This window comes from Pseudoalteromonas tetraodonis, from assembly GCF_002310835.1.
Lineage (GTDB): Bacteria > Pseudomonadota > Gammaproteobacteria > Enterobacterales > Alteromonadaceae > Pseudoalteromonas > Pseudoalteromonas tetraodonis.
On the sequence record NZ_CP011041.1, the window covers coordinates 346030 to 403700 of the forward strand.

Consider the following 57671-nt stretch of genomic DNA (forward strand, 5'->3'; position numbering starts at 1 on the left):
ATTACCGCTATTTATTTAATAGCGGTTTTAAGTAGTGCCCAGTATGTGAGCGCTGACATTCAGCTACTTCTTCTGGTGTACCTGCAATCAGTATTTCACCGCCGCCAGCACCACCTTCAGGGCCTAAATCAACGATCCAGTCGGCTGTTTTGATTACATCTAAATTGTGCTCAATCACTACAATGGTATTGCCATGATCGCGCAGACGATGCAGTACTACTAATAACTGCTCTATATCTGCAAAGTGCAGGCCTGTTGTTGGCTCATCTAATATGTATAGCGTTTTACCGGTATCACGCTTAGAAAGCTCACGTGCTAACTTAATTCGCTGTGCTTCACCACCAGAAAGTGTTGTAGCGGCTTGGCCTAAGCGGATATAAGAAAGTCCAACATCCATTAGGGTTTTAAGTTTGCGTGCTATAGCCGGTATTTTATCAAAGTAGTCATGGGCATCTTCAACGGTCATGTCGAGCACTTGGTTGATGTTTTTGCCTTTATATTGTACTTCTAAGGTTTCGCGATTATAACGTTTACCCTTACACACATCACACGGTACATAAACGTCAGGTAAAAAGTGCATTTCTACTTTAATAACGCCATCACCTTGGCATGCCTCACAACGCCCACCTTTAACATTAAAGCTAAAGCGACCCACTTTGTAACCACGTGAACGGGCTTCTTGAGTACCCGCAAACAGCTCACGAATACCGGTGAAAATACCAGTATAAGTTGCAGGGTTTGAACGCGGTGTGCGGCCAATAGGGCTTTGGTCAATATCAATCACTTTGTCAAAGTGTTCAAGGCCTGCAATTGACTTGTAAGGCGCCGCTTCTGCGGTTGTGGCACCATTAAGCTCAGTGTGAGCGAGTTTAAATAAGGTGTCGTTAATGAGTGTGGATTTACCTGAGCCCGATACACCGGTAATACAGGTCATTAAGCCAAAGGGTATTTTTAAATCAACATTTTTTAAGTTATTACCGGTAGCGCCAAACAGCTCTAACCATTTATCGTTAGTAGCATGGCGCTCTTTAGGCACTTCAATTTTACGCACCCCCGATAAAAACTGACCGGTAACCGAGTCTTTGCTCGCTAAAATATCATCGCGTGTACCTTGAGCAATAACATGGCCGCCATGCACACCAGCACCTGGACCAATATCAATAATATGATCTGCCGCGCGGATCGCGTCTTCATCATGCTCTACAACAATAACGGTGTTACCTAAATCACGTAAATGCACTAAGGTTTTTAATAAACGGTCGTTATCACGTTGGTGTAAACCAATAGATGGTTCATCTAATACATACATTACACCTACTAATCCAGCGCCAATTTGACTCGCTAAACGAATACGCTGTGCTTCACCGCCAGAGAGCGTGTCGGCGCTGCGCTCAAGTGATAAGTAATTTAGGCCAACATTTATTAAGAAAGATAAACGATCGCGAATTTCTTTTAAAATCTTCTCCGCAATTTGGCCTTTTTGCCCAGTCAAATGCAAGCCTTCAAAAAAGCTCATTGCCTCACCAATACTCATATGTGTGATGGTTGGTAAGTTAGTTTGACCAATAAATACGTTACGTGCTTCTTGGCGAAGGCGCGAACCTTTACAACTAGGGCACGCTTGACTAGTTTGATACTTAGCTAGCTCTTCACGCACAGAGTTTGATTCAGTTTCGCGGTAGCGGCGGTTCATATTATTTAACACGCCTTCAAATACATGATTACGTGTAATTAAATCACCGCGGTCATTACGGTAATTAAATGCAATTTTAGTATCACCCGAGCCATCTAGAATAATTTTCTTATGTTCTTTTGCAAGCTCTTGATAAGGAACATCTAAATCAAAGTCGTAATGTTGTGCAACTGCTTGCAACATTTGATAGTAGTAAAAGCTGCGTTTATCCCAACCTTTAATTGCACCGCCAGCTAAACTTATCTCAGGGTTATGAACCACGCGATTAGGGTCAAAGTATTGCCTTACACCTAAACCGTCACAGCTTTGACAAGCTCCTGCAGGGTTATTGAACGAAAATAGACGCGGTTCAAGCTCTGTCATCGCATAGCCACAGGTTGGACAGGCAAAATTTGCTGAAAACAGCATTTCTTCAGCATTGCTATCGTCCATAAACGCAATGTTGGCAACGCCGCCTGACATTTCAAGTGCTGTTTCGAATGATTCCGCGAGACGTTGTTGCTGGCCGTCTTTGACTTTAAAGCGATCAACCACGACTTCAATTGTGTGCTTTTTATGTAGATCTAGTGGTGGTGGATCAGATAGGTCGCACACTTCGCCATCAATACGTGCGCGAATGTAGCCTTGGCTTGCAAGCTGCTCTAATAGCTTTACATGTTCGCCTTTACGGTCTTTAACAACAGGCGCCAAGAGCATTAGCTTTGTGCCCTCAGGCAGTGCCAGCGCAGTATCGACCATTTGGCTGATTGTTTGCGCCGCGAGCGGTAAATCATGAGTCGGGCAGCGAGGCTCACCGACTCGTGCAAACATCAAGCGTAAATAATCGTAGATTTCAGTAATAGTTCCCACGGTTGAACGTGGGTTATGCGAGGTTGATTTTTGTTCTATGGAAATAGCAGGAGAAAGGCCTTCAATATGATCTACATCGGGCTTTTCCATTAATGACAAAAACTGCCTTGCATAAGCAGAGAGTGATTCAACATACCGACGTTGCCCTTCTGCATACAGCGTATCAAATGCAAGTGATGACTTTCCTGAACCAGATAAGCCAGTAATAACAATTAGTTTATCACGTGGGATGGTTAGGCTGATGTCTTTTAAATTGTGCGTGCGGGCGCCTCGGACTTCAATGTTTTCCATGCTATCTCGTTTATTGCCAAAATTATTTGTTCAGTATCGCATAATACGCTGCAATATTAATCCTTGATCATCGAAAAAATCCTTAGTTATAGACGATTAATTATTGCCAAGCTTGTGATAGAATCCTCGCCTAATTTTTTAACACAGTAAGATCACGCAAATAATGACCGCATCTTCACTTAATTCACGAGAAAAACGCGCCGCCGTATCGTTAGCGAGTGTGTTTGCATTTAGAATGCTCGGCTTGTTTATGCTGATGCCTGTTTTAGCTATTTATGGTCAAGAGCTTGAAGACTTTTCACCTATCTGGATTGGTTTTGCAATTGGTGCGTATGGTTTAACTCAGGCCGTATTACAAATCCCAATGGGGAGACTTTCCGATAAAATAGGTCGTAAAAAAGTCATAGTCGGTGGTTTGGCGGTGTTTGCTTTAGGTTCGGTAATTGCCGCTTTGGCAGAGTCTATTCAAATGGTGACGGTAGGGCGCGCATTACAAGGCATGGGAGCTATAGCCAGCGCATTATTAGCGTTTGCATCAGATTTAAGCCGTGATGAACAGCGCCCCAAAGTTATGGCGGTGATTGGCATGAGCATCGGTATGAGCTTTGCGTTTGCGATGTTATTAGGGCCTATAGTGGCAGCTTCGTGGGGCATTGCAGGCGTATTTTGGCTAACGGCTATTTTGGCTGTGTGTGGTATTTTTATAGTCACTATGCTCGTTCCCAGTGCAATAAATAAAGCCCCTAAAGGCGATACGCTTGCCAGTTTTAGTGACATCAAAAAATTGATTAAACACCCACAGCTGGCACGTTTAAATGCAGGCGTATTATTGCTGCATCTAACATTAACGACTATTTTTGTAGTATTACCAAGCCAATTAATTAAAGATGGCTTAGTGGCCGAAAACCATTGGCAGCTTTATATTCCGGTTTTATTTTTGGCGTTTTTTTTAATGGTGCCAGTAATGATAGTGGCGATTAAAAAAGAGAAAGAAAAACAAGCCTTTATTGGTTCTGTTATGGTTTTAATAGTCAGCATGTTAAGTATGTCTATGTGGGCAAACAGCGTTGTTGGTATTGCGGTTTGTATGCTGTTATATTTTGTTGCGTTTAACTTTTTAGAAGCCACTATGCCGGCTCTTGTGTCGCGTATTGCTCCAGCAAGCCAAAAAGGCTCAGCCATGGGGGGGTATTCATCGAGCCAGTTTTTAGGCGCTTTTTTAGGCGGCATGCTTGGCGGGTATGTAGCACAAACAACTAGTACGCAAGCTGTGTTTGCGGCGGCGGCACTTGTTGGGGTAATATGGCTTATTATTGCGTGGAAAATGCAAGTCCCACCGAAAAGCAAAGTTATTAGTTTAATGACCCAATTAGATTCTGAAGAGCAGGCACAAACACTGGCTTCTCAGTTAGTTGCTTTACCCGGCGTAATAGAAGCAACCGTAGTTCGCGATGAAAGTCGTAGCTACTTAAAGATTAATGATAAAGAATTTGACCTAGACCAAGCCCGAAGAGTGGCTGGTTTAATCTAACGTTTATAGGAGATGGTTCCATGGCACGCGGTGTGAACAAAGTAATTTTGGTTGGTAATTTAGGGCAAGATCCTGAAGTTCGTTACATGCCTAATGGTAATGGTGTAGCAAATATTACCTTAGCAACTTCAGATAGCTATAAAGATAAAAACACTGGCCAAATGGTTGATAAAACTGAGTGGCACCGTGTGGTATTTTTTGGCAAGTTAGCTGAAATTGTGGGTGAATACTGCCGCAAGGGATCACAAATTTACGTAGAAGGTAAACTTCAAACCCGTAAATGGACTGATCAACAAGGCCAAGAAAAATACACCACAGAAATCGTTGTCGATGGCTTTACGGGTCAAATGCAAATGCTAGGTGCACGCGGTGGCGATCAACAAAGTGGTGGCTATCAAGGCAACCAAGGCGGGCAACAAAGCGGTGGTTATGGTCAAAATAACCAAGGCCAAAATAGCCAGCAAGGCAGTTATGCTCCACAGCAGCAATCTGCACCTGCTCAGCAGCCAGCACCGCAGCAAAACAACCAATACCAGCCACAGCAGCAAGGTGGTTTTGCACCACAACAAAATAGTGCACCACAACAGCAAGGCGGGTTTGCACCTAAGCCACAAAATGCACCGCAAGGTGGCGCATCAAACCCTATGGAACCAACAATCGACTTTGATGACGATATCCCGTTTTGACCTAAGACAAAAAGCAAAATGTTTAAAAGTTTTCTAGAAAGCCGCTATTAAGCGGCTTTTTTATTAAAAAAATGACCGTATTCCATTTCTACAGTTTTTAAATCTGAATAAACACTTCCTAAAGTAAACATATGAATGTGTAAAAAGCACTGTGATACTGGTGTTTTTATTTTTTAAGCCAAGCCCTCCTTTGTTCAAACTAATATATAAATAATGACAGCTGTTTAGTTAACTAATTGAAGGCTAAATATAATGTTTATAAACATTAAGTACTAACTTTTAAACCTTCGCTAAACTTTTATTGTTGGCTTGTACAATTGCAAATAGTAGACAACACTTTAATAACTTATTTGATGTGCCGGTGGGTTATGAAAGTCAGTAAATTTCACTTTACCAATTATTCAAATGCTTTGTTTTATGCTCTGTGTATCGCCTTGCTAGTGATTATTAATAGCGGTTTAAGTTTGGTTTTACAGCATCAAAACGAGCAAGTTGGTTTAAAGCTAGCGAAGCAATTGCAACAGCCATTGGCCAATGAAAAACAACTTATTGCAAATACGCCTTTTACGCTCGCGCCTAATAAAAACTCTATTTATATAGAAAAACAAAAACATTATTTTAGCGCTAACTCAAAAGGAATTTTGCTCTACTCATGGCCAGTTTGGTATAGCTATAGCTATTTGTTTTTAATAATAAACGCGGTTCTTTTGCTCGCTATGCTTTGTATTCGACGTTTTAAAAAGCCTAAAACAATAAAAAACAGCACAATGACCTCTAAACGTCAGCAGCACTTTAATAATAAGAAAGTACGTTATGCACCCAAAGTGAGTTCTTTACAGCTCGCTCCCATAGCGACAACTAATGTGCAGGAAGCAATTAAATATAATGTATTTGCACTTATTCAGTGTGAATGCCATTTTGATGCAAACACTGACTTACAAGCGACTCTTAAAGTCTTATTGGCAAAAGACTTTATTAATACGACTGAAATATCCGTTAAGTTATTAACTGCAGGCAATTTCGCTTTTACTCTCAAAGGGATTGATGCAATTGATAAACTCAATTGCGCTAAATATTTACATCAATGCATTGTAAGTGCCGCTCATGTATTGGCGCCAAGAACTGCACAGAGGCATGTAAAAGTAGGTTTATGTACTTATTATTCCGAGGCTGATCAGGTTATGGTGTATCAGTTGGCAAAGTCGGCACTTACTCTCTCGCAGCAAAATCGAGTTAAGCATTATCACCAATTAGCGTTAAATTATGGTCATGTCCAAAAGCTCGATAGACACTCAATATCACAACGAATTAAAAAGCAAAAATTAGCTATTTTATTTCAACCAGTATACGAGCTCGATAGCGGCGCTATTATTAAGCATTACGTATCAATTAAAAGTAATGACAGGGGAAATAAACAATTACTTAATCAAGAAAGTATCAGTCAATTTTATAGCGAAGGTGAGGCGCTGTTGCACGATCAAGCGGTAGTTATGCAAGTTAAAAAACTATTGCTTATAGATAAATCATCGTCAGTTATTAGTATTAAGTTACATCCTAAAAACTGGTTTAATAACGAGTTTTGGAGCTGGTTAACTGCTTATATCAATGACTTAAAAAACCAACATACACTGCAATTTTCTATAAATGAATCAGAATTCTTAAATAATCAATTACGTTTGCAAGGCGCTTTTGCAGCAATAGCGGCACTAAACTGCAATATTGTAATTAATGATGTGAGAAACAGTAAAAATATTTTTAAGTTTACGCTTAATAAACAAATATCAGGGCTTAACTTAGCTTCTGAACTTGTCCATGGGATAGAGCGCAGTAATTCACAACAAAAATACGTTAGGGGGATTGTGCATATAAGTAGATTATTGAGCTTGTCAGTCTTTGCACTTGATGTAGAGACGCCTCAGGAGCTACAACTTTTAAAAGTAATAGGCATTAGCGGCGCGCAAGGAGGATATTTTTCTAAATTACTCCCCAATTATACTCAAGTCGCATTTCACTAATGCTAAGCAATTAACAAGTTAAATATACTCTACACTAATTTGCGATATTTTAGCCCTTCTAAACCTTGCAACCCACCAGTATGTATTGCAATAATTTTGCTGTTAGGGGCAAAGTAATCATTATTGATGAGCTGCCAAAGTGCGTACATCATTTTACCACTGTAAATAGGCTCCAAGGGTAATTGATGTTGATGCTGCATGTGTTGGCAAAACTGCCATAACTCAGCTGTAAAACGACCATATCCACCACCGTGAAATTGCGTAAGTAGTTGCCAGTTATTTTGTGATTTTGCTTTAGGGCTAAGAGCGCGTATTTCGTCCCGCAGGTAGTCGGCTTGCTTTAAAACAGCAATCCCTAGTAGGTTGATTTTATTTGAGCTGCCCTCTATCAATCCAGCCAAGGTGCCGCCACTGCCAGTTGGACAGACTAAGTAGTCGTGCTCAGGTAAACTCTGAGCAAGCTCTTTACATCCCTCTATAGCAAACTCGTTAGTGCCTCCTTCAGGTAGAATGTATGCGTTTGGAAAGCGTGCCTGTAATGCGGCTAAATAGGCTTCATCATGTCGTTGTTTGTACTCTATACGATTGACTGCATGTAACTGCATACCACATTGCTGTGCAAATTTTAGAGTAGGATTATTTAGATCAAGCTGTGGGCCGCGCACAATTGCGTGGGTTGTTAAGTTAAACTCTTTACCAGCAGCGGCGCACGCATGAATGTGATTTGAAAAAGCACCACCAAATGTAAGTAATTCAGATTTACCCAGTTGTTGCATACGAACTAAATTGTATTTGAGCTTTCGCCATTTATTACCGCTGATAAGTGGATGCAATAAATCATCGCGCTTAATAGTTAAAGTTATTTTCTTGTCTGTTAGTAATTCACTGGTAATTGTTTGTAAATAGCTATGTTCATTAATACTGAATGGTATTGGCATTATCGCTCTTTTTCATTAGTTACATGATGAATGTGCTGTGTAATAGCGTTATTTTGACTCAGTTTTTATTACTTAAGCAAACTAAAAAATATGAATACGCGGCTAAATTGGCATCTTAATAGCGTAAAATGCAGATAAATCTCGGTGTTGTTAAATAAATTAGCTATTTAGTACAAATGAAACGGTTATTTACTGGCATGAAACGGGATAATAGTTGTAAACTGAGATAATAAATGAACAAAGCTTGTGTTTTGTGCTTCAAGTACATAGCATAAGGTTTTATTATAAAAAATAATAATAACCAAATAATTGCCGCTTTTTTGGGACTGGAATATATGCGAATTGCTCCTTTATCTCTGTTAATTTCTGCTAGCTTTTTTGCAAGCACAGTATTTGCACAAGATACAACTACTGTAAACAGAATTGAATCAGAGATTAATACGAAACAAACAGAATACACTCGTTCAACGACGATGCTCGACAAATATTTAAAAGAAGAGAACCAACTTCAAACACAACTTGAATTGCTGAGAACGCGTTCCACACAGCTTGATAAAGAAAAAAACCAAGCGTTGGAGGCGATGAATGATATGTATCGGCGTTTAATTGATAATCCGTCGCTAGACATTACCTCTGCACAATCGCGTTATCAAAAAGCCGTTGTTGATCAAGAACAAAATAAAAATGATATTTCTATGCAATTGGCGGCAATTGCATCCCATCTAAAAGATATTGAGCAAATTCGCGCTGATAAACATGCACTTCAAAACACGATTGAAAGCTTAAAAGTGCAATATACTACGGCGCGTGTAGAGCGATTACGCAATGAATTTACCCGAGAGGGTACGCTTGAAGTTGACCATACCATTAACTGTAAGCGCACTGAAACACTGGCGGCATGTGAGCAGAGCGGTCAGCAAATAGGGCTGAAAAAGGCAACTAAACGTTTTTTAGATCAAATATTTGAAAATCTTACAGAAAAACGTCTTGTTGAACCTAAGCGAGACATGGCTGGGGCACAAGTACAAATTTTAAGTAGTCACGTGATTAAGAGCGCATTTAGCGGGCAAGGTGATTACAACGTCAATTTAAGCGTTACTATGCGCGGAGATGTAAACAGCAGTCGTTTATGTCACTTACTTAGTGTGAATAATAGTTTTTGTTTAGAGTATGGTACCCCGCTGGCAAATACTTATCAGCCAGCTTATAGCACTACTTTCTCTGATAGTCAGTTAACATTCAGCGATAATGGGGATAATAAAGCCGCTGCCGTTGTCGCTAAAACAGTTAATAAAAAGCCTAAAGTGGTCGCTGAGAACAAGAAAGATCAATTAGTTCAGTTAACCTTACGCTCTAATGTACACGGCGATGAAGTATTTATTAATGATATTCGAGTAGGTTCTACTCGTTTGGTGACGAACTTACCACGTGGTTTGCATAAATTAGAAATACGCAAAGAGGGTTACATCCCTTATAAAGCGCGAATTGACTTAAAGAAAACGCGAACGCTTTTTGCTCAGTTGGAAAAAAAGTCAGAGTCGATTGCTGCACCGACTAAAAAGCGAGAGCAAATAATACAAGCAGATTGCCCAAAAGGAATGGAAGTTGATACACGCCCACCTATGGTGGACCCATCAGCAGTGATGATCCCCGTTGGCAAATTTAAAATGGGTGATATAAACGGCAATGGGCTTGAAAATGAACGCCCCGTGGTTGAAAAAACGATTAGTGAATCTTTTGCTATGCAGAGCAAAGAAGTGACTGTTGGCGCATTTGAAGCGTTTGTAAACGAAACGCAATATAAAACCGAAGCTGAAAAAGGCAAAGGTTGCGCATATTACCTCAACGGCGAACCTGTTTGGGAAGCAAGCTTAAATTGGCGTGCTCCAGGATTTGAGCAAACCAATGAGTTTCCTGCTGTGTGTTTGACAAAAAATGATGCTATTGCTTACGCTGAATGGTTTTCTGATAAAACAGCGCAAACGTATCGTTTACCTACTGAGGTTGAGTGGGAATATGCGGCGCGTGCAGGCACTGAGACAGAGTACCCATGGGGTAACGAAATTGGTAAAAACCTAGCTAACTGTGGTTGGTGTGGTAGCGAGTGGTCGAATAAACGCACGGCTCCCGTTGGATCTTTTTCTGCAAATGCATTTGGCTTATACGATACTGTAGGCAATGTATGGGAATGGACTAGTAGCACAGGGAATAAAAAAGATGCCGTTGTTCGCGGAGGTGCATGGAATTTTGCCCCTAGCCTTGCTCGTGCATCAACGCGTTTAATTTTAGCGCCAGATTTTAGAGCTAATTATATTGGCTTTCGCTTAATGAGCGAACGATAATATTTAATGGGGAAGCGGTGCTTCCTCTTTTTAATGATTACAAAGACGGCTGCGCTTTACATTGCTCATTGTGTTGAGAATGTTAAAGTAAGCGCAACTACAATAAGAACGAATTTCAAAGGTCATCCAGCCTCATGTTTAAAAAACTCCGTGGTATTTTTTCAAACGATCTATCGATCGATTTAGGTACAGCCAACACACTAATTTATGTAAAAGAAGAAGGTATTGTATTAAACGAACCTTCAGTTGTTGCTATTCGTCAAGAGCGTGCTGGTGGACCTAAAAGTGTTGCATCTGTAGGTACAGAAGCTAAGCAAATGTTGGGCCGTACGCCTGGTAATATTAAAGCTATACGTCCAATGAAAGACGGTGTGATTGCTGATTTTTATGTTACTGAAAAAATGTTACAGCACTTCATCAAACAAGTGCACAATAATAATTTTATGCGCCCAAGCCCACGCGTGCTTATTTGTGTTCCTTGTGGAGCCACCCAAGTTGAAAAGCGTGCAATTCGTGAATCAGCGATGGGTGCAGGTGCTCGCGAAGTCTACTTAATCGAAGAGCCAATGGCAGCTGCAATTGGTGCCGGTTTACCGGTGTCTGAAGCAACGGGTTCTATGGTGGTTGATATTGGTGGCGGTACAACAGAAGTCGCTATTATTTCACTTAATGGTGTTGTGTATTCATCTTCAGTACGCATTGGTGGTGATAAGTTCGATGAAGCCATTATTAATTATGTGCGTCGTAACTTTGGTAGCTTAATCGGTGAAGCCACCGCTGAGAATATTAAACACCAAATTGGATCGGCATTTAAAACAGACGAACCAGTAGAGATAGAAGTGCGTGGTCGTAACCTTGCAGAAGGCGTTCCTCGTTCGTTTACGCTTAACTCGCATGAAATCTTAGAAGCATTACAAGAGCCACTAATGGGAATTGTAAGCGCTGTCATGGTGGCGCTTGAGCAGTCTCCACCTGAGCTGGCATCTGATATTTCAGCGCATGGTATGGTGTTAACTGGCGGCGGCGCATTACTTAAGGATTTAGATCGCCTGCTAATGGAAGAAACGGGCATTCCAGTGGTTGTTGCTGATGATCCACTTACGTGTGTTGCACGTGGCGGCGGCAAGGCACTTGAGATGATTGATGTGCACGGTGGTGACGTTTTTAGTTACGATTAATGAAATCAATGTTTGAAAAAACGGTTTCTTTGCAACTGCGACTTTTTGTCGCAGTGCTTTTGAGTATCGTATTGATCCTTGGAGACAAGTACACGCAAGGTGGCGAGAACATTCGTACTAGTTTGAATACGTTGGTCAGTCCACTTATTTATGTTGCTAACCTACCTTACGAAGTATTTAGCTTTAGCGCCAAAAGTTTGCATACCCGTGAGCAGTTACTAACCGAAAACGAAGCACTCAAAAAGAAGCAAGTATTGCAAAGTGAGCAAATCCAGCAGTATGAGTTTTTAGCAAAAGAGAATCAAAAACTTCGTGCATTACTTGGCTCTTCCTCTAAACACACCAATCGTAAAATTATTGCTCAAGTACTTTCTGTTCATTCAAATCCTTATAGTCACCAAGTGGTGATAAATCGGGGAACCACCGATGGTTTAAGCGAAAGCCAAGCGGTGATTGATGATATGGGGTTAGTCGGGCAGTTGACTAAAGTTGGTTCAACAACCTCGCGGGTGCTGTTAATTACAGATACCACCCATGCAACACCGGTGCGTATATTACGAAACGATGTGCGCACAGTGGTTGAAGGTATCGGTAAAATTAACGTGCTAAAGCTATCACATGTGCCGCATAGCTTAGATGTTCGTATTGGTGATGTGCTGGTGACCTCTGGCCTAGGTGGTACCTTTCCTGAAGGTTATCCGGTTGCTGTGATCACCGAAATAACTCGTGATGAAGGCCAACCTTTTGCGCAAGTATTTGCTGAGCCGATAGCTCAATTAGATCGAATTCGGTTATTAGTGGTGTTATGGCTAAATCAGCAGGAGTTGATGGGTGATGATTAACCGTCATATGCTCTTAATCGCATTAAGTATTTTCTTTGCATTAGTAATGGCGCTAATGCCGTTACCTTTTTCACTTGAACCATTTCGTCCTGATTGGGTGCTGTTGGTGCTTATGTACTGGTCTTTGGCTTTACCGCATCGACTAAATATAGGGACTGCTTGGGTTGTTGGGTTATTAATTGACTTAGCAACAGGCTCCTCATTGGGTGTTAATTCCTTAACTTATTCAGTGTGTATTTTTGTTACTGCAAGTAACTTCCAAAAAATTCGCAATTTTTCATTGTGGCAACAAAGCCTACTTATAGGCTTGTTCTTAACGCTTTACCACTTAATGCAGTTTTGGTTAAATCACTTTTTACTTGGCGTTTATTTTAGCCCATATTACTTATGGCCTGTATTAACAGGCATGTTGAGCTGGATATGGGTATTTTTATTACTTCGAAAATACCGTAGACATTTTAGGATCAGATAATGACTTGCGCAGTATATTTAGCCTCCGCGTCTCCCCGTCGTAAAGAGCTTCTAACCCAATTGGGTATTGAATTTTCACAGTTTAGTGTTGATGCCGATGAAAGCCAGTTTGTTAATGAGCGCCCGCATGACTATGTAGAGCGTTTAGCGCGTTTAAAGGCGCAAATGGGCGTAGAGCAAGGTTATACTGACCGGCCAGTGCTAGGTAGTGATACTGTGGTGGTGATGGATAACCAATCATTATGTAAGCCTCGAGATAAAGACGATTTTACTCAAACCTTAAAGCGCTTATCAGGGAACACGCACCAAGTGTTAACTGCCATCGCTTTTGCTACATCAGATAAAGTACTCAGTTGTGTGGTCAGTACAGATGTCACCTTTAAAACGCTCAGTGATGAAGAAATACATGCTTATTGGCAAACGGGCGAGCCTCAAGATAAAGCCGGTGGTTACGGTATCCAAGGGGTAGGTGGGCGCTTTGTAACGCATATTTCGGGTAGCTATTTTGCCGTTGTCGGCTTACCTTTATATGAGACAGAACAATTATTAAATACATTCTTAAGAGGGTAGCATGAGTACAGAACTACTGATCAATGTCACGCCAAGTGAAAGTCGCGTTGCCCTAATCGAAAACGGTGTATTACAAGAAATTCAGCTAGAACGTATTGGTAACTTAGGTATCGTGGGTAATATTTACTTAGGTAAAATAAGCCGCGTGTTACCAGGTATGCAAGCCGCTTTTGTTGATATAGGCCTAGAGAAAGCCGCCTTTTTACACGCTTCAGATATCGTTAATAGTGCCTCTATTGTTGAGGGCGTTGACGACGAGCCGATTAAAAAAGTCCAAGATATTCGAGAACTGGTTCGCCAAGGTCAGTACATTATGGTGCAAGTGGTTAAAGACCCTTTGGGTAGCAAAGGGGCACGTTTAACCACTGATATCACGATACCTTCACGGTATTTAGTGTTTATGCCTGATGCGACACATGTTGGGGTGAGTCAGCGTATCGAAACGGAAGAAGAGCGTGCAAGGCTGAAAAAAATTGTAGCCGAATACGGCGATGAAAACGGTAGTTTTATTGTCAGAACAGCTGCTGAAGGCGCAAGTGAAGCGGAGCTGAGACACGATGCAGCTTTTTTAAAAAAGCTCTGGGATAAAATTGTCTCTAGACGCAGAAAAACAAGCAAAGCCAGTATCTTGCATGAAGATCTTACACTTGCCTTTAGAACGTTACGTGATTACGTTGGTGAAGATATGGAGCGCATCCGTGTTGACTCTAAGCTTACCTACCAAGAGCTTAAGCTGTTTACTGAAGAGTTTGTGCCTTTGTTATCACAAGTGCTTGAGTATTACCCAGGTGAGCGCCCCATTTTTGATTTATTTGATGTAGAAAGTGAAATTCAAAAAGCACTGCATCGTAAAGTTACTTTAAAATCGGGTGGTTATTTGATCATAGATCAAACTGAAGCGATGACCACTGTTGATGTAAATACAGGCGCTTTTGTTGGTCACCGTAACCTTGAAGAAACTATTTTTAATACCAACGTAGAAGCAACCTCTGCTATTGCTCGTCAACTAAGGCTGCGCAATTTGGGCGGTATTATTATTATCGACTTTATTGATATGGTAAGCGATGAGCATAAACGCCGTGTAATGCACTCATTAGAATCTGCACTCGATAAAGATCGTGCCAAATCTAATATCAATGGTTTGTCGGCATTAGGCTTAGTTGAAATGACCCGCAAACGTACCCGCGAAAGCCTAGAACATGTATTGTGTGATGTATGCCCAGCATGTTCAGGGCGAGGCTCACAAAAAACAGTTGAGACAGTCTGCTATGAAATTCTTCGTGAAATAGTACGTGTTAATCGCGCTTACGATGCAGATAAGTTTGTAGTGTATGCTTCGCCTGCAGTTTGTGAAGCGCTATTAAATGATGAGTATCATAACCTCGCCGAATTAGAACTATTTATTGGAAAGCAGGTCAATATTCAAACTGAAAGTTTATACAGCCAAGAGCAGTTTGATGTGGTAATGATGTAATGAAATTTAAAGCGGCCTGTTTTTATTGTGTGCGAAAATTATGGCAAATAAGTGCTGTAATTTTAGTACTACTGGCCGTGATTGTTTCTATTTTAAAATACACCTTACCCTACGCGAACGATTATAAAGGAGATATAGAAAGCTACCTTGATGATAAGTTTGATATTAGTTTATCTATAGGTGCTATATCAGCAAGTTGGCAAGGCAGTGGTCCCGCTTTAGTACTCGAAGAATTATCATTTAAAGACAACCAAACAGCCCCTATCTCTTTAACCATAGCTAAAACCAGTTTAGAGCTAAACCTTTGGGAAAGTTTAAAGTCGCTGCAGTTTAAATCAAATTACTTTGTGATCAATGGGTTTCATACCAAGGTTAATGTCGCCAATTTATTTGCTGGTAATCAAGATGAAGTTTCATTTGAGCAAAAAGAATTAATAGAAGGACTGTTTTTAGGCGAAACCGGTCACTTTGCAATAGAAAACTCCAGCATCAGCTTTGTACTAGAAGATAACAAAGAACGTAAATTGTTATTAGAAAACATTGTATGGCAAAACCAGGATAAACAGCATCTTGGTAGTGGTAGTCTAGCGCTACCGGGTATTTCTGTGGGTAATTTTGATGCCCGTATTGCGCTCAAAGGTGAAACCTTAGAGCAAATGGTGGGCGATTTATATGTGCAGGCTAATCAGGTTGATGTGTCAAATTGGTTAGCCCAGTACATTAATACTCAAAAGCAGCAACTACATAGTGATTTAAATTTGCAAGCATGGCTTAGGCTAGAGCAAGGCTTAGTAAGTGACGTAAAAGTACAGTGGTTACCGAGTGCGGTAAATTGGCAACTCAATGAGCAAACACAAAAAGTCAGCCTAAGTGAAGGGGGATTTCATTTATACCCTGAGCAAAATAGCTGGCGGTTAAAAAGTACCGGCCTAGCGTTTAGTACCAACGAGATAACGTGGCCTAGCCTCGAATTTGAAGCTTTATTAGGCAAGCAGAATAAAATATGGCTACAACAACTCGATTTAGCCCTATTAAATGATTTAGCAGAATTAACTAATTTTACTGACTTAACCCCTTTCTTAGCTCGCCAACCCAGTGGTGAAATAAAAAACGCGTACCTAGAGTTTGCCGATGCAAAGCAATGGCAACTATGGTTTGAAGCCGATGAAATTAGCTGGCAAGAGAAAAACGCCGTACCCGCCGCTCAATCTTTAAGGGTTGATGGATTAGTTAATCAGCAATATGGGCGGATCACTATTTTTGGTGAAAACAGCCATTTAATTACAGGTGCTAGTTTTAGTAATAATATTGACTATAACCAGCTAAACATCGAATTAGATTTAGCTAAGCGCTCAGGCGATTGGCATATTAGCAGTGATAACCTGTGGCTTGATAACAATGAAGTGACCTTAAGCGCACAGATGCAATTAAGTTTAGGTAAAACGCCTCGCTTAGATTTATATGCCGAAGCATTTGCCCCCGATGCCAGTATTGCCGGTCATTATTTTCCCTTAACGTTAATGAGCCCTGAGTTAGTTAGTTATTTAAATGGCGCAATAAAATCAGGTGAAGTAACAAATGCTCAGGTGTTATTTTCTGGTCCATTATCAGGCTTTCCATTTGACGATGGTTCTGGGCAGTTTGATGTTTTAGCGCAAATAGATAATGCTACCTATCAATTCGATCCAGCTTGGCCAGCAGTCACAAATGCCAGTGTAAAGCTGCATTTTGCAAATCAGCGAATGGATATTTATAGCCAGCAAGGCCAACTGGTAAACCTTGACGTTGGCAGTAGTGTGCATGTGAGTATTGATGACTTAATGGGCGATGCGCCATTGGTGGTTAGTATTGATAAGCAAGCTGAGCTTGAAAAAATGCACGATTTTTTTGTCGCCACGCCTTTAGCAAATCCATTAGCTGATATTTTTAATGTTGTGCAAGGACAGGGGCTTGCCAGCGCAAACATTGAATTGCTAATCGGTTCACAATTTAAGGGCGGAGCGAGTGTAACTGGTAAGGTTAATTTACTCGACTCACCTCTTTATATTTCTGCTCCCGGTATTTCGCTTGAGCATTTAAAGGGTGAACTTAGCTTTAATAATCAACAAATAAACCTCACCGATGCTACGGCTACATGGCTTGGTATGCCATTAACGATTAACTACACTAGTGACGCAAACGCAGAGGATTATCGCGCTAATATAAATATAAATGCTCAGCTTGATGCACAAACACTCATAAACCATGGTCAAGGTATCTTAGATGGTTACTTAAGCGGGCAAAGTGACGTTGATATTGCTTTAGAGCTTAATTTTACCGAGCAAGGGTTTAACTATCGTGCCGAAGTTGAATCGCCACTTATTGGCTTAAATAGTTCCTTGCCAGGAGTATATACAAAAAGCAGTGAGCAAATTTGGCCTCTGAGTGCGGTTATTCAAGGTGATGATATCTCTAATCTGATCACTGCAAATATTAATGAGTTATTTTATTTCAATGCCATTCTAGACAATACTCAATCGCAGTTTACCAACGCTCATTTTATCATCGGTGAAAAAGACTTAGGGCTTAACTCACAAGATTTAGCAGTGAGTATTAATTTAGCGCAGAGTGAGTTATTACCTTGGATTGATTTAATTGATCAAATTATTAATGTGGCTAAAGCGCAGCCTGACAGTGCCTCGCCGGGCGTGATGCCGCCTTTACATGAAGTGGTTGCGAATATTAACTCTTTTAACGTGAGTGGCATGCAGTTTAATGATTTTGATATGCGTTTATCGCCCCTAAATAATAATTTGCAATTAAAGCTCAATGCCAAAGAGTTAAGAGCCGAAGTATTTATACCTAGCGGGCAATCAAGTCAGCCGATTCGAATTAATAGCGATTATTTAAGGCTTAATTTTTTAGATACAGAATCAGAGCAACCGAGCGAAAAATCAACCCCTGAACAACTTGCATGGCTTACAAAATTACCGGCTATTGAATTTGAATGTGCCGATTGTAAAGTAAGTCATTATCAGCTTGATAAGGTAAGCGCCTCATTGTTAGGCGATGGTAAAAAGCTGCTTATTTCTGAGCTAGTGGTTGATAAGGGCGACCATATATTACGGACTAAAGGGCAATGGCAGAATGGCCTAACGGCGATGAGCGGTGAACTTAAAAGTGATGATATTGGCGCCTTATTTAATGAGTTTGATATTACCACCACTATTAAAGACTCAAACGCCAATCTAAATTATCAGCTAAATTGGCAAGCGGCACCTTATGATTTAGACATTGCCAGTTTGGATGGCGAAATTAGCTGGGATTTAGGCGAAGGCCATTTAACTGAAATCAGTGATGGAGGTGCACGCGTATTCTCATTACTGAGCCTTGATTCATTAGTGCGTAAGCTAAAGCTTGATTTTAGAGATGTATTTTCTAAAGGTTTTTTTTATAACAGCATGCAAGGCACCATGCAGATAGATAAAGGCATTGCCTATACCCAAGATACTAAAATGGATGGGGTACCTGCCGATCTCTCTATAAAAGGGTATGCAAATTTAAATACTCTCGAAATTGACTACGACTTAGCCGTGGCACCACAAGTAACCTCGAGCATTCCGGTGATTGTGGCTTGGATGGTTAATCCAGTAACGGGGCTTGCAGCTTTAGCAATTGATAAAGTGATTCATTCTGCCCGAGTGATCTCAGAGATCAACTTTAAAGTAACAGGCAAAATGAACGATCCTCAGGTACAAGAGTTAGATCGTAAGAGTCGAGAGGTGACTTTACCGCAAGCAGCACAAAGTCAGCCACAAGCATCCTCAGAGTTAAAACTTAAAGATGCCGAGGTTAGCGCCACACAATGAATAAACAAGGTATAAATTCAGCTCCTAAGATTATTGCATTGCAAATGTGCTCAGGCTTAAATCCTGATGAGAATATTGCAAAATTAAAACAGGCATTGCAAAACTTACCGACAGCTCGCCCGCTGCTAGTGTGTCTACCAGAAGCGTTTTTAGTGTTTAGTAAACACGCTGGTGATACGTTGTTAGTGTCACAGCGTATTGAACAGTACAAACAGCAACTCAGTGAATTGTGCCGTAAACACAACATTTGGTTAAATGCTGGCACCATGCCAGAGCCCTATAACCAACATAAGTATTACGCTGCCTCACACTTGTTTAATAACCAAGGCGATATTGTTGCAAGCTATAACAAAATACACTTGTTTGATGTTGAGGTAGATGACCAGACCGGCAGCTACCGAGAATCCGATTTTACTCAAGCCGGCGATGAGGTTGTGGTTGTTGATTCGCCCTTTGGTAAAATTGGTTTAACAGTATGTTATGATTTGCGTTTTGCTGGTTTATTTAATGCCTTAGTTCGCAAAGGCGCCGAAATTATATTAGTACCCAGTGCGTTTACTGTTCCAACAGGTAAAGCGCATTGGCAGCCGCTACTTGCAGCACGTGCAATAGAAACGCAGTGCTATGTTATTGCTGCAGCGCAATATGGAGTGCATGAAAACAGTAGGCAAACTTATGGTCACAGCCTCATGTTATCGCCTTGGGGTGAAACATTAAGTGAAAAATCAACAGGGCTTGGTTTTATTAGTTGCACCGTAGATTTAAACCAGTTACACAAAATTAGACGAGATATGCCGCTGCAATCTCACCAACGATTTAGAGAGCCATTATTATGAATTCGGTTGAACAGCATTTATTACACGACAGCCAGCTAAATCGAGAAGAACTCGAAAAAACATTAGCTTATATTCACCAGCACAAAGTTGATTATGCCGATCTTTATTTTCAATCGAGCCATCATGAGTCTTGGGTATTAGAAGACGGCTTAGTGAAAGAAGGCTCTTATAACGTTGAGCGTGGCGTGGGGGTGCGGGCTGTAAGCGGTGAAAAAACCGGTTTTTCATATTCAGACGCAATTAATCTTGAAGCGTTAAACAAAGCAGCCACCGCTGCTCGTAGTATTGCCGATGCCGGTGAAGATAAAGCGGTTAAAGTATTTAGTGACGTGGCTGCAAAGCAGCAGTTTGCGCCGCATCAACCAATTTCTAGTATGAGCGATACCGATAAAGTTAATTTGTTACGTGAGCTTGAAAATTATATTCGCGAATTAGCCCCTGATGCTGAGCAAGTTATTAGCTCAATGTCTGCGGTATACGAAGAAGTATTAATTGCAGCCAGCGATGGCACCTTTGCTACCGATATTCGCCCACTGATCCGTTTAAACTGCTCTGTATTACTTGAAAAAAATGGTCGTCGTGAACGTGGCGGTGCTGGTGGCGGTGCGCGCCTAGATTATGGTTACTTTAAAGAGCTGGTAGATGGTAAGCCGCGTTGGATGGGTTTTGCAGAAGAAGCCGTTCGTCAAGCTAAAGTAAACTTAGAAGCTATTGATGCCCCAGCGGGTACTATGGAAGTGGTATTAGGTAATGGCTGGCCAGGCGTGTTGTTGCACGAGGCCGTAGGTCATGGCCTAGAGGGAGACTTTAACCGTAAAGGCGCGTCTGCGTTTAGCGGTAAAGTAGGTCAAAAAGTTGCTTCAGAGCTATGTACTGTGGTTGATGATGGTACTATGGCCGATCGCCGTGGTTCACTTAATGTCGATGATGAAGGTACGCCTGCAGCCTATAACGTACTTATCGAAAACGGTATTTTAAAAGGCTATATGCAAGATAAAATGAACGCGCGTTTAATGGGGGTAAACCCAACAGGTAATGCTCGTCGTGAATCATACGCGCATTTACCTATGCCACGTATGACCAACACTTACATGTTAGGCGGTGAGCATAGCCAAGCTGATATTATCAGCACGGTTAAAAAAGGCGTGTTTGCTCCCAATTTTGGTGGCGGCCAAGTGGATATCACCTCGGGTAAGTTTGTATTTAGTGCCTCAGAAGCGTATTTAATTGAAAATGGTAAAATCACCCAGCCAATTAAAGGTGCTACCTTAATTGGTAATGGCCCTGAGGTTATGCAACAAATTTCTATGGTAGGTAATGATTTAGCGCTTGATAAAGGTGTAGGTGTTTGTGGTAAAGACGGTCAAAGTGTACCAGTAGGCGTAGGCCAGCCAAGCCTGAAAATAGATAACCTAACAGTGGGTGGCACGGCTTAATTTTATTACTGCCAAATACAACAAATAAAACCTTGGAAGTGCATGCTTTCAAGGTTTTTTATTCTAAATTTCAGGTTTATTAGAATAGCTTGTTACATTTTTATTATTCACTTTACCTTTATCTCGCCCTAGAATAGGTACTTAGTTGAGTTTGGCTATCTTAGGAAAAATAATGTCTAGTCGTTACTTGTTTTTACTGTTTTTCATATTGCTATCAGGATGCTCTTCTTTGTCTCAGGATGAATGTATACAGGCCAATTGGACAAATTTAGGCTTTAGTCATGGTGAGCAAGGGTATACATTTGAACATGGCAGAGAAATCATATCTGCTTGTAGTGAATTTGGCATCACTGCAAAATTAGATGATTATCAAGCTGGTTACAAACAGGGGCTCGCAGCCTTTTGTGAGCCTGAAAATGGCTTTACCCTAGGTTTACGAGGCGATGCGTATAACGGGATTTGTAATGACACACAGTTTAGAAAAGCATGGCAAGAAGGTAATGAGCGTTATCAATTTGAAGCAAGGAAAGCCGAGATAGATGATCGACTTAATAATATTAATTGGCGGCTGCAATCTATTAGTGATGAATTAACGAGTGATAAACCGTTAAGTAGCCAAAGTAAAGAGTTACGCCGAGAGCGAGAACAGTTGGAGAGAGAGCGTCGTGATTTAAGAAAAGAAAAAGCACTTCTGCCATTACTCAACAAGCTTCCATCATGGCATTTTGAGTACGAACTATAATTTATAACGTGTTCTTTTAATGTGATTAATATGAAAGTAATGTCAATTTTAATAACATTTCTGATCCTCAGTGGGTGTGCGTCAAAAGAAATGCCAGAGGGTTATGGAGATGAAGTATTTGCAGAGCATGAGTGCTTAGGTGGTGAAGTTGAAACAGACTATAGCTACACAATTTTTAGTTCTGACGAAGATGAAAGCAATAAGAGCACGGTGAAGTCGACTTGTCATCCAGTGACGCAGTCTGAACTTGAACGAGATATAAGAACGGGTGGTTGATAGAACAAAATAAAAACCCACTATAGAGTGGGCTCTGTATTTTAAGAATTAAAGCTCAAAAGGAGCGACACCGACAGCTTGCATTGTGTAACCTACTTGGGCGATTTCGCCAGACCAAGTTTGCGTTTTAATAATACCCGTTACAACAATCGCATCGTATAAGCTACCGATAGGGACACCGCCTTTAATGGTCACATGAACCAGCTGATTTGGCGGCGGCGGGGGCACATGAATACAGGCACCAAAGTAAGGGACTAATAAAAACTCGGTGATAAGTTCGCTATCGCCTTCAAGAGGTACAACAAAACCAGGTAAGCTAACAGACTGCCCATCAAGTGCTTTAACAACTGGCGCGTCTAAATCAGGTTGCACCCAGTTTTGTTCACTGCCTTCGTGATTAGCTTGTGCTTGAGTATCTATTTGTACATGGCCCTCGGGTATGAGGTCTTCCCAAAAAATTTCCTTGGGTGGATTTGCAATGCTAGCAAAGCTAATTAGCACTGCGCTTAATAGCATTAAAGAGAGTGTAGTTACTTTAAACAACGTCATGATCATCCTAAAGTTTATATTTTTATACTCATACCATCACTGAGAGAATAAAAGTAAGCGCGTGTAGCGGGGATCAAGCCAATAATAAATCCCGCAGCCATAATAACGCCAATCAAAGTGAGTTCATAGTCAGAGAGCATGCTGATATTAATACTCACTCCAGCTTGGCTTTGTAAGTAACCCGCGGTCGTACCCATAAGCGCATAAAATAAAATACAGCCTACCAAGCAACCTAAAAAGGTGGTAAGCAGTGATTCCATACTGATCAGCGAAAATAATTGCCAAGGGCGGGCACCCACAGAACGCAGTATTGCCAGTTCTCTGCGGCGTTGATTAAGGTTAGCAAGTAATGTGGTTAACATACCGAGCAAGCTAATAATGACCACCACAAATGAAAATAACAGCAGTATTTTTTCTATTATTGCCAGCATTTCCCAGAGCTCTTTTAAAGTGACTGTGGGCATAATCGCTAATAGAGGCTCTTGTTTATATTGGTTAATGTTGCGCCTAATTTGTAGCGTATAAAGCGGTGAGTCGAAGCCCATTAAAAAGGCGGTAATTTGTTTTGGGTGCCCAATTAATGCATGGCTCGAGTGATCATGATGATCGTCATGATCATGATGGCCGCCACCATGGATCAGCTCAATTGCCGCCAGTGGCACATGCAAGGTTTTATCCACCGGGGTACCGGTAGGCTTTAAGATACCAACCACTTTAAAAGGGTTATCATCATGATGATGAAAGCTAGTATTGCCCATGCCATGAGAAATCACAATTTCATCACCAATTTTATAGGCCAGTTTACTTGCAACCTCACTACCTATAACAACTTCATTGATGCTAGAAAAAGCCTGTCCTTGTTCAAATGCTAAGGGCTGTTTTTTAGCAAATCGGTAGTGCTTAAAATAATCGAGTGTGGTGCCTAAGACAGCTTGACCTTTATGGCTATCGCCAAGGCTGATAGGAATGCTCCACTTAACCCCGCGCTGTTTTGTTATGTATTGATAGCTTTGCCAACTCACCCCATTGTTGGTATGGCCAATTCTAAATACCGAGGAGAGGAGTAATTGAATATCGCCAGTGCGTGCGCCAACAATTAAATCGGTACCCGAAATGGTATTACTAAAACTACTTTTAGCATCTACGCGAACTCGCTCAATACTGAGTAATAACATGACGCTAATCGCAATAGTGAGCAATGTGAGTAATACGCTGGCACGTCTATTGAGCAAACTTTTATAGGCAAGTTTAAATAAAATCATACATCACCCTGTAAACTTACTAAGTCGATTGTGCGGCTAAAGAGTGGCTTTAATGTTTCATCGTGACTGACAAAAACAAGCGTGCTGTTACTTTTTTTTGCTTGTTCAAATAGCAGCTTAATAAAGCTTTCACGATTTTGGGTATCAAGTGCTGAAGTAGGCTCATCGGCAATAATAAGTTCAGGGCTGCCTATAAATGCGCGTGCTGCAGCAACACGCTGTTGTTGCCCAATACTTAAAGTGGCAACATTTTGATTATGAAAGTGCGCCTCTAACCCCAGTGCATTGAGTAATCTGGCTGCTTCACTCTCTAAATTATCGGCTTGGCTGAGCATGTGTTGCTGACGCTTTTTCGAAAATTGGCACCCTAAACACACGTTTTCTAATGGGGTTAAATAAGGTAGTAAATTAAAGTTTTGGAAAATATAGCCAATATGATCCGCTCTAAATGCATCGCGCTGTGCGTTGGTGAGCGCACTTAGGTTTTGGTTTAAAACACAAAGTTGGCCGCTAGTGGTTACATTAATGCCTGCCAGTAGCGCTAGTAAGGTAGATTTACCACTACCGCTTGGACCATGTAAAAAAACATGTTCCCCAGCATTAATCGTAAGCTGCTTAATAGCGAGAGTCGGGGTGACTGCGCTTTTTTGCCATTTGAAAGAGACATTCTCAAGGTTGATCATAACGGCTTACCAACTCCAATAGTTAAGTCTTTTGCGCATTTTAAATTGTCTAATAAAATTAAGCGGTTTTGCTTTGAGCTTTTCATCACTATGCAACAGTTCATTGGTTGCGCAAAGTACTCGTTGGCTTGATTTACCATCTGTGTATGGGTGTAACTCTTGGCAAAAAGCTTCAATATTATCTACAAGTTCTTTTGGGTAAGTTAGTGCGTAGTCTATTGCGGCTTCAACGTTATTTTTATCCGTAATATCAAGTAAGTGTTTTTCAGGTGCTTTATTGCAAAACGTTACAACTGGTTTTCGTTGTACCAAAAACATCAGTAATATGGATGAAGTGTCGCACAGCATTACATCAGCAGATTGTAATAAAGGAATAACATTGTCTGTTTCAACAAAGGTTAGATTGTCATTACTTAACGCTTTGTATTTATCAACCCACTCTTGTGCCATTTTAGGATGAAACTGAACTAAGAGTCGCCATTTACCGCTTTCACTAAAGTGTTTTATTTGTTCATAAAGTTTAGGTGCAAGAGATAAGCGTTTTGAGAATGTAGAGCAGATCAATACTGTTGGGCGAGAGTCTGTTTCATCAATGTGGCTAGGCTTTGAGTTACCGTTAAAAAATTGATCTAGGGGAGGCCAACCTGTTTCTACTACCTTAAAATAACCCAATTTTTTTTGTAACGCCGTAAATGGAGCCGTTGTATTTGGGCCTTGTGTACAATATAAATCAAAGCAGCCCCGCACTTTAAAGTGATCGTTTTGGCCTTTTTTATTTAGCTTTCCAGCATCAAAGCCGTGAAAAACAGCCACTTTCTTTCCGGGAAAAAATGTAGGGATAGAGTTCGCTGGTGCAAAGGTTGCGTCAGGCGCCCATTGATTTATTTCATGAATAGAATTTAGTGTTTTTTCATCACTTTTCAAAAAGTCAGGATTAACATTATCACCTTCTAAAAACCATTTAACCTCCCCTCCTTGAGCTAATATTTCTGCTTGCAAAGGCCTTAAAATAGCATAGGAATAATTTTGAGAAATATACATTAAATATTTCTTATTCTTAGTGGCAGTTAAATAGTTCAAGCTAGCTCCTTAGGGCAAGTAATCATGCAAGTTTACCCCAATGCGCCAGCTAGATAAATATACTGAGATGATTTGTTTTTAGCCTAAGATTGAGCTTTGTGGTTGGCTAGATTATTATAGAGCGCCTAACCCCAATTCCATACTTTGCTCTTTGAGCATGCCAAACCCCGGAGATAGCATGACTAGCTATAAAGTTTTAGACGTAAACGATGACTTACCCATTCGTACCAAAGGTAAAGTACATAGTGGCAAAGTGCGTTCAGTTTATTGGTTAACCGATGCAGATAGCAAACGCTTAATAAATGAAAAAGGCTATAACGTTCCTGCCGATACTGAATTAGCCATTATGGTTATTTCAGACAGAATTTCTGCTTTTGATTGCATATGGCAAGGTGAAAATGGCCTAAATGGCATTCCTGGTAAAGGGATTGCATTAAACTCAGTGGCTGCTCATTGGTTTAACGTGTTTAATGAAGCCGGTTTGGCGGGTAATCATATTGTTGATATTCCTCATCCATACGTATGGATTGTTCGTAAAGCCAGTACAGTTAAAGTTGAAGCGATTGCTCGTCAATATATTACCGGCAGTATGTGGCGCGACTACGCCAAAGGCGAAAGACACTTTTGTGGTTTGCAACTTCCCGAAGGCTTAAAAGCGAATCAAAAGCTTGAGCAAGTACTTATAACTCCCTCTACTAAAGGTATTATAGAAGGGGTTGCTGATATTCCTGCCGTTGATGATGTAAACATCACTCGTGAAAATATTACAAACAACTTAGATGTTTTCAATTTTAAATCGGCTGACGATGTCACCAAATACGAAAAATTATTGGTTGAAGGGTTCGAGTTAATCAGTAGTGAGTTAGCTAAGCTCGGGCAAATTTTTGTTGATACCAAATTTGAATTTGGTTACGTAGAAGATTTAAATGGTGCGCAGCAACTTATTTATATTGATGAAGTAGGGACACCCGATTCATCGCGTATTTGGGATGAAGCATGTTATAGAGATGGCAAGATTGTTGAAAACTCAAAAGAAGGTTTTCGTCAGCTGTTAATTAATAACGTACCAGAGAGTGATGTGTTATTAAATAAAGACCGTATGGCTGAGCGTGAGCAGTTAGCAAAAGATTATATTTTACCTGAATCAGTGATGCTTGAAGTGTCTGACACTTATGTGGGCATCGCTAGCAAAATTATTGGTAAAGAGATTATTATACCTAATGATCCGCGCCAAGAAGTGATTGCTATTTTAGATGCTGATTACGGTTTAATCGTTAAATAACGTAGTAAGTAGACAGATATAGCAAAGCTCATTTTAACTAATGAAAAAGTATTTATTTTAAGTAACTGAGCTATAATTCTTGCAATTAGTGCTCGTCTCTAATTAACTTAACCTATGGTGAATTTTTGGGTGTGGTTATGTTAGAGCGAGCATGGCAAGTTATTGCAAAACGTCGTTATTTATTAGTACTGGGTGTATTGTTTAGTGTATCGGCTTTTGGTAATACCATTAATTTGGTTATTAAAGATCAGCATGACCAAGTATTGCCTAATGCTGTCGTAGAAATAAATCATTTACCTTCTTCAAAAACTTCAGGCAATTTACCCACAGCGGTAATGGATCAAGTTGATAAACAGTTTTCTCCAGAGTTGCTTATTGTGCACCAAGGTCAGTACGTCGACTTTCCAAATAGCGATAATATTCGCCACCATGTTTATTCTTTTTCAAAAGCTAAACCTTTTCAATTAAAGCTCTATTCTGGCCAGCCAGAAGAACCTATTAAGTTTGATAATCAAGGTGTTGTTGTTCTAGGCTGCAATATTCATGACTCCATGGTGGGCTATATATATGTCGCTAACAGTAGTCATGTGTATACCAGTAACGAGCAAGGCCAGGTAAAGCTGCAAGTAGACACTTTTCCTGTGCAAGCCAGTGTTTGGCATTCACTGCAAACAGCTCCCTTGGATAATAAAAAACAGTTTAATATAGAATCAACCAGCCCGTTATCAATAACTATAAATACATCTACCCCTGCACCACGTAATACCTTTGGCAGTCAATTTAGGGAAGGCAATGGCCAATAATTTACGCAGTCGTATTACAACGCTTTGCGTTGGCTTGGTATTACTCACTACCTTGGTTAGTTTACTGAGCTTTTGGTGGTCTACCAGTAAATTTCAGGCAGAAAAAGTGCAACAAAATATAACGGTTGCGCAAAGCGTTTATAAACAATATTTAAAATCAAAAGAGAGCTTATTATTAACAGCCGCAAAGGTGTTAACCGCTGATTTTGGTTTTAAGCAAGCGGTTGCAACTCGTGATGCCGCCACTATTAGCAGTGTGTTATACAACCACAGTCAACGGATCAATGCGGATCTTATGCTGTTGCTCGATTTATCAGGGCGGTTAGTATCAGCTAATGTTAATGCACAAAATTTTGCCGATAATCTACAGCCCTTAATGGATGAGTTATTAAATAACTCTGAGCAATCGAGCTTTGTGGTGTTAAATAACCAGCTGTACCAAGTGATTTTATTGCCCGTTAAAACTCCCAGAACCATAGCTTACAGTTTGGTCGGATTTAAAATAACATCTGCAGTGGCCACTGAACTAAAAAGCTTAACCGGAATGGAGGTTAGTTTTGTTGCGCAATTAGATGATTTTGCAACAAGCTCGCTAGTATCCCAACCAGATAACTTTCAACCAATAGCGTACTTTACCAATAAAACTACGGCTCGTTTTTTTGCCGAATACTTGGCCTATGAAAACGAACAAATAGCTTTACCCTCTTTACAATCGCATCCGATAACCTTACTGCTTAGCGCAGATTTAACCTCGAGTTATCGCGATATTGAGCAATTATTATTAACGCTGATCACACTCGCTGTTTTAACTATGTTATTTGGTGTGATCACCAGTAGTTTGTTAGCAAATAATTTAACGACAGGACTTTCACAGTTAGCGGTTATTGCCAGACAGTTTGCAAAAGGCGACTACCGCTTTAAATTTGAAGGTAAAAAGCAAAGCAGTGAAATAGAAACGCTCGTGAATGCTTTTAATAACATGGGTAATGATATTAATAAGCGTGAGCAGCAAATAAGTTTTCAAGCACATCACGATACTTTAACAGGGTTTTATAACCGTTCTGCTATGTTAGATTTATTAGCTAAGCGGCTCACTAATGATGCGCGGTACACGCTTGTTGCTATTGATATAAAAGGCTTAAGGCATATAAACGATAAGCTTGGTCCGCAAGTAGGGGATGGATGTTTAATTGCAGTGGCAAACCGTATTCGTCAATTTTCTGATGAGCTAGGTGGTTTTCATGCCCGTATTGGTGGCGATGAATTTTTAACGGTTTACCCTTGTGCAGAGGTTGAGCAGGTAAAATGTGCAGTGGCTGATTTACTCAAGCAATTACAGCTAGCTTACAAGGTTAAAAATTTAAAAATAAGCTTACGTTTTAATGCTGGTATTGTGCAATACCCAGAGCAAGGGACTAAAGCAGACGATTTAATGCGACGTGTACTCATTGCTGTAGATGCAGCTACAACGAGTCAGCAAAGCTTACATTATTATCAAGACGGTGAAGATGAGGCGCATTTAGACCGTTTAATTATGCTTGATGAACTCAAACAAGCAATTGATGATGATAATGGACAATTATTTATGACCTATCAGCCTAAATTGAATATTAAAAGCCAGAAAATTGATAAGGTAGAGTCTCTTATTCGTTGGCAACGAAAAGATGGTGGCTGGGTCTCGCCTGAGGTCTTTATTGATTTAGCCGAGCAGTCAGGGTTAATAGTAGAGCTGACCGCTTGGGTTGTCGAGACTGTGATTGCACAAATAGCCGATTGGTCAAAAAAGGATATTCATTTACAAGCCGCTATTAATGTTTCTGCCCAAGATATTGCTCATTCAGGTTTTCACGCTTCGTTGGTAGCCACCTTAAATAAATACCAAGTAAACCCAAGCTCTGTCACTATTGAACTGACGGAGCGCGATATGATTGAAAATGAAGCCCAAGGTATTAAAGCGTTAGAAGATTTAAAAACTATTGGCGTTAAAATCTCATTAGACGATTACGGTGTCGGACAAACATCATTGGGGCGCTTAAAAATGTTACCTATTGATGAGCTTAAGTTAGATAAATGCTTTATTTTAACCCTGCACGAATCACAAAAAGATCAATACATAGTGCGCTCTTCAATCACACTGGGTCACCAATTGGGGTTTTCTGTTGTGGCTGAAGGGGTAGAAACCGCTGAGTCTTTATCAATGCTTCACGAAATGCAATGCGATCATGCGCAAGGTTACTATTTAAGTCGCCCTTTAAAAGCGCAGCAATTAGAACAATGGTTAGAGGAATATCAGCGTGTACATTAAGTTATTATTCGCCTTGGCACTCTCATTTTGTAGTGCGTTAAGTATGGCTGCTACGGGGAAATTATTAGCAACACCTGGGGTGTCTCAAATTGAAGGCAGTGCAGGGGGCGGATTAGTTCCTTGGGCACAATTAGCAGGATATGCCAGTGAAGACGAATGGGCTGTTAATGGTTTTTGTAGTCGTGCTGATGTTACTGACTACCGTCTTGATGCCTGCGGCATGCAACTAAACCTATTCAATCGTGTTGAGCTCAGTTATGCAGTGCAGCAGTTTGATGTGCCTGCACTCAATACCGAAATAGAGCAGTCAATTTCTGGGGCTAAAATTCGTTTATATGGTGATGTAGTTTACAGTCAGTGGCCACAACTAAGCATGGGTTTACAGCATAAATCACTAGAGGATGGCACAGTAGCAAAGTTAGTTGGCGCAAAAAATACCAGTGGTACAGATGTGTACCTAGCCGCCAGTAAATTACATTTGGGCGCACTTGCTGGGTACAACTGGTTTTGGAATGTGACCACCCGCTACAGTAAAGCCAATCAGCTAGGACTGTTAGGATATGGCGGGGCTAATGAGGGCAGCCATATTTTGCTAGAAGCAAGTAGTGCAGTTTTTGTAAGTCGTGAACTTGCCATTGGTGTTGAATATCGACAAAAAGCCAACAACTTGGGGTTAGGCGAACAAGATTGGCGTGATTTATTTATAGCGTGGATACCAAATAAGCATATGAGTGTGACTGCGGCCTATTTAGATTTAGGGCGGATTGCTGGTGTTGATAATCAAACTGGCTGGTATTTATCGGTTACGGGGTATTGGTAATGAAACTAAGTGTATTTATTTTTTGTTGTTTAAACTTACTTGCAGGGTGTACAACCCAACCCAACACCTCTTTGTATCACCAGCTTGGCGAACAAGCTGGGCTTGAGAAACTAACTGATAGTTTTATTACACAAATAGGTAATGACAAACAAGTGTTTCATTACTTTGAGCACAGTAATATCAGTCATTTTCGACAAGGGTTTATTAGCCATTTATGTTCGCTGGTGGAGGGCCCTTGTGAATATAAAGGTGACTCTATGGTTGCTATTCATACTGGCATGAATATAAACGAAAAAGACTTCAATCACGTTGTCGATTTATTAATAAATGCAATGAACGAGCAAAATATCCCACATACAGTGCAAAATAAAATTTTAGCTAAAATGGCGCCATTGCGTGGCGAAATTATTAAGATTTAATTTTATAATCAAATGCATACATTTAAAAATATGCTTGGTATTACTCACTTGTAATTTTGGCAAGATCCGCAGTTTTATATCGTCTTTGCATATGAATACTCGATCTATGAATTAAATTTCTGATAAATGTACTGCGGTTTGAGTGCGAACCTGCATTAGCGCTTGTTATTTCACTAATAAAGCTTCGATCTTCGGCAATCGGGTAGGGTTTTATGCCAATCATACTTAGCCCTACTTCTGTGTGAAATTGCATATCGACATCTACGGGTCTAAAAAATGGTTTTCTTTGCAGTAGTTTTTTAGCCCCACTTAATGAAATGATGTAGCCTTGAGTGCCATTTGGTGCTTTTTTATAATTACCGACTGTTAGATTATTTTCTAATGGGGCACTGTCAATAAATGGAAAATTTCTGTTGTCAGATAATTTTATTAAATCCCAGTTTTTCAATTTAATTGCCGCATCAACAACATCTTTAAGCGAAGCCTCAATGAAAAGGTCATCCTCTAATACAACACAAAAAGGCATGTTTTCATTAACCATTTTTTGCCAAAGGCGCATATGACTTACATAGCAACCAATTTCACCTGCAGATAGATTGCGATTGTAACGTTTTTTATTTTTTTTCGGGCAATACCACTTGAGGGTTTCTTCTTCACTAAGGTTTTTGCCAATGGTCGCTTCAAAACGTTCAGCATTTAAGTGTAGACTGGTAAGTCGCTTCAGGGTTGTTTCCCAACGGTCTTCGCAGCCTTGCATATTGATAATGTAAAAAGGGATTGGCATAATTTTATTTTATTTAGAAACCTCAAAGCAGCTATTTTAGCATTATTATAATTTGTAACCAGTCTAAATTCTGTTTATAAACAGGCTGTAATAATATATAGCTATTTCATTTCCTCAAATTTGGAAAGACGATGAAAAACATGGTCAGTGCACAATGGTTACATGCTCGCTTAGAGCAAGCTAACCTGGTTATTTTTGATGCGGGTATGTTACGTCCCTCAGCTGCGGGGGAGTACTCACCCGTTGCCATGCTTCCTAAAGCACAACGGTTTGATATCAAAAAAGAACTCGCAGATACCTCAAACCCATTGCCTAATACCTTGTGTAGTGCAGAACAATTTACTCAAGTGATGCAAAAAGCGGGAGTGAATCACGATTCACTTGTGGTGATTTATGAAGATGCAGGGTTATTCAGTGCAGCTAGAGCTTGGTGGATGTTTAAAGCTATGGGGTTTGATAACGTAAAAGTCCTCAGTGGCGGTTTAGCCAAGTGGGTTGAACTCGGGCTTCCGATTGAATCAAACTATACACAAGCATCATTAAAAGGCGATTTTATCGCTCAATACCGGCCTGATTACTTTATTGACAAAAAACAGGTGCTAAGTGCTACTGAGGATGCCAATACAGTTATTTTAGATGCACGCGCTTATGAGCGCTTTACCGGCAAAAGTAGTGAGCCAAGAGCCGGAATGCGCAGCGGCCATATTATTAATAGCTATTCGCTACCTTTAACTAGTCTATTAGAAAATGGCGAGGCAAAATCACTCGACTTTATAAAGGCAAAGTTTAATGAATTAGTTGGTAATGCAACCCACTTACAATTTAGCTGTGGCTCTGGCGTTACTGCCTGTGCGCTTGCGCTGTTTGCCGATGAATGCGGCTATAGTAATTTAAGTGTGTACGATGGCTCGTGGAGTGAATGGGGCGCTGATAACTCACTGCCTATTGCTGTGGGTGGCTAATTTAACTATAAGGGCAATTTTTACAACCATTTTTGCAGCAAGTACCACGCTTTAAAAAATACCACTTACTAAACACCATGTAATTGTTCTGCATGGTGTAATCTAACCCTTCAATTAAATTATCATTACTTCTAAATTGTTTAGCGAAAGCTATTTGGGTTTTAATTGGCTGGGTATATATAGTTTCTAAATAGTAATTAATTTTAGCAAGAGTACATGATCGGCATAAGCAGCTGGTTGCTGTATCATCGAGTGGTAAAATAGCGGGTAACTGATAACACCAACATGTGGTTATATCATTAACATTACAGTTAAGCGTTGTATTACATTGGCTGCAGTTTATCTGGGTCATTTTAGGTCTTATTAACAGTAGAGCAGCAAGAATAACAAACATTATGAATATACAAAAAGCATTGGCTGAATTTATTACTTTTGGTGAGCATAGAGACGAAGCAATCTCAGTAATAGTGTCAAGCTCTGCGCACAATGCTAAGCCACTTTATAAGTTAACGACACCCGTATTGATTGATGTGCTTAAGCGCTGTGTAAGTAATGAAATAGATCTCGATGATCTCGCGCTTTGGGCCAACGTCATTGAATCAAGAGCAGATATAGATAGCGCTGAGCATGAAGGGGTTATTTATGCGCTGAGTAATAGCGAGCAAATGGGCGAGTTTAGCCACAAAAAGCTTGAACAATTATTAGCATTATTAAAGGACTAGATTTAGGCTAACTCAACTCTTTTAGATGCGAGCTTACTGCGGTTTTATGTAACGGATAAATAATACTAAGCCGCATTTAAGTTAAATCCGGCTTAGTATTTTCTGACAACTGACAACTTGTTTACTTATGATAGCTCAAGCAAGTTTCTACTTCGTCTTTAGAGCCTAAAATAACCGCAACACGCTGATGGATGGCATCAGGCTGAATATCCATAATACGCTCAGTGCCTGTTGAAGCAATACCACCTGCTTGCTCTACTAGCATTGCCATTGGGTTTGCTTCATAAAGTAAACGCAGTTTATTAGGCTTATTAGGATCTTTAGTATCAGTTGGGTAAGTAAATAAGCCACCACGGCTAAGTACACGGTGTACATCGCCAACCATTGCAGCAATCCAACGCATATTGAAGTTTTGAGCACGAGGGCCTGTATCTCCGGCAAGTAAATCATTAATGTAGTTTTGCATCGCCGGTTCCCAGTGGCGCTGGTTTGAGGCATTAATTGCAAACTCATTGGTTTTAGCAGGAATAGCGGCAAAATCTTGGGTAAGTAAAAAGCTACCTTGGGTTTTATCTAAGGTAAACATGCGTGTACCTTTACCCGTTGTTAGCGCAAGCATAGTTGATGGGCCATACAGTACGTAACCTGCAGCTACTTGTTGATGCCCAGGTTGCATAAAAATCTTTTCATCAGCAGCATCTGAGCCCACCGGCGCTTTCATAATAGAAAATATAGTGCCTACTAGCGAGTTAATATCGGTGTTTGACGAGCCATCAAGTGGGTCAAATGCAACAATGTACTCAGCATCTGGGTTACCGGCAACGGTATAATCTTCTTCTTCAGAGGCGATTGCTTTAACTGTGCCTGACTCCAGCAATATATCTTTTAATAACTGATTAGACAGTACATCGAGTTTCTTTTGTGTTTCGCCTTGAATGTTTTCATCGAGGGTTGAGCCTAATACGCCCGATAATTCACCTTGACCGACGCGAAATGAAATTTCTTTACATGCCGCTAAAATAGTACGAATTAACGACAAAAGTTCTCTTGAACAGCCATCTTCTAGTAATACTGGTGGGAGTCTACGCATTCTTTTTTCCTGATAACGTGTTAAAACTAATCATAATGTGAGAGAGATTAGTTTAGAGCGCTGAAATTCGTCTTAAATAACTGTATTGTATAAATAACCCCCTATAATGGGATACCTACATCGCATTTAAAACGCTAATAACAAAGATAAGATTATGCAAAAAATATCACGATTAAGTTACATACTCTTTACTGTGCTGCTCTGTATGATAACCCAAGCGCACGCAGCAATTAAGTCTATTGACGAATTTACTGAAAAAATGAACCATTTCCCGGGTTATTTTTCTTTCTTTTACGATACGCAAAACGGCAATGTGTATTTAAAGGTTGATAAACTTGAACAACAATTTTTATTACAACACAGCTTACCTTATGGAGTAGGGTCTAACGATATTGGTTTAGATAGAGGCCAATTAGGCGGTACTTATTTGGTACAGTTTGAGCGCTTTGGCAATAAGGTTATGTTGCGCGCTGTAAATACTTACTACCGTGCAAACACAAGTAATCTAGCAGAGCAGCAAAGCGTTAAAGAAGCGTTTGCATCCAGTATTTTGGCGGGTTTTAAAGTTGTCGCGCAAGATGATAATGCTGCATTAATTGATTACACCCCCTATTTACTAAGCGATGTACATGGCGTAAGCCGTACTTTAGCTGCGCGCAAGCAAGGGCAGTTTAGCCTTGATGAGTCACGCAGTGCGGTATTTATGAATCGCTCAAAAGCATTTGTAAAAAATACTGAACTTGAAGCCATTCTCACCTTTAAAGGGTCTAAACCAGGTGAATATGTGCGCCAAGTGAGTGCTGATCCATACGCGCTAACCGTGCATATGCACCATTCATTAATCAAATTGCCTGATGACAATTACACGCCACGTAAATTCAGCCCGCAATCGGGTTATTGGAGTGTGGAGCATAAAAATTATGCAGCAGGGCTCGATGAGTCTATGTATGTGCGTTACATTCCACGCCATCGGTTAATAAAAAAAGATCCGAGTCTGGCTGTAAGTGAACCGGTCGAACCCATTGTGTATTACTTAGACCCTGGCGTACCTGAACCAGTAAAAACGGCTTTATTAGAAGGCGGGCAATGGTGGAATGATGCCTTTAATGCAGCAGGATATAAAAATGCATTTGAAGTTAAAGTGCTACCAGATAATGCTGATCCTATGGATGTGCGCTACAACGTTATTCAATGGGTGCATCGCGCAACTCGTGGTTGGTCTTATGGCAGTTCAATTATAGACCCACGTACAGGCGAAATTATTAAAGGCCATGTCACACTAGGATCGCTACGAGTACGCCAAGATATTTTAATTGCTGAATCACTGGCAGCGCCTTATTTAAAAGGCAATGAAGTGGCAAGCACTTTACATGCAATGGCACTTGATCGTATTCGTCAACTCAGTGCTCACGAAATTGGTCATACACTGGGTATTGCGCACAACTTTGCTGCGTCAGTAAATAATCGAGCTTCGGTGATGGATTATCCACATCCGTTATTGAGCTTTGCAGATAATGGTCAGTTAGACGTATCTCAAGGTTATGCTAAAGGTATGGGCGCATGGGATACCCAAGTGGTCAAATATGGCTACAGTGATTTTACCGGACAAGATGAAAGCGCAGCACTCGCTGCTATTTTACAGCAAAATAAAGCGCAAGGTTTGGCGTTTATTTCTGACAGTGATGCCCGTGCCAAAGGTGGGGCGCACCCTACAGCGCACCTTTGGGATAACGGCAGTAATCCAAGTGAAGAATTACTTAGAGTGCTTGATGTACGAAAGCAGGCGCTTGGGCAGTTTGGTATTAATAATATAAAAACTGGGGTTGCGCTATCGCAATTGGAAGAAAAGCTAGTACCACTTTATTTGTTCCACCGTTATCAAGTTGAAGCGGTTGCTAAGCTTATCGCGGGCGTTGATTATGACTATGAGATACGCAGTGATGCACCCGTTAAAGGCGCCCAAGTTGTAACTAAAGAGGCTCAACAACAAGCGGTTAATGCCATTTTAGTGACCCTAAAAGCAAGCAACTTAACGCTTCCAGAGTCGATACTTTCCTTAATCGTACCTAAAGCGTATGGCGAGTCTAAATCACGAGAAAGTATAGTGGGGCGTACCGGCTTAACTATGGATGCACTTGCATTACCTGAAGTCGCTGCGCAGCATAGCTTATCGCTATTACTTAATGCTCAACGATTAAATCGTTTAGCACAGCAACAAGCACGTGATAACCGCTTTTATGGCTTAGATGAGCTGCTTAAACAATTATATAAGCAGGTGTTTAATGTATCAGCGCCTGCCACTATGACAGGAAAAGTAACGCAACGAGTACAGTACTTAACGGCAAAAACTATGGCTGATCTTGTCGCTAGCCAAACACTAAGTCCAGAGGTGCAAGCGCAACTGCATTTTTACCTAAATAAACTAGCGGATGAGTTTAATCAACACTCTTTACTGAGCCATCCTGAAGTAGGTGACAGCGCATTTAAAGACTATTTAGCGGCGCAAATTAATCAGTTTTTAACAACAGGCCAGTGGCCTGATAACTTTAAAGCGTTACCCATACCACCAGGCTCACCTATTTAATAGTACAAGCCAGAGGATAAAGGCGCTGTATAAACGTTACGTTTCATGGTGCCTTGTTTTTAGGGTGTTACTTTTGCTTGCATAAAGTTGGTTTTTTGTTAATCTAGCCACCCCCTATTTTAGTCTTTTTGAGGTGTTTATGGCGTTTTTATCTCGTTCGATATTGGCGTTATCAATGGCACTTTTAAGCTGCAATGCAATCGCACAAAAGCAATGTGATGTTGAACTTCGTCATGGTTTAATTATTACCGATGATGTGATCCGTATTGTTGATAAAGGCCAAACTAGGGTGCAAATTAACAATAATAATCAACTGTTTATTCGAGGCTACTGGGTCGATTTAAGTACCGACGAAAGTAAAGTGCTAGAACAATTTAGCAATGGTATTCGTCAAACGGTTCCTGAGCTAGTCGATTTAGCGACTGATGGTGTAAACCTGGGACTCAGTGCTATTGAGCATGTTGTTGAGGGCATGTCAGATAAAGAACCCGAAGTACTAAAAACGCAATTACAATATGTAGAGCGTGCACTTATGGATAAGTTTAAGCGTGGCGACGACTTCTTTTTTATAGCCCCTCAATCGCTTTCCCAAATTGATGATTTTTTTACTAAAGAAATTAGCCAAAAAATACACTCTGCAGTACATGGCTCTTTGGGTGCTATTTTAATGTCGCTCGGGGATGCGTTTAAATCTCGAGAAGGCAATATAGAAGACCGCATGAACGACATGGGGCAACGCATGGATATCATTACCAAAGAAATCGATAAGTCGTTGCAGAAAAAAGCCCACCAATTAGAACTTAAAGCTTCTGAATACTGTGAATGCTTAAATTCTCTAGATATTACTGAGTCTCGTCTGCAAGCGATTGTACCCGGAATGACAGACTTTGATTTAGTACAAATTAAATCGTAAGAGCAGGTTTTAGACGCCAGGTTTCAGAAAGGGCTGCGGTCAGTTTGAAGCTGTTTTCCTAATACCTAAACAGCCTTACAGTTTTATCTCTGCGGCGGTTAGTGGGCGGTATTCACCTGCAGCCAGATCTTCACCTAACTTTATACCCGCAATTTGTTCACGATGTAATTCAACTACCTTGTTATCTACCGCTGCTAGCATACGTTTTACTTGGTGATACTTACCCTCAGAAATAGACAAGCGTAAACCATAATTCCCTAAGCGCTCAGCAATAGCCGGGCGAGTTAAATCTTTTTCATTGTGAAGCTGCACACCGTCGCGTAATTGCTGCAGTGCAGCATCGGTAATCGGCTCTTGAGTTTCAACCAAGTAGGTTTTAAATTTATTCTTTTTAGGCGAGGTAATTTTGTGTGACCAGTCGCCATCGTTAGTAATAAGCACTAGGCCTGTCGTGTCTATGTCTAAACGCCCAGCAACATGGAAATCGCTCAAATTTGGCTCATCGAGTAAGTCAAATACGGTTTTGTGTAACTCATCCGAATTAGCGCACACATAACCTACCGGCTTATTGAGCATAAAGTAGCGTTTACCTAAAAAAACTAATGGCTCGTCATAAAACAGCACGTCATCTTGTTGGCTAACTTGAAAGTCGAATGCAGTGATCACCTCACCATTTACGGTTGCCGCCTGACTTTTTATTGCCGCACGGGCTTTTGAGCGCGGTAATTCTGCTAAATGGCTAATAAATTTATCTAAACGGCAAGGAAATTTCATGTTGTTCACATTTTTAGTCGGCTACAATGGCCGCGAGTATAGCGGATAGTGAAATACCATGACAGAGCCCAGCACAGAAATTTTAAGCCTGTACCACCGCAAAGTTTCATCAGGAGAGCTTGTTTTTGATGCGGCGCAGCACCAAGCCGTGAGTGCGTTACAGTCTTTGAGTGAGCAATTAAATCAGCCAACAAGCTGGTGGCAAAAAGCACGGTTAATCAAAGGGGTATATTTATACGGTCCTGTTGGCCGAGGTAAATCTATGCTAATGGATTTATTTTATAAAAACTTACCCACAGAAAAAAAGCAGCGCCTGCATTTTCATCACTTTATTGAAAAAATTCATGCTCAATTGGCCAAGTTACAAGGGGATAAAAATCCGCTACAAATAATAGCTAAACAGTGGGCCAAAGAGATAAAGGTACTGTGCTTTGATGAGTTTTTTGTTAGTGATATTGGTGATGCCATGATCATGGCTCGGTTATTTAACGCTTTGTTTGAACAAGGCGTGGTACTAGTCGCAACCTCTAACGCAAAACCCGAGCAACTTTATTACAACGGTTTGCAACGCGCGCGATTTTTACCAACTATCGATTTAATAAATGCGCATTGTCATGTAATTAACGTAGCGGGGGAGGAAGACCACCGCTTCAGGTACGGTAGAAGCAGTCGTCATTATTTTATTAACTTGCCCCACGCGGAATTTGAGGCTGGGTTTTTATCCGCATACCCTCAAGCAACGCGTGATAATACAATGACTGTGCATGGTCGAGCACTTCCCTATTTATTAAAAACTAACGATGCACTACTGATTGATTTTATGGCACTGTGCGCAGGTCCTCGCAGCGCCAATGACTATATGTTTTTAGCAGAACAGTTTTCGGTAGTATATATCGCGAATGTGCCAATAATGGGCAAAGAAGCAACCGGTAAGGTTATTGTGCATGGTATAGAAGATAGCTATCAGCGAGAAAAGCAGCAATTGGATGAGCATACGCTCGATGATGAAGCACGGCGTTTTATTGCCTTAGTCGATGAGTTTTACGATTGCCACAAATTACTAGTAATTAATGCCCAGGCCGACATAAACGAGTTATACCAAGGTAAAAAGTTATGTTTTGAATATGCGCGAACCCAGTCACGGATTGTAGAAATGCAAAATTGGTAAGTACAACATTAAAACACCGTATTTAATTTAAATGCGGTGTTTTAATTTTAAGCTGATAACTTAAAGAAGCCTTTATGACTTATATCCATTTGGATTATTTGATTGCCAGCGCCAAGTATCTTGCATCATGACATCAATACCACGCTCTGCTTGCCAACCTAGTTCACTAAGGGCTTTTTCTGGCGCAGCATAACAGGCTGCAATATCACCTGGGCGACGAGGTGACACCGCATAAGGGATTGCTTGGTCGCTAGCCTTAATAAACGCATTGACCATTTGTAATACTGAATAGCCGTTACCTGTACCAAGGTTATAAACAAGCGCACCGGTTTCTGCGGCTATTTTATCAAGTGCTTTTAAATGCCCTAGGGCTAAATCTACAACGTGAATGTAATCACGAACGCCAGTACCATCAACCGTATCATAATCGTCGCCAAATACAGCAAGTTGTTTTAATTTGCCAACCGCAACTTGTGAAATGAAAGGCAATAAATTATTAGGAATACCATTAGGGTCTTCACCAATCAAACCTGACTCATGTGCACCAACAGGATTAAAGTAGCGCAAAATAGCAAACGCGAAGCGCTCATCTGATTTAGCGATATCTTGCAACATCATTTCAACCATTAGTTTAGACGTACCATATGGATTGGTTGTACCGCCAACGGGGAAGTCTTCGCGTATTGGTAAGCTTGCTGGGTCGCCGTATACAGTGGCGGATGAGCTAAATACCAGTTTGAATACACCTGCATCACGCATAGCATCAACCAGTGTTAGTGTACCTTGTACATTATTTTGATAATACTCAATGGGTTTTACGACCGATTCTCCCACGGCTTTTAGGCCAGCAAAATGAATAACACTTTCAATGGTATGCTTGGCAAATACCGAGTCTAAAAAGGGTTTATCTAAAATATCACCTTGATAAAAAGTAATTGCTTTGTCAGTTATTTTTTTCACTCTTTCAAGTGACTCTTCAGAGGAGTTACTTAAGTTATCAATCACGATAACGTCGCTGCCTTGCTGTAAAAGTTCTAAAACGGTGTGTGAGCCAATATAGCCTGCGCCACCGGTTACTAAAATTGCCATGAATGCTCCTTGGAAACCTCTGTTCAATTAAGTTAATTTCACCATAAATACTGAGCTTTTACATGTATTATTTTGTTTGTTTTGCAATCGTAACATCGCAAGCTGTACTTTTGATTACATTTTGTGCAATTTTAATAACACCGCAGTAGAAAGATTAAGTTATAGTTCATATGTAATTGCTAAAGTAAGGTATAGCAATTTGTAAAATATTTAGTTGATTATAATGATCAGCATACTCGTTGGAGAAACGTATGAACTCAGTTAAAAAAATAGCAATGTTGATATTTATTGCACTACCGAGTGTTGTTTGCGCGGGTGAGGCACAAGTGAAATGGCATGACTTTAATGATTATCGCGATGTACGCCCATCAAACCAAACTAAAGGCTCATACCACAAGCAAATTGCCAAAAATATTGATGAGCACTTTGCAAAGCTCAGTGAGCAGCTTCCTAAAAATTATAGTTTAAAAATTGAAGTAACCGATTTAGATTTAGCTGGTGACGTGCGCTATGGCGGTGTTAACGAAATTCGGGTGGTTAAACCCATTCACTTTCCACGGATTGAATTTAACTATGTGCTTAGTAATGAAAGTGGTGTTGTTGCACAAGAAGACAACGTGAGCTTAAAAGATATGGGCTTTATGGATAAAATTAAAATAGGTCGAGACGAAGCATTTTACTATGAAAAACGCTTATTAACAGAGTGGTTTGGTGAGCAAATTTTACCGCGTATCTAGCTAATAATGCAAAGCATCTACTTTGGTAGATGCTTTGCAAAGAAGTCGCTCATTTTTATTTAAAGGTCGCTAACAGCGTTAGTAAATTTTGTAGTTTAATAACCGCTTTTTTTAGTTTTTCTTCATCCAAACCGTCGCTCGATAAGCTTTCTACATCAGCGGCAACGTCTAACACGTAAGGCTTAAAACGTTTAGCTTCGAAACTAAATCCAGCGTCCTCGGCAAATAAGGCTTTAAATTTTCCGTGACCTTGCTGTTGTAACTCATCGAGTTTTTTGTCAGCGTCAAGTGCCTGACGGTAAACAATTTTTAAGTTGGCGTTGAGTTGTTCAATTATAGAATCCATGGTTTTCCTAAAGCTTAGTGCAATGTTGCCGATAAATACTTAAGTGGGTTGGTAAAGTAATTTACCAATTCAGCGACTATAATACGTGTATTACATTTAAATGTCAGGTGTGAGTTATGAATATATCAGGTGGAAATCTACCTACAATCCCTGGTGCAGGCCAAGGCGCAGAGGTTTTAACTGCTGCTTTATCTAAAAAGCAACAGCAAGCTGATGGCGCCGCTGCACTTGCGCTTATTGAAGGTGCTACACAAACCTCAAGTGCACAAACACCGGCTAAGTCGGTTACTGCAACACTTGGGAATAATGTAAACGTTTATGTTTAAACCAATTTGAGGTCAATAGGGGTTTTACTTTTTTGGCCCCCTATTTCTCTTACTAGTTTAGGCACTAAAAATCCTGGCAGGGCTTCTAAAAGCTCTGCCATTATTTTTATGGCTTGTGCCTCATCTATATCAAAATGACTTGCGCCTTCTACCTTATCCAGTAAGTGTAAGTAATAAGGCATTACGTCTGTATCAAACAAGGCTTCACTTAAGTTTATTTGCGCATCAACTGTATCGTTAACATCTTTTAAAATAACCGCCTGATTTAATAACAGTACATTGGCTTGTTTTAGCATGTTCATGGCGTTTTTAAAGTCACTATCTATTTCGTTAGCATGGTTAATATGATTCACGAATATAACTTTTAGTGGTGACTTTGCTAATCTTTCACATAATTGTTCAGTAATGCGTGCAGGGATCACAACGGGTAAGCGGCTGTGTATGCGCATCCGTTTTATTTGTGGTATTTGCTCAAGCTCATCTAAAAACCAACTAATAGCATCGTCTTTGGCCATTAGTGGATCGCCACCACTTAAAATCACTTCGTTAATATTTTTATCAGCTTGTATATAGCTCAATGCATCAATAAGGCTGCGTTTATTTAACTGGTTTTCTTGATAAGGAAAATGGCGTCTAAAGCAGTAGCGGCAATTTACCGCACAACCAGTTTTAAACATGACTAAAACACGTGATTTATATTTATGTAACAGACCTGGTTGATTGTTATCTTGCTCAAGTAGCGGATCTTTATTAAACCCCGACTTAGTTAAAAATTCTTGATGGCGAGGCATAACTTGCAGCAATAAAGGATCATTTGCATCGCCATGACGAATTTTTTTTATAAAAGGCAATGGCACACGAACAGGAAACAAGCTACGAGCTTTTATGTCGTTTTCATGGACTTGGCTCGATAAACCAACCATTTCTAACAACACTTTTGGGCAGGTAACTACATTTGCTAATTCTTTTTGCCAGTTTTTATGCAAATTTGCTTCATTTCTTTGTATCATTGGCACGTAGATTACTCGAAAAATATAAATAGAGGAAACGATGGCGAATTATAGCACCAACGAGTTCAAGGGCGGCCTAAAAATTATGATGGACGGCGAACCTTGCAGTATCTTAGAAAATGAAATGGTAAAACCGGGTAAAGGCCAAGCGTTTAACCGTGTTCGTATCCGTAAGCTTATCTCTGGCAAGGTACTTGAAAAAACCTTTAAATCGGGTGAATCGGTTGAAGGTGCTGATGTAATGGATACCGATTTAGCGTACCTATATACAGACGGTGAATTTTGGCATTTCATGAACAATGAAACATTTGAACAAATCGCTGCTGACGAAAAAGCACTGGGCGATGCTGGAAAATGGTTAGTTGAAAACGATGTATGTACTATTACATTATGGAACGGCAGCCCAATTGCTGTAACTCCACCAAACTTTGTTGAGCTTGAGATTACTGAAACTGATCCGGGCCTTAAAGGTGATACAGCGGGCACAGGTGGTAAACCAGCAACGCTTAGCACAGGTGCTGTAGTACGTGTTCCATTATTCGTACAAATTGGCGAAGTAATTAAAGTAGACACTCGTAATGGTGAATACGTGAGCCGTGTTAAGTAAGCAGCAACGCGTCTTATTAATTAAATCCCGGCTTAAGCTGGGATTTTTTTTGGAGAAAATATGTCAGCAGATCTTTGGAAGCCGAGTGCCAGCATAGAAATACTTAAGCAACGCGCAGCAATTATGCGCAGCATTCGGGAATTCTTTTATGAGCGTAATGTAATGGAAGTCGAAACACCGAGTTTAAGTGCTGCCAGTGTAACCGATGTGCATTTAGCCAGCTTTAATACTACATTTGTGGGCCCAGGCCATGCTGGTGGGCTACCCCTGTTTTTGCAAACATCTCCAGAGTTTGCGATGAAACGCTTGTTAGCGGCCGGCTCAGGCGCTATTTTTCAGCTTTGTAAGGCATTTCGAAATGAAGAAGCGGGCAGTCATCATAATCCTGAATTTACTATGCTTGAATGGTATCGGCCTGGGTTTGACGAATTTGCTTTAATGGACGAAATAGATGAGCTAATGCAGCTCATTCTTGAGGTTGCGCCTGCAGAGCGCGTTACCTACCAACAGGCATTTGAACGCGCGTTAGGGGTCGATCCATTAACTGTATCTATCACGCAGTTACAACAACTCGCATGCGAACATGGCTTTGCTGATATTGCTAAAAACGAGACTCATAAAGATACCTTGCTGCAATTATTATTTTGTATGAAAGTAGAGCCAACAATAGGACAAGATAAGCCATGTTTTGTGTATCACTTTCCGGCATCACAAGCGGCACTGGCACAAATTTGTGAGCACGATGAGCGAGTAGCAGGGCGCTTTGAGTTGTATTATAAAAATATGGAACTGGCTAACGGCTTTAATGAGCTCACTAATGCTAAAGAACAAGCAAAAAGGTTTAACGAAGACAACACCTATCGTGCTGCTAACGGCTTAAAGCAAGTTCCTATGGATACGCGTTTAATTGCGGCATTGGAACATGGTTTAGAGCAATGTGCGGGGGTTGCATTAGGGATTGATAGACTCGTGATGCTAGCAACCAATAAACAAAAAATAAAAGAAGTGATTGCGTTTGATGTGACCAGAGCTTAAAGCAGCTAATTGCTTTTAGCGGTCAGCTATCAGATAAAAAACACCGCGTTTGCATTAAACGCGGTGTTTTCTATTCTCGAACTGACAACTGGTTCGCTGTATTACAGATTAAGCGTAAACGTAACGCCGGCCACACGTGGCTCACCTAGTTGAATGTAAGTTTGACTTGTATAACCATCTAACGGGTTGTTACCAAATTCAAAACCGCGAGTTGGAACGGTTTCATCAAACACATTACGTGCCCATGCACGAACAGCCCAGTTTTCTGCTTCGTAACCAAGGCTCGCATTTACTAAGTTTGTATTTGGAGCTTGTGCATTATGGCTGTCTGAGAAGTAATAATCGTCTTTTCCTTCAACGCCTAACATTGCATATAGCTCATCAGTAACATTGTAGCGTGCACTAAATGCGTATTGGTATTTAGGCGCTTGTGCTTGCTCGCGGCCATCTTGGTTTAAGCCCGACTTAGTGACAAAGTCGTTTATTTTCGTATCTAAATAGCCAGCGCTACCGCTAATGAGTAAATTATCAGTAAGTAAGTAGCTGCCTTCAATTTCAAGACCGTAGTTGCTGCCAGAGCTGGCATTGGCGACATAACCGGTAAATTGTTGATCTGATACTTGCCACGACTTTAATTGAATATTATCGCGGTGCATATAAAATGCCGCTAAGCGCAGGGTAAACTTGTCATCTAGCGATGAACCTTTAACGCCAAACTCACCACTCCACAAGTATTCTGGATCAAAGCTGGTATGCTGTTTGAAAAAATCAGCATCTAAGCTTAAACCTTCATCTTTTGCTTTTGCTAGCGCTTCTGAATTAATACCACCAGCTTTGTAACCGCGGGTGATACTGGTGTAAATCATGGTACGGTCAATAACTTGGTATTCAAGTGCAATTTTACCACCGAGCATAATATCGTCAGTTTCTTCAATAAAACCGTTACTATCGGTGTAATCTCCTTGATATTGCTCAACTCGTAAACCAGTAATAAGCGTAGTTTTTGGGCCAATTGCTGTGGCTAATTGGCCATAAGCTGCAATGTTATTAGTTTCATAGGTTGAAGCAAACGGGTTGGCTAACCACGTATATTGACGCTCTAAATCCACATCACGGTTTTGATAATAAATACCCGCAACCCAGTTACCTGCTTTACCAGTAAATTGCAGATCGAGCGCTTGATCATCACGATCGCGGCTATAAATATCTGTTGAACTATAACCATCAGGATGCAAACCGGCGGCACATAATTGCGGCTTATTAGTATCGTTACACACCCAGTCTTCATCAAAGCTATAAAAAAGTTCTGTATCAATGGCTGAAAGGTTTAAGTTGACATCAAAGGCATCAAAACCAGTGTAAGTATTATTCAGGCCAATAGCATAACTTTGTTGATTATCTTCGCCTGGTTGATCAGCAAGGCTGTTGCGAGAATTATCAAGAGTAAATGCATCGTAGCCGTTATTAATATCAATATAATGCAGGTTAAGTTCTGAATTTAAATGAGCTGTGAGTTGGCTGTTTAATTTAAAGCGTGCAACTTGCTCATCTTGATCTTGAGTGGGTTTATCTAAATAAAGGTTGTCTACGTAGCCGTCAGACTTTCTGCGAAAGTAGCTAACGCGGGCACTGGTGTCATCTGTTAAGCCTGTACTAGCGGCAAGGCCTGCTTCGTGGCTGTTATAAGTGCCAGCACCTAAATGTAATTTTAAGCTAGGATCGCTGGTTGCATTAGCTGATTGCATTTGGATCATGCCCGCCATGCCATCTGCACCAAAACGCGTACCTTGTGGACCACGGTAAATTTCTACTTGGTCAATATCAAACAATAATGAACTACCACCTAAGCCTGAATAATTAATACCGTCAATTACTAAGCCCACAGATGGGTTTATCGGGTCAACAAACTGCGAGCGTAAACCGACACCGCGAATTTGAATATAACGACCGCGAGACGCACCAGCAGCAAAGTTTACATTGGCTGCACTGGCTAACATTTCGTCTAAATACGTTGCACCACGTTGATTCATTTCATTTTCAGAAAATAAGCTGGCACTGGCGCTTAATGTTTGAATGCTTTCTTGCTGAAAGTCACCGGTAACAATGATTTTCTCTAGTTCGGTGTCATCTGCGTTAGCATATATAGGTGCTGCGAGCAGGGGTAATAACGTGGCTGTAATTAAAGACAAACGTAAGTTCATTAGGTTACTTAACTCCATTTTAGGGACTTGTATGGTAGCAATTATTTCAACACTTGTGCTATAAACGCGGCAATTATACGTTAAATAATTTGGATTACTAATATGACCTTTAAAGTAGACTTTAAGGTACGCGACTACGAATGTGACCTACAAGGTATTGTGAATAACAGTGTTTATTTTAATTATCTTGAGCACGCTCGCCACGAGTTTTTATACGCACACGGCGTTGATTTTGCACAACTTGCGAAAGATAAAATTAACTTAGTGGTGATACGCAGTGAAATGGATTACAAACATTCCCTATTGCCTGGAGATGAGTTTTATGTGGCGGTAGAGCCTGTGCGTATTAGTCGTCTTAAGTTTGCATTTAAACAAACGGTAGTGCGCAAAGAAGATGAAAAAATGATGCTCAATGCCTTAGTTATTGGTACATCGGTTAATGAGAAAGGTCGGCCATTTTTACCACCACAGATAGATAACTTATTCCAAGCCGTTGCATAGTTTTAAATAGCATGAATTTTAAACAAAAATTTACATTTAAAATATGCATTTTTAACGGATAAACCTGACAAATATTGATACTATTACATTAATTAGACAATAAGTTAGTAGTAACATGAAATTAGCAGCAATACCGATGCTCGTAATCGGTTTATGTGTTGGTTGCGCATCAACAGGGACAGTTACCACTGAGCAGCTAAAATATACACAATGGCAATTATCAAAGGTTGATGGTTTGGCTATTCCCGCATCTTTTAAAGCATCAATGAGCTTTATAGAAGCGCTACAAATAAATGGCTTTGCCGGATGCAATAAGTTTTTTGGTGAAGGTTCGCTTGAAGATAGCAGCTTGAGCGTAAGTAAATTAGGTATGACACGCAAATCATGCGGCCCTGAACTGGATGAGTTTGAACAGCAGTTTTTACAAGCGCTTAAGCAAGGTGCCGAGCTTAACCTGCAAGACCAAAAATTGGTGATGCAAGGCGAGCAAAAATTTGTGTTTATCCCTAAGTAAATTTTACACATTTTGAAAAACAGCCCCTTGCAGGGAATTTTCAACTGGCGTACACTCATAGCAGATTTGATTAAAACATTATCAAATCAACGAACAATTTAACTACTTGTCGGAGTGCCTAAGTTTTATTTAGGCTGAGATCGCGAAAGCGGGATCCGTGAACCTGATCAGGTTAATACCTGCGTAGGGAACAAGCTGCCTAAACGGGACGCTTGTGCGTCTTTTTTTATGCGTACAACAAAATCAAACCCGTCAATTTAGGCTGCAAAGTGGCATAAAGCTACTTTACGATCTTTCTCTATTCCATTGGAATATCTGGCAAGACAACCCTTAAGCAATGAGGTAAGTCATGTCAAACACTACAAACAAATCGTCGCGCCGAGAAACTCGTGCTGCTGCATCTGACTATATTTATAACCTAACGGGTCAACCATTTCCAAGCTCTCATAAAGTGTATGTTGAAGGAACCCAGCAAGGCGTGCGTGTGGGTATGCGCGAAATAACATTAAGCGATACATTCATAGGTGGCACAGATGAAAACCCTGTGTATGAGTCAAATGAGCCGCTGCGTGTTTACGATACATCTGGCCCGTATACCGATCCTAATTTTGAATTAGATGTACGTAAAGGGCTTGATAAATACCGTGAGCAGTGGATTGAAAGCCGTGGTGATACTGAAGTACTTGAGTCAGTTACCTCACAGTTTGCGCAGCAGCGTATGGCTGACGATGGGCTTGATCATATTCGCTTTGAGCATTTACCAAAAATTCGCCGTGCAAAAGCGGGTAAAAACGTAACGCAAATGCACTATGCCCGCCAAGGGATAGTTACCCCAGAAATGGAATATGTAGCGATACGTGAAAACATGGGGCGTGCGCAAATACGTGAAGAGCTTCTCGCGGCACAACATAAAGGGGAATCGTTTGGCGCGAGTATTCCTGAGTTTATTACTCCTGAATTTGTGCGTGCTGAAATAGCGCGTGGTCGCGCTATTTTACCTAACAATATTAATCATCCAGAAACCGAACCTATGATTGTTGGTCGCAACTTTTTAGTTAAAGTTAACGCCAATATAGGTAATTCATCAGTGGGTTCATCCATTGAGGAAGAAGTTGAAAAAATGGTGTGGTCAACCCGTTGGGGTGCCGACACCGTAATGGATTTATCAACTGGGCGCTACATTCACGAAACCCGCGAATGGCTAGTGCGTAATTCGCCAGTCCCTATTGGTACTGTACCCATTTATCAGGCCCTTGAAAAAGTAAATGGCGTAGCTGAAGACTTAACGTGGGAAATATTTCGTGACACGCTGATTGAGCAAGCCGAGCAAGGTGTTGATTACTTTACTATTCATGCTGGTGTACTGCTGCGCTATGTGCCTATGACAGCAAAACGCGTAACAGGCATTGTATCGCGCGGTGGCTCTATTATGGCTAAATGGTGCCTAGCTCATCACAAAGAAAACTTTTTATACACGCATTTTGAAGATATTTGTGAAATTTTAAAACAATACGATGTGTGTTTTTCATTAGGCGATGGCCTTCGCCCAGGCTCTATTGCTGATGCTAACGATGAAGCGCAATTTAGTGAGCTTCGTACCTTAGGCGAACTGACTAAAATAGCTTGGAAGCATGATGTACAAGTGTTCATAGAAGGCCCTGGGCATGTGCCTATGCATATGATCAAAGCCAATATGGAAGAGCAACTTAAACATTGTGACGAAGCGCCCTTTTATACCTTAGGCCCACTCACCACAGATATTGCACCAGGGTATGACCATATAACCTCAGGGATTGGGGCTGCGCAAATAGCTTGGTATGGCTGTGCCATGCTGTGTTATGTAACACCGAAAGAACATTTAGGTTTGCCAAATAAAGAAGACGTTAAAGAAGGCCTTATCACCTATAAAATTGCTGCTCATGCCGCCGATTTAGCCAAAGGTCACCCCGGTGCACAAGAGCGAGACAATGCTTTATCAAAAGCACGCTTTGAATTTAGGTGGCACGACCAATTCAACATTGGTTTAGACCCTGTTCGCGCTCGTGAATACCATGATGAAACACTGCCGCAAGAATCAGGAAAAGTAGCCCACTTTTGCTCCATGTGTGGTCCTAAATTTTGTTCGATGAAAATAACCCAAGAAGTACGTGACTACGCCAAAGATCTAGAAGCGCGCGGTATTGATCCTAATAACGTGGGTGATGCCATTGAAATCAAAATGGTTGATGTAGAGGCCGAGATGAAAGCTAAATCTGAAGAGTTTAAACAAACAGGCTCAGAGATTTACCATAAAGCAATATAAAATAGGTTGCGAGTTGCGAGCATCGAGTAGCGAAATGTTTATCTTAACATCTTGTTGCTCGAAGCCAGAGACCCGCAGCTCGCAGCTAAATGTAGGAGTGTTTATGTTTTATGACATTGCTGTGGTGGGCTTTGGTTTAGCGGGGCGGTTGGCGGCGCTTGAGTTAAGTAAGCAGCACCGTATTACTGTATTTGAAGCTGATGACGAGCATACTCAAAATAGTGCGGGTAAAGTGGCGGCGGCTATGCTGGCACCACTAGCTGAGTCGGTTATGTGTGAACATGATTTAGCACTATTGGGAGTAGATTCTATTGCTCGCTGGCCTGCTATTTTAGATGAGTTAAACAGTGAGGTGTTCTTTCAACAGCAGGGCACCTTAGTGGTTGCTCACCCGCAGGATAAAGGCGACTTACAAAGTTTTGCACAGCGAATAAAGCCGTTACTAAATTTTAGTGCCAAAGCGGTTAATACGCAGCAAATAGCGGATTTAGAACCTGAGCTTACAGGGCGTTTTAATCAAGGGCTATTTTTATCCGGTGAAGCGCAAATAGATAACCAAGCCTTTTATAAAGCCAGCTTTAGGTTGCTAAATAAGCGCAAAGTAAAGTTTGTGTTTAATCAACGCGCCAGCATCTTTGATAATAAAGTGAATAATCGAGAGTTTGATTACATTATTGATTGCAGAGGGCTTGGAGCCAAACAAGATCAGCCACTTCGAGGCGTGCGCGGGGAAGTGGCAAGGTTATACGCCCCTGAGGTTAACTTAACGCGGCCTGTGCGTTTAATGCATCCGCGTTACCCTATTTATATTGCACCTAAACCTAATCATGAATATGTCATAGGGGCAACGGAGATCGAATCGCAAGATACAGGTCCTGCAACTGTGCGCTCAACCCTTGAACTATTATCAGCGGCCTACACTGTTCATAGTGGCTTTGCCGAAGCGCGATTATTAAATATTCAAACAGGCTTACGCCCAGCGTTTAGCGATAATCGCCCACAGGTAAAAAAAACGAGCAAGGTTATCAGTATCAATGGCTTATATCGCCACGGCTATATGTTGGCACCCGCGCTTGTGGCACAAGCATTATCGCAAATAGAGTGAGTATTAAATGAACATTACAATTAATGGTGAGCCTTTAAATGTGACTAGCCATGCGCTGCTGGAAATAGTAAAAAACGTGGGTGCGATGGCGCCTTATGCCGTGGCTGTAAATGGAGAGTTTATTCCTCAGAGTCGCCATAGCCACGTTGTTATAAATGAAGGTGACAGTATTGAGTTATTGTCACCTATCCAAGGTGGATAGTGCTATGCAAAGCAAAGACTGTTTAACAATTTATGGTGAACCAATCAATAGTCGCTTGTTAATTGGATCTGCGTTATATCCGTCACCAGATATCATGACGCAATCGATTAAAGCCTCAGGTGCTGAGATAGTCACCGTGTCACTTAGACGACAACAAAACGCGGCGGCAGGGAATGATTTTTGGCAATTAATTAAAAACACCGGTTTAAAAATACTGCCTAATACTGCCGGATGCCACAGCGTCAAAGAGGCTATTAACCTAGCTAAAATGTGCCGAGAAGTATTTGCTACCGATTGGATAAAACTTGAATTAATAGGCGATGACTATAATTTACAGCCCGATCCCTTTGCATTACTTGAAGCCACAAAAATATTGATTGATGATGGGTTTAAAGTACTGCCTTATTGCACTGATGATTTAGTGCTGTGTCAGCGCTTGAATGGATTAGGCTGTGAGGTGCTAATGCCGTGGGGCGCGCCTATTGGCACCGGTAAAGGATTGTTAAATAGTTATAATTTAAAAACCATTAGAGAACGCCTGCCTAATACAACATTAATTGTTGATGCCGGGTTAGGTTTACCATCGCATGCCTGCCAAGCACTTGAATTAGGGTATGATGCTGTATTATTAAATTCAGCCATTGCAGGGGCGGGTTGCCCAGTGACTATGAGCCGTGCATTTAAAGCTGCGGTAGAGGCAGGGCGCTTTGCATACAATGCCAAAGCAATGCCCGAAAAAGACGTTGCAACCCCCTCAACCCCAACAATGGGTATGCCATTTTGGCATCAGCAGTAAGGAAAGAAAAATATGACAAACGTAGTGTGGACAATTGCTGGCTCTGATTCTGGCGGCGGCGCGGGTATTCAAGCCGATATTAAGGCAATGCAAAGTTTTGGTGTGCATGGTTGTACAGCAATCACCGCGCTTACCGCTCAAAATAGCTTAGGTGTAGAGGCCATTAATGCAGTGTCTACCGATATTATTGAGTCCCAGTTGCTTGCACTTGAAAAAGACATGAAAGCCAAAGTGATAAAAATTGGTATGCTTGCCAATGTGCAGCAAATTCAGTTAATTAGTGAGCACATAAGCCATTACAAAGCCAAATGGCCAACCCCGCCGGTTATTGTGTATGACCCTGTGGCTATTGCCTCAAGCGGTGACTTACTAACAGAAGAAGACACCGTAAGTGCGATAAAAGAATGTTTACTACCGCTGGTGGATGTAATTACCCCAAATACCCACGAAACCCAGTTATTAACGGGTGTGTATTTAATTGGCCCTGCAGCGATTAAAGAAGCGGCGAGTAAGCTGATGGCGTGGGGCGCAAAAGCGGTGGTGATTAAAGGCGGACATTGGGATTACCCAAGCGGGTATTGCATTGATTACTGCACACAAAACGGTGAAGACTATTGGCTAGGTAATGAAAAAATTCAAGTTCCTCATAGCCATGGTACAGGGTGCAGTATGGCGTCAGTAATTGCTGCGTGTCTTGCAAAAGACTATCCGTTAAAAGATGCGTTTATTTTAGCTAAAGCCTATATAAACCAAGGTTTAAAGCAATCAGTTCGCTATGGCGAGGGCATAGGGCCGGTTGCACAAACGCAGTTTCCTACCAATTTAGCGCATTACCCTCAGGTGATTGAACCGGGTAGCTGGTTAGGTGATGAGTTGGATTTTGATGTGCCGCTTGATTTTAATATGGCTGCTGATTTTGCAGCCTGTGAAAGTAAAAAGCTTGGCCTCTATGGTGTGGTTGATAGTATTGAATGGCTAGAAAAGTGCTTACAGCAAGGAATTAAAACAGCTCAGCTTCGTGTTAAAAATAAAACGCAGAATGAGCTAGATGAACTGATTGCCAAAGCGGTCACCTTGGGTGAGCAGTATAATGCGCAGGTATTTATAAATGATTACTGGCAACTTGCCATCAAACATGGCGCCTATGGGGTGCATTTAGGGCAAGAAGACTTAGAGAGTGCAAACTTAGTTGCTATAAAAGAAGCAGGCCTGCGACTTGGTCTTTCTACCCATGGCTTTTATGAAATGCTTCGGGCGCATAATTACCGCCCAAGCTACATGGCCTTTGGCGCGATTTATCCTACCACCACCAAAGACATGACTGGCCAGATACAGGGGCTTGAAAAGCTAACTCGGTTTGTGCCATTAATGCAAAGCTATCCTACAGTGGCTATTGGCGGAATTGATTTAAATAGGGCGCAAGAGGTTGCTAAAACGGGCGTGGGCAGTGTAGCCGTGGTGCGTGCTATTACCGAGGCTGATGATTATGTAGAGGCAATCAATACTTTAAAATCGGTGATAAATGAGAATGCCTGCTAACATGCAAACGCAGCAGCTCAGCGACAAAGAAATCTTGCGTTATAGCCGCCACATATTACTTGATGAAGTGGGGCTTGAAGGGCAGTTAACGCTGAAACGCTCAACGGTTGCCGTAGTTGGTGCAGGTGGCTTAGGTAGTCCTGCGCTGCTGTATTTAGTGGCAGCTGGCATTGGGTCGCTTATTTTAATTGATGACGATGTAGTTGAACTGTCTAACTTGCAGCGCCAAGTGCTTTATAAAGTAAATCATTTGGGGCAAAACAAAGTTCGCGCGGCTGGAAAAGTGCTTGCGAGCCTTAACAATCAAATAAATATAATAACCCACACTCAAAAGCTGGATGATACCAACAGTGCGTTGCTCTTAAAAAACGCCGACATAGTACTTGATTGCTCTGACAACTTTGCGACTCGATACACGGTAAATCGCTATTGCATTGCTAATAACACTCGCTTAATTACAGGGGCTGCGCTGGCAACTCAAGGGCAATTAATGGGGTTTGATTTTAGACAAAGTGACAGTCCATGTTACGGCTGTGTTTTCCCTCAAAGTAGCGATGCACCGGTTATAAATTGTAGTAATGCCGGGGTAATTAGCCCTTTACTTGGGATTGTTGGGTCAATGCAGGCACAATTAACCCTCAATATGTTGTTAGGTCATTTTAAGGGGAATATGTTTATAACGTTTGACGCATTAAGCTTAAAGCAACAGCATTTTAAGATGACTAAGGATTTAGCGTGTAAAGAGTGTGGCGGGTATGAGTAATGAAAAGCTTGGCTTTTAACGTGAGTAAGCTCTACGTTTACAAGAAAACACCGCGGTTATTGAAAATAAACGCGGTGTTTTTTTAAGCTCGAACTGACACTACCTATTAATCATCAATTTTTGCAAAGGCAGTGCCTAAACGAGTAACTACCTCTGGGAGTTGATCGTCTAATATTTCTGCTTTGTTCGCACCCCATGCGAGCACAACCGTTGAGCCTAATTTAAAGCGACCCATTTCTTCCCCTTTCTTAAGGGTGATCGCGTTTTCGCCTTTAGTTGGGTAGTTCCAGCTAAACACATCACTGCCAGCTGGTGGAGTCACTGTGCCAGCCCAAATAGTTTCTATGCTGGCAACAATGGTTGCGCCTACTAAAACCATAGCTAGCGGGCCAATTTCAGTTTCAAAAATAGCCACTACACGCTCGTTACGGGCAAATAAATTTGGTACGTTTTGAGCGGTAAGTGGGTTTACTGAAAATAAATCGCCCGGTACATAAATCATTTTGCTTAGCGTGCCATCAATTGGCATATGAATACGGTGGTAATCTTTTGGGGCTAAGTAAATAGTTGCAAATTTACCGCCTAAAAACGGGGTTGTGTCGTCTTGTGATCCACCTAACAATGCTTGTAAGCTGTAATCGTGGCCTTTAGCTTGAATAAGTTGACCATCAACAATGTCGCCTAGTTGGCTAATTGCGCCGTCTACTGGATGAATAATAATATCGTCATCTTCAACCATAGGACGCACACCGTCTTTTAACGGACGGGTAAAAAATTCATTAAAGCTTTTGTAATGAGCCGGATCTGAATATTTAGCTTCGCTCATATCTATTTTATATTGTTTAATAAATAATTTAATTAATGTGGTTGTTAACGCACCGGCTTTTGCTGCAGCAAGTTTACCTACCACACGAGAAATAAAGTGTTTTGGCATGGCATACTGCATGGCGATTTTAAATTTATCTAAACTCACAGGTTATTCCCTTATTATACGCGGGGCGCACGAGCGCCTGCACGGCCATCGGCCATGGTTTCTAAAATACGGTGGTAGCTTTCAAAGCGTAATTTTGAAATATCGCCATCGGCTACCGCTTGTTTAATTATACAGCCCGGATCGTTTAAATGTTTACAATCTCTAAACCGGCATCCGCCTATAAATTCTCTAAATTCTTTAAAGCACCAAGTGACGCGTTCAACATCTAAATGCCATAGGCCAAATTCACGAATTCCCGGTGAGTCAATTAAATTACCCCCGCTCGGTAAATGATGAAGGCGTGATACCGTGGTGGTGTGCTGGCCAAGCCCGCTGTTTTCAGACACTTCTTTAGTCAAAATTTCAGCATCCGGCAGTACAGTGTTAACTAAGGTAGATTTACCCACGCCACTTTGACCAACAAAAATATTGTTTTTGCCCGCAAGTACTTCTTTTAACTCATTAATGCCTTCGCCAGTTATATTACTAACTAGCAGCACCTGATAATTAAGCTTACGGTAAATGTCGAGGATTTGTTGTATTTCGTTTAAACCAGCTTCATCAATTAAATCAATTTTATTCAGTACTAAAATGGGTTCGATACCCATGTCTTCACAGGCAATTAAATAGCGGTCAATAATGCTCGGGGTAAACTCTGGCAGTACCGCTGAAACCATTAAAATTTGATCAATGTTAGCGGCAATCACTTTAACCCCATCATAAAAATCGGGGCGCGTGAGTTGTGAACGGCGCTCTTGAGTTGCTTCAATAACACCCGCTAAATCACCTTCACTTACTTTTGCACGGCGAAACAATACTTCATCGCCGCAAACCAAGTTCGATACGGTACGACGAATATTACAACGTAATACATCACCGTTTTGTGTTTCTACATCGGCATGTTGTCCAAAGCGGCTAATAACAATCGCATTTTCCACTTGACCTAAATTATCTGTTTGCCATTCTTGCGCGCCGACTTTTGCCGGTTTTGTATCGGCATTCGATAAGCGCTTTTGATGATTGGCCTTGATCCTACGGGATTGGCCTTTACTTAATTTTTTCTGTTTTGCCACTTGAGGCCTATAACCTGAGTTAAATGCCGAGTTTGCCAAAAAAAGCTTTAGCTCGACGGTTGATGCTAATATGATATATCGAAATGCGTTGGATCTAAAGAAAAGCACCGTTTAAGGTAATTATGACTATTAATAAATCAAATTTAATTTGGCTCGATCTGGAAATGACCGGACTTGAACCAGAGACTGACAAAATACTTGAAATTGCAACTGTTGTCACTGACGCTGATCTGAATATATTAGCCGAAGGCCCAACCATTGCCATTCATCAAAGTGATGAACTACTTGATGGTATGGATGAGTGGTGTACAACTCAGCATGGCAAATCAGGGCT

General features: G+C 41.0%; 53 protein-coding genes and 1 riboswitch (1 of these 54 running past the window's edge). Of the genes, 37 read left to right on the forward strand and 16 right to left on the reverse strand.

The genetic code is table 11. The annotated features are described in order from the left end of the window. Positions 1–7 precede the first annotated feature (7 nt). Positions 8–2833, reverse strand: coding sequence for an excinuclease ABC subunit UvrA (gene uvrA / locus PTET_RS01575; RefSeq protein ID WP_024602149.1), 2826 nt, complete (start codon positions 2831–2833; stop codon positions 8–10). Between the two features lie 163 nt (positions 2834–2996). Between uvrA and PTET_RS01580 the strand changes: the two genes are divergently transcribed. The 3 genes from PTET_RS01580 to PTET_RS01590 all read left to right on the forward strand — a co-directional run bounded on the left by PTET_RS01580 (position 2997) and on the right by PTET_RS01590 (position 7065). Continuing rightward, positions 2997–4364, forward strand: a complete 1368-nt coding sequence (locus tag PTET_RS01580; RefSeq protein ID WP_016900311.1) for an MFS transporter — start codon at positions 2997–2999, stop codon at positions 4362–4364. 20 nt (positions 4365–4384) lie between these two features. Continuing rightward, positions 4385–5050: a single-stranded DNA-binding protein gene (ssb, locus tag PTET_RS01585; RefSeq protein ID WP_096038103.1), complete on the forward strand. Its 666-nt coding sequence runs from the start codon at positions 4385–4387 to the stop codon at positions 5048–5050. Positions 5051–5418: 368 nt separating this feature from the next. Next, on the forward strand, positions 5419–7065 hold the full coding sequence (locus PTET_RS01590; RefSeq protein ID WP_013463918.1) for an EAL domain-containing protein: 1647 nt from the start codon (positions 5419–5421) through the stop codon (positions 7063–7065). A 29-nt stretch (positions 7066–7094) separates the two neighbouring features. On the opposite strand, the gene PTET_RS01595 is transcribed toward PTET_RS01590, so the two are convergent. Beyond that, on the reverse strand, positions 7095–8003 hold the full coding sequence (locus tag PTET_RS01595; protein WP_013463919.1) for a 1-aminocyclopropane-1-carboxylate deaminase/D-cysteine desulfhydrase: 909 nt from the start codon (positions 8001–8003) through the stop codon (positions 7095–7097). A gap of 335 nt (positions 8004–8338) precedes the next feature. Here PTET_RS01595 and PTET_RS01600 point away from each other — a divergent pair, with 335 nt between their 5' ends. The 11 genes from PTET_RS01600 (at position 8339) to PTET_RS01650 (ending at position 22018) form a co-directional block, all read left to right on the forward strand. After that, positions 8339–10345 (forward strand): formylglycine-generating enzyme family protein, encoded by a 2007-nt coding sequence (locus PTET_RS01600; protein WP_013463920.1) that lies wholly within the window; start codon positions 8339–8341, stop codon positions 10343–10345. A 134-nt stretch (positions 10346–10479) separates the two neighbouring features. Then, the gene (locus PTET_RS01605) at positions 10480–11523 is read left to right on the forward strand and encodes a rod shape-determining protein (RefSeq protein ID WP_013463921.1); all 1044 of its coding nucleotides are present in this window, start codon (positions 10480–10482) and stop codon (positions 11521–11523) included. Continuing rightward, positions 11523–12365 carry a rod shape-determining protein MreC gene (mreC, locus tag PTET_RS01610; protein ID WP_016900309.1) on the forward strand — a complete coding sequence of 281 codons (843 nt, stop codon included), beginning with the start codon at positions 11523–11525 and terminating at the stop codon, positions 12363–12365. The genes PTET_RS01605 and mreC overlap by 1 nt, the downstream gene beginning before the upstream one ends. Next, a complete protein-coding gene (gene mreD / locus PTET_RS01615; protein WP_174818641.1) occupies positions 12358–12837 on the forward strand; it encodes a rod shape-determining protein MreD in 480 nt (159 codons plus the stop codon). The genes mreC and mreD overlap by 8 nt, the downstream gene beginning before the upstream one ends. Next, a complete protein-coding gene (locus PTET_RS01620; protein WP_013463924.1) occupies positions 12837–13406 on the forward strand; it encodes a Maf family protein in 570 nt (189 codons plus the stop codon). Before mreD ends, PTET_RS01620 begins: the two co-directional genes overlap by 1 nt. A gap of 1 nt (position 13407) precedes the next feature. Next, entirely contained in the window at positions 13408–14880 is a 1473-nt protein-coding gene (gene rng, locus PTET_RS01625; RefSeq protein WP_013463925.1) for a ribonuclease G, read from the forward strand. Next, on the forward strand, positions 14880–18728 hold the full coding sequence (locus PTET_RS01630; protein WP_013463926.1) for a YhdP family protein: 3849 nt from the start codon (positions 14880–14882) through the stop codon (positions 18726–18728). Before rng ends, PTET_RS01630 begins: the two co-directional genes overlap by 1 nt. Continuing rightward, the gene (locus PTET_RS01635; RefSeq protein WP_058154097.1) at positions 18725–19564 is read left to right on the forward strand and encodes a carbon-nitrogen hydrolase family protein; all 840 of its coding nucleotides are present in this window, start codon (positions 18725–18727) and stop codon (positions 19562–19564) included. The genes PTET_RS01630 and PTET_RS01635 overlap by 4 nt, the downstream gene beginning before the upstream one ends. Next, positions 19561–21000: a metalloprotease TldD gene (tldD, locus tag PTET_RS01640; RefSeq protein WP_013463928.1), complete on the forward strand. Its 1440-nt coding sequence runs from the start codon at positions 19561–19563 to the stop codon at positions 20998–21000. The genes PTET_RS01635 and tldD overlap by 4 nt, the downstream gene beginning before the upstream one ends. A gap of 172 nt (positions 21001–21172) precedes the next feature. Next, positions 21173–21742, forward strand: coding sequence for a DUF2799 domain-containing protein (locus tag PTET_RS01645; RefSeq protein WP_013463929.1), 570 nt, complete (start codon positions 21173–21175; stop codon positions 21740–21742). A gap of 39 nt (positions 21743–21781) precedes the next feature. Further along, entirely contained in the window at positions 21782–22018 is a 237-nt protein-coding gene (locus PTET_RS01650; protein ID WP_236613524.1) for a hypothetical protein, read from the forward strand. 48 nt (positions 22019–22066) lie between these two features. Here PTET_RS01650 and PTET_RS01655 read toward each other — a convergent pair whose 3' ends face one another. The 4 genes from PTET_RS01655 to PTET_RS01670 are packed head-to-tail and all read right to left on the reverse strand — an operon-like array spanning position 22067 to position 25553. Beyond that, positions 22067–22567 carry a DUF3299 domain-containing protein gene (locus PTET_RS01655; protein WP_096038104.1) on the reverse strand — a complete coding sequence of 167 codons (501 nt, stop codon included), beginning with the start codon at positions 22565–22567 and terminating at the stop codon, positions 22067–22069. Positions 22568–22581: 14 nt separating this feature from the next. Further along, a complete protein-coding gene (locus PTET_RS01660; RefSeq protein WP_096038105.1) occupies positions 22582–23829 on the reverse strand; it encodes an ABC transporter permease in 1248 nt (415 codons plus the stop codon). Beyond that, entirely contained in the window at positions 23826–24512 is a 687-nt protein-coding gene (locus tag PTET_RS01665; RefSeq protein ID WP_028834508.1) for an ABC transporter ATP-binding protein, read from the reverse strand. The genes PTET_RS01660 and PTET_RS01665 overlap by 4 nt, the downstream gene beginning before the upstream one ends. Positions 24513–24518: 6 nt before the next feature. Next, positions 24519–25553, reverse strand: a complete 1035-nt coding sequence (locus PTET_RS01670) for a CDP-glycerol--glycerophosphate glycerophosphotransferase (protein WP_013463934.1) — start codon at positions 25551–25553, stop codon at positions 24519–24521. A 217-nt stretch (positions 25554–25770) separates the two neighbouring features. On the opposite strand from PTET_RS01670, the gene PTET_RS01675 reads away from it, so the two are divergent. The 5 genes from PTET_RS01675 (at position 25771) to PTET_RS01695 (ending at position 31221) form a co-directional block, all read left to right on the forward strand. Continuing rightward, positions 25771–26874 (forward strand): phosphoribosylaminoimidazolesuccinocarboxamide synthase, encoded by a 1104-nt coding sequence (locus PTET_RS01675; RefSeq protein WP_096038106.1) that lies wholly within the window; start codon positions 25771–25773, stop codon positions 26872–26874. A gap of 137 nt (positions 26875–27011) precedes the next feature. Continuing rightward, entirely contained in the window at positions 27012–27677 is a 666-nt protein-coding gene (locus PTET_RS01680) for a methylamine utilization protein (protein ID WP_096038899.1), read from the forward strand. After that, entirely contained in the window at positions 27667–29982 is a 2316-nt protein-coding gene (locus tag PTET_RS01685; protein ID WP_096038107.1) for a bifunctional diguanylate cyclase/phosphodiesterase, read from the forward strand. The genes PTET_RS01680 and PTET_RS01685 overlap by 11 nt, the downstream gene beginning before the upstream one ends. Beyond that, a complete protein-coding gene (locus tag PTET_RS01690; RefSeq protein WP_096038108.1) occupies positions 29972–30802 on the forward strand; it encodes a DUF3034 family protein in 831 nt (276 codons plus the stop codon). Before PTET_RS01685 ends, PTET_RS01690 begins: the two co-directional genes overlap by 11 nt. Next, positions 30802–31221, forward strand: a complete 420-nt coding sequence (locus tag PTET_RS01695) for a group I truncated hemoglobin (RefSeq protein WP_013463939.1) — start codon at positions 30802–30804, stop codon at positions 31219–31221. Before PTET_RS01690 ends, PTET_RS01695 begins: the two co-directional genes overlap by 1 nt. A 40-nt stretch (positions 31222–31261) precedes the next feature. Here PTET_RS01695 and PTET_RS01700 read toward each other — a convergent pair whose 3' ends face one another. After that, positions 31262–32005: a glycosyltransferase family 25 protein gene (locus PTET_RS01700; RefSeq protein ID WP_096038109.1), complete on the reverse strand. Its 744-nt coding sequence runs from the start codon at positions 32003–32005 to the stop codon at positions 31262–31264. Positions 32006–32136: 131 nt separating this feature from the next. Between PTET_RS01700 and PTET_RS01705 the strand changes: the two genes are divergently transcribed. Beyond that, positions 32137–32967 carry a sulfurtransferase gene (locus PTET_RS01705; RefSeq protein WP_013463942.1) on the forward strand — a complete coding sequence of 277 codons (831 nt, stop codon included), beginning with the start codon at positions 32137–32139 and terminating at the stop codon, positions 32965–32967. A 1-nt stretch (position 32968) separates the two neighbouring features. On the opposite strand, the gene PTET_RS01710 is transcribed toward PTET_RS01705, so the two are convergent. Further along, a complete protein-coding gene (locus PTET_RS01710; protein ID WP_013463943.1) occupies positions 32969–33319 on the reverse strand; it encodes a DUF5522 domain-containing protein in 351 nt (116 codons plus the stop codon). A 43-nt stretch (positions 33320–33362) separates the two neighbouring features. Between PTET_RS01710 and PTET_RS01715 the strand changes: the two genes are divergently transcribed. After that, positions 33363–33689 (forward strand): hypothetical protein, encoded by a 327-nt coding sequence (locus PTET_RS01715; protein ID WP_013463944.1) that lies wholly within the window; start codon positions 33363–33365, stop codon positions 33687–33689. A gap of 121 nt (positions 33690–33810) precedes the next feature. Here PTET_RS01715 and PTET_RS01720 read toward each other — a convergent pair whose 3' ends face one another. Next, positions 33811–34779 carry a class 1 fructose-bisphosphatase gene (locus PTET_RS01720; RefSeq protein WP_008115459.1) on the reverse strand — a complete coding sequence of 323 codons (969 nt, stop codon included), beginning with the start codon at positions 34777–34779 and terminating at the stop codon, positions 33811–33813. 154 nt (positions 34780–34933) lie between these two features. On the opposite strand from PTET_RS01720, the gene PTET_RS01725 reads away from it, so the two are divergent. Together PTET_RS01725 and PTET_RS01730 are read left to right on the forward strand one after the other, a co-directional pair. Further along, positions 34934–37363: a zinc-dependent metalloprotease gene (locus PTET_RS01725; protein ID WP_013463945.1), complete on the forward strand. Its 2430-nt coding sequence runs from the start codon at positions 34934–34936 to the stop codon at positions 37361–37363. 139 nt (positions 37364–37502) lie between these two features. Further along, positions 37503–38276, forward strand: coding sequence for a YggN family protein (locus PTET_RS01730; RefSeq protein WP_008115461.1), 774 nt, complete (start codon positions 37503–37505; stop codon positions 38274–38276). A 75-nt stretch (positions 38277–38351) separates the two neighbouring features. Here the strand turns inward: PTET_RS01730 and rsuA are convergent, their stop codons facing one another. Beyond that, positions 38352–39050, reverse strand: coding sequence for a 16S rRNA pseudouridine(516) synthase RsuA (gene rsuA, locus PTET_RS01735; protein WP_013463946.1), 699 nt, complete (start codon positions 39048–39050; stop codon positions 38352–38354). Positions 39051–39108: 58 nt separating this feature from the next. Here rsuA and zapE point away from each other — a divergent pair, with 58 nt between their 5' ends. Continuing rightward, on the forward strand, positions 39109–40218 hold the full coding sequence (gene zapE, locus PTET_RS01740) for a cell division protein ZapE (RefSeq protein ID WP_013463947.1): 1110 nt from the start codon (positions 39109–39111) through the stop codon (positions 40216–40218). Positions 40219–40290: 72 nt separating this feature from the next. Here the strand turns inward: zapE and galE are convergent, their stop codons facing one another. Further along, positions 40291–41307: a UDP-glucose 4-epimerase GalE gene (gene galE, locus PTET_RS01745; protein ID WP_013463948.1), complete on the reverse strand. Its 1017-nt coding sequence runs from the start codon at positions 41305–41307 to the stop codon at positions 40291–40293. A gap of 251 nt (positions 41308–41558) precedes the next feature. Between galE and PTET_RS01750 the strand changes: the two genes are divergently transcribed. Further along, positions 41559–42044 (forward strand): DUF3016 domain-containing protein, encoded by a 486-nt coding sequence (locus tag PTET_RS01750; RefSeq protein ID WP_013463949.1) that lies wholly within the window; start codon positions 41559–41561, stop codon positions 42042–42044. Positions 42045–42099: 55 nt separating this feature from the next. Here the strand turns inward: PTET_RS01750 and PTET_RS01755 are convergent, their stop codons facing one another. Next, on the reverse strand, positions 42100–42390 hold the full coding sequence (locus tag PTET_RS01755; RefSeq protein WP_013463950.1) for a hypothetical protein: 291 nt from the start codon (positions 42388–42390) through the stop codon (positions 42100–42102). 116 nt (positions 42391–42506) lie between these two features. Here PTET_RS01755 and PTET_RS01760 point away from each other — a divergent pair, with 116 nt between their 5' ends. Next, positions 42507–42716: a hypothetical protein gene (locus tag PTET_RS01760; protein WP_013463951.1), complete on the forward strand. Its 210-nt coding sequence runs from the start codon at positions 42507–42509 to the stop codon at positions 42714–42716. Here the strand turns inward: PTET_RS01760 and epmB are convergent. Next, complete coding sequence (gene epmB, locus PTET_RS01765; protein WP_041695590.1) at positions 42713–43726, reverse strand: EF-P beta-lysylation protein EpmB; 1014 nt, start codon at positions 43724–43726, stop codon at positions 42713–42715. The genes PTET_RS01760 and epmB overlap by 4 nt on opposite strands. A 40-nt stretch (positions 43727–43766) precedes the next feature. Here epmB and efp point away from each other — a divergent pair, with 40 nt between their 5' ends. Beyond that, the gene (efp, locus tag PTET_RS01770; protein ID WP_010390517.1) at positions 43767–44333 is read left to right on the forward strand and encodes an elongation factor P; all 567 of its coding nucleotides are present in this window, start codon (positions 43767–43769) and stop codon (positions 44331–44333) included. 60 nt (positions 44334–44393) lie between these two features. After that, positions 44394–45368, forward strand: a complete 975-nt coding sequence (epmA, locus tag PTET_RS01775; protein ID WP_013463953.1) for an elongation factor P--(R)-beta-lysine ligase — start codon at positions 44394–44396, stop codon at positions 45366–45368. A 101-nt stretch (positions 45369–45469) separates the two neighbouring features. Here the strand turns inward: epmA and PTET_RS01780 are convergent, their stop codons facing one another. Then, complete coding sequence (locus PTET_RS01780) at positions 45470–47569, reverse strand: TonB-dependent receptor (RefSeq protein ID WP_013463954.1); 2100 nt, start codon at positions 47567–47569, stop codon at positions 45470–45472. A gap of 102 nt (positions 47570–47671) precedes the next feature. Here PTET_RS01780 and PTET_RS01785 point away from each other — a divergent pair, with 102 nt between their 5' ends. From PTET_RS01785 to PTET_RS01820, 8 genes are all read left to right on the forward strand, one after another. Then, complete coding sequence (locus PTET_RS01785; RefSeq protein WP_096038110.1) at positions 47672–48070, forward strand: acyl-CoA thioesterase; 399 nt, start codon at positions 47672–47674, stop codon at positions 48068–48070. Between the two features lie 115 nt (positions 48071–48185). Continuing rightward, positions 48186–48584 (forward strand): META domain-containing protein, encoded by a 399-nt coding sequence (locus PTET_RS01790; RefSeq protein WP_013463956.1) that lies wholly within the window; start codon positions 48186–48188, stop codon positions 48582–48584. Between the two features lie 100 nt (positions 48585–48684). After that, a riboswitch (TPP riboswitch) is annotated at positions 48685–48791 on the forward strand. 142 nt (positions 48792–48933) lie between these two features. Next, positions 48934–50886 carry a phosphomethylpyrimidine synthase ThiC gene (thiC, locus tag PTET_RS01795; protein WP_013463957.1) on the forward strand — a complete coding sequence of 651 codons (1953 nt, stop codon included), beginning with the start codon at positions 48934–48936 and terminating at the stop codon, positions 50884–50886. A gap of 103 nt (positions 50887–50989) precedes the next feature. Next, a complete protein-coding gene (locus PTET_RS01800; RefSeq protein ID WP_013463958.1) occupies positions 50990–51991 on the forward strand; it encodes an FAD-dependent oxidoreductase in 1002 nt (333 codons plus the stop codon). A 7-nt stretch (positions 51992–51998) separates the two neighbouring features. Further along, positions 51999–52193 (forward strand): sulfur carrier protein ThiS, encoded by a 195-nt coding sequence (thiS, locus tag PTET_RS01805; protein ID WP_013463959.1) that lies wholly within the window; start codon positions 51999–52001, stop codon positions 52191–52193. Positions 52194–52197: 4 nt separating this feature from the next. Next, positions 52198–52989: a thiazole synthase gene (locus tag PTET_RS01810; protein WP_013463960.1), complete on the forward strand. Its 792-nt coding sequence runs from the start codon at positions 52198–52200 to the stop codon at positions 52987–52989. A 12-nt stretch (positions 52990–53001) separates the two neighbouring features. Then, entirely contained in the window at positions 53002–54528 is a 1527-nt protein-coding gene (gene thiE, locus PTET_RS01815) for a thiamine phosphate synthase (RefSeq protein ID WP_013463961.1), read from the forward strand. Then, positions 54512–55291: a HesA/MoeB/ThiF family protein gene (locus PTET_RS01820; RefSeq protein ID WP_013463962.1), complete on the forward strand. Its 780-nt coding sequence runs from the start codon at positions 54512–54514 to the stop codon at positions 55289–55291. Before thiE ends, PTET_RS01820 begins: the two co-directional genes overlap by 17 nt. Before the next feature lie 106 nt (positions 55292–55397). On the opposite strand, the gene asd is transcribed toward PTET_RS01820, so the two are convergent. Beyond that, the gene (asd, locus tag PTET_RS01825; RefSeq protein WP_016900290.1) at positions 55398–56264 is read right to left on the reverse strand and encodes an archaetidylserine decarboxylase; all 867 of its coding nucleotides are present in this window, start codon (positions 56262–56264) and stop codon (positions 55398–55400) included. Positions 56265–56278: 14 nt separating this feature from the next. After that, positions 56279–57337 carry a small ribosomal subunit biogenesis GTPase RsgA gene (gene rsgA, locus PTET_RS01830; RefSeq protein ID WP_013463964.1) on the reverse strand — a complete coding sequence of 353 codons (1059 nt, stop codon included), beginning with the start codon at positions 57335–57337 and terminating at the stop codon, positions 56279–56281. Between the two features lie 122 nt (positions 57338–57459). Between rsgA and orn the strand changes: the two genes are divergently transcribed. Continuing rightward, a protein-coding gene (gene orn, locus PTET_RS01835; protein WP_008115490.1) for an oligoribonuclease crosses the window boundary here: on the forward strand, positions 57460–57671 show its start. It continues 334 nt past the right edge of the window; the window shows 212 of its 546 coding nt (coding positions 1–212); its start codon is at positions 57460–57462; the stop codon falls past the right edge of the window.

What these genes read in the sequence shown, in the direction of transcription:
- PTET_RS01630 (WP_013463926.1), top strand. Translation starts at nt 14,880, where the DNA reads ATGAAATTTAAAGCGGCCTGTTTTTATTGTGTGCGAAAATTATGGCAA.
- PTET_RS01785 (WP_096038110.1), top strand. Translation starts at nt 47,672, where the DNA reads ATGACCTTTAAAGTAGACTTTAAGGTACGCGACTACGAATGTGACCTA.
- uvrA (WP_024602149.1), bottom strand. Translation starts at nt 2,833, where the DNA reads ATGGAAAACATTGAAGTCCGAGGCGCCCGCACGCACAATTTAAAAGAC.
- PTET_RS01780 (WP_013463954.1), bottom strand. Translation starts at nt 47,569, where the DNA reads ATGAACTTACGTTTGTCTTTAATTACAGCCACGTTATTACCCCTGCTC.
- PTET_RS01665 (WP_028834508.1), bottom strand. Translation starts at nt 24,512, where the DNA reads ATGATCAACCTTGAGAATGTCTCTTTCAAATGGCAAAAAAGCGCAGTC.
- PTET_RS01600 (WP_013463920.1), top strand. Translation starts at nt 8,339, where the DNA reads ATGCGAATTGCTCCTTTATCTCTGTTAATTTCTGCTAGCTTTTTTGCA.
- PTET_RS01685 (WP_096038107.1), top strand. Translation starts at nt 27,667, where the DNA reads ATGGCCAATAATTTACGCAGTCGTATTACAACGCTTTGCGTTGGCTTG.
- PTET_RS01635 (WP_058154097.1), top strand. Translation starts at nt 18,725, where the DNA reads ATGAATAAACAAGGTATAAATTCAGCTCCTAAGATTATTGCATTGCAA.
- PTET_RS01810 (WP_013463960.1), top strand. Translation starts at nt 52,198, where the DNA reads ATGCAAAGCAAAGACTGTTTAACAATTTATGGTGAACCAATCAATAGT.
- PTET_RS01650 (WP_236613524.1), top strand. Translation starts at nt 21,782, where the DNA reads ATGTCAATTTTAATAACATTTCTGATCCTCAGTGGGTGTGCGTCAAAA.
- efp (WP_010390517.1), top strand. Translation starts at nt 43,767, where the DNA reads ATGGCGAATTATAGCACCAACGAGTTCAAGGGCGGCCTAAAAATTATG.
- PTET_RS01670 (WP_013463934.1), bottom strand. Translation starts at nt 25,553, where the DNA reads ATGTATATTTCTCAAAATTATTCCTATGCTATTTTAAGGCCTTTGCAA.
- PTET_RS01675 (WP_096038106.1), top strand. Translation starts at nt 25,771, where the DNA reads ATGACTAGCTATAAAGTTTTAGACGTAAACGATGACTTACCCATTCGT.
- PTET_RS01750 (WP_013463949.1), top strand. Translation starts at nt 41,559, where the DNA reads ATGAACTCAGTTAAAAAAATAGCAATGTTGATATTTATTGCACTACCG.
- PTET_RS01680 (WP_096038899.1), top strand. Translation starts at nt 27,012, where the DNA reads ATGTTAGAGCGAGCATGGCAAGTTATTGCAAAACGTCGTTATTTATTA.
- mreD (WP_174818641.1), top strand. Translation starts at nt 12,358, where the DNA reads ATGATTAACCGTCATATGCTCTTAATCGCATTAAGTATTTTCTTTGCA.
- PTET_RS01645 (WP_013463929.1), top strand. Translation starts at nt 21,173, where the DNA reads ATGTCTAGTCGTTACTTGTTTTTACTGTTTTTCATATTGCTATCAGGA.
- PTET_RS01655 (WP_096038104.1), bottom strand. Translation starts at nt 22,567, where the DNA reads ATGACGTTGTTTAAAGTAACTACACTCTCTTTAATGCTATTAAGCGCA.
- zapE (WP_013463947.1), top strand. Translation starts at nt 39,109, where the DNA reads ATGACAGAGCCCAGCACAGAAATTTTAAGCCTGTACCACCGCAAAGTT.
- PTET_RS01715 (WP_013463944.1), top strand. Translation starts at nt 33,363, where the DNA reads ATGAATATACAAAAAGCATTGGCTGAATTTATTACTTTTGGTGAGCAT.
- tldD (WP_013463928.1), top strand. Translation starts at nt 19,561, where the DNA reads ATGAATTCGGTTGAACAGCATTTATTACACGACAGCCAGCTAAATCGA.
- epmB (WP_041695590.1), bottom strand. Translation starts at nt 43,726, where the DNA reads ATGATACAAAGAAATGAAGCAAATTTGCATAAAAACTGGCAAAAAGAA.
- PTET_RS01700 (WP_096038109.1), bottom strand. Translation starts at nt 32,005, where the DNA reads ATGCCAATCCCTTTTTACATTATCAATATGCAAGGCTGCGAAGACCGT.
- PTET_RS01710 (WP_013463943.1), bottom strand. Translation starts at nt 33,319, where the DNA reads ATGACCCAGATAAACTGCAGCCAATGTAATACAACGCTTAACTGTAAT.
- thiS (WP_013463959.1), top strand. Translation starts at nt 51,999, where the DNA reads ATGAACATTACAATTAATGGTGAGCCTTTAAATGTGACTAGCCATGCG.
- PTET_RS01660 (WP_096038105.1), bottom strand. Translation starts at nt 23,829, where the DNA reads ATGATTTTATTTAAACTTGCCTATAAAAGTTTGCTCAATAGACGTGCC.
- thiC (WP_013463957.1), top strand. Translation starts at nt 48,934, where the DNA reads ATGTCAAACACTACAAACAAATCGTCGCGCCGAGAAACTCGTGCTGCT.
- PTET_RS01730 (WP_008115461.1), top strand. Translation starts at nt 37,503, where the DNA reads ATGGCGTTTTTATCTCGTTCGATATTGGCGTTATCAATGGCACTTTTA.
- PTET_RS01605 (WP_013463921.1), top strand. Translation starts at nt 10,480, where the DNA reads ATGTTTAAAAAACTCCGTGGTATTTTTTCAAACGATCTATCGATCGAT.
- thiE (WP_013463961.1), top strand. Translation starts at nt 53,002, where the DNA reads ATGACAAACGTAGTGTGGACAATTGCTGGCTCTGATTCTGGCGGCGGC.
- PTET_RS01800 (WP_013463958.1), top strand. Translation starts at nt 50,990, where the DNA reads ATGTTTTATGACATTGCTGTGGTGGGCTTTGGTTTAGCGGGGCGGTTG.
- ssb (WP_096038103.1), top strand. Translation starts at nt 4,385, where the DNA reads ATGGCACGCGGTGTGAACAAAGTAATTTTGGTTGGTAATTTAGGGCAA.
- PTET_RS01695 (WP_013463939.1), top strand. Translation starts at nt 30,802, where the DNA reads ATGAAACTAAGTGTATTTATTTTTTGTTGTTTAAACTTACTTGCAGGG.
- PTET_RS01725 (WP_013463945.1), top strand. Translation starts at nt 34,934, where the DNA reads ATGCAAAAAATATCACGATTAAGTTACATACTCTTTACTGTGCTGCTC.
- PTET_RS01580 (WP_016900311.1), top strand. Translation starts at nt 2,997, where the DNA reads ATGACCGCATCTTCACTTAATTCACGAGAAAAACGCGCCGCCGTATCG.
- PTET_RS01755 (WP_013463950.1), bottom strand. Translation starts at nt 42,390, where the DNA reads ATGGATTCTATAATTGAACAACTCAACGCCAACTTAAAAATTGTTTAC.
- galE (WP_013463948.1), bottom strand. Translation starts at nt 41,307, where the DNA reads ATGGCAATTTTAGTAACCGGTGGCGCAGGCTATATTGGCTCACACACC.
- PTET_RS01620 (WP_013463924.1), top strand. Translation starts at nt 12,837, where the DNA reads ATGACTTGCGCAGTATATTTAGCCTCCGCGTCTCCCCGTCGTAAAGAG.
- rng (WP_013463925.1), top strand. Translation starts at nt 13,408, where the DNA reads ATGAGTACAGAACTACTGATCAATGTCACGCCAAGTGAAAGTCGCGTT.
- PTET_RS01790 (WP_013463956.1), top strand. Translation starts at nt 48,186, where the DNA reads ATGAAATTAGCAGCAATACCGATGCTCGTAATCGGTTTATGTGTTGGT.
- PTET_RS01590 (WP_013463918.1), top strand. Translation starts at nt 5,419, where the DNA reads ATGAAAGTCAGTAAATTTCACTTTACCAATTATTCAAATGCTTTGTTT.
- rsuA (WP_013463946.1), bottom strand. Translation starts at nt 39,050, where the DNA reads ATGAAATTTCCTTGCCGTTTAGATAAATTTATTAGCCATTTAGCAGAA.
- PTET_RS01820 (WP_013463962.1), top strand. Translation starts at nt 54,512, where the DNA reads ATGAGAATGCCTGCTAACATGCAAACGCAGCAGCTCAGCGACAAAGAA.
- PTET_RS01595 (WP_013463919.1), bottom strand. Translation starts at nt 8,003, where the DNA reads ATGCCAATACCATTCAGTATTAATGAACATAGCTATTTACAAACAATT.
- PTET_RS01705 (WP_013463942.1), top strand. Translation starts at nt 32,137, where the DNA reads ATGAAAAACATGGTCAGTGCACAATGGTTACATGCTCGCTTAGAGCAA.
- epmA (WP_013463953.1), top strand. Translation starts at nt 44,394, where the DNA reads ATGTCAGCAGATCTTTGGAAGCCGAGTGCCAGCATAGAAATACTTAAG.
- PTET_RS01760 (WP_013463951.1), top strand. Translation starts at nt 42,507, where the DNA reads ATGAATATATCAGGTGGAAATCTACCTACAATCCCTGGTGCAGGCCAA.
- mreC (WP_016900309.1), top strand. Translation starts at nt 11,523, where the DNA reads ATGAAATCAATGTTTGAAAAAACGGTTTCTTTGCAACTGCGACTTTTT.
- PTET_RS01720 (WP_008115459.1), bottom strand. Translation starts at nt 34,779, where the DNA reads ATGCGTAGACTCCCACCAGTATTACTAGAAGATGGCTGTTCAAGAGAA.